Origin of the sequence: Streptomyces sp. NPDC048441 (genome assembly GCF_043200235.1) — a bacterium.
Taxonomy (GTDB): Bacteria; Actinomycetota; Actinomycetes; order Streptomycetales; family Streptomycetaceae; genus Streptomyces.
In genome coordinates this window covers 282,582-338,622 of record NZ_JBICXM010000009.1, presented here as the reverse complement: position 1 = coordinate 338,622, position 56,041 = coordinate 282,582, and the positions used below count along the sequence as shown (strand labels likewise).

At 70.1% G+C, this 56,041-nt stretch carries 55 protein-coding genes (2 of these 55 only partly in view); 21 read left to right on the top strand and 34 right to left on the bottom strand.

Going from position 1 to position 56,041, the window contains the following annotated elements:
• A protein-coding gene (locus tag ACGFSB_RS24020; RefSeq protein WP_393402717.1) for a PP2C family protein-serine/threonine phosphatase crosses the window boundary here: on the top strand, positions 1-438 show its 3' portion. The gene continues 318 nt to the left of window position 1, outside the view; 438 of the gene's 756 nt are visible here — the last part of the coding sequence; the start codon falls outside the window, past its left edge; it ends in the stop codon at positions 436-438.
• Between the two features lie 4 nt (positions 439-442).
• Here the strand turns inward: ACGFSB_RS24020 and ACGFSB_RS24015 are convergent, their stop codons facing one another.
• Positions 443-1,348, bottom strand: coding sequence for an MBL fold metallo-hydrolase (locus ACGFSB_RS24015; protein ID WP_393402714.1), 906 nt, complete (start codon positions 1,346-1,348; stop codon positions 443-445).
• A gap of 153 nt (positions 1,349-1,501) precedes the next feature.
• Here ACGFSB_RS24015 and ACGFSB_RS24010 point away from each other — a divergent pair, with 153 nt between their 5' ends.
• Entirely contained in the window at positions 1,502-2,398 is an 897-nt protein-coding gene (locus ACGFSB_RS24010; RefSeq protein ID WP_393402712.1) for a LysR substrate-binding domain-containing protein, read from the top strand.
• 40 nt (positions 2,399-2,438) lie between these two features.
• On the top strand, positions 2,439-3,059 hold the full coding sequence (locus ACGFSB_RS24005; RefSeq protein WP_393402709.1) for an L-threonylcarbamoyladenylate synthase: 621 nt from the start codon (positions 2,439-2,441) through the stop codon (positions 3,057-3,059).
• Positions 3,060-3,080: 21 nt separating this feature from the next.
• On the opposite strand, the gene ACGFSB_RS24000 is transcribed toward ACGFSB_RS24005, so the two are convergent.
• From ACGFSB_RS24000 to ACGFSB_RS23970, 7 genes are all read right to left on the bottom strand, one after another.
• A complete protein-coding gene (locus ACGFSB_RS24000; RefSeq protein WP_393402707.1) occupies positions 3,081-3,740 on the bottom strand; it encodes an alpha-ketoglutarate-dependent dioxygenase AlkB family protein in 660 nt (219 codons plus the stop codon).
• Positions 3,737-4,309: a hypothetical protein gene (locus ACGFSB_RS23995; protein ID WP_393402704.1), complete on the bottom strand. Its 573-nt coding sequence runs from the start codon at positions 4,307-4,309 to the stop codon at positions 3,737-3,739. The genes ACGFSB_RS24000 and ACGFSB_RS23995 overlap by 4 nt, the downstream gene beginning before the upstream one ends.
• Entirely contained in the window at positions 4,306-4,623 is a 318-nt protein-coding gene (locus ACGFSB_RS23990) for an Ada metal-binding domain-containing protein (protein ID WP_393402701.1), read from the bottom strand. The genes ACGFSB_RS23995 and ACGFSB_RS23990 overlap by 4 nt, the downstream gene beginning before the upstream one ends.
• A complete protein-coding gene (locus ACGFSB_RS23985; protein WP_393402699.1) occupies positions 4,620-5,354 on the bottom strand; it encodes a 2OG-Fe(II) oxygenase in 735 nt (244 codons plus the stop codon). Before ACGFSB_RS23985 ends, ACGFSB_RS23990 begins: the two co-directional genes overlap by 4 nt.
• Positions 5,355-5,493: 139 nt before the next feature.
• On the bottom strand, positions 5,494-6,231 hold the full coding sequence (locus ACGFSB_RS23980) for a 2OG-Fe(II) oxygenase (RefSeq protein ID WP_393402697.1): 738 nt from the start codon (positions 6,229-6,231) through the stop codon (positions 5,494-5,496).
• The gene (locus ACGFSB_RS23975) at positions 6,228-7,238 is read right to left on the bottom strand and encodes a DMT family transporter (protein WP_393402694.1); all 1,011 of its coding nucleotides are present in this window, start codon (positions 7,236-7,238) and stop codon (positions 6,228-6,230) included. Before ACGFSB_RS23975 ends, ACGFSB_RS23980 begins: the two co-directional genes overlap by 4 nt.
• A gap of 102 nt (positions 7,239-7,340) precedes the next feature.
• The gene (locus ACGFSB_RS23970; protein ID WP_393402691.1) at positions 7,341-8,345 is read right to left on the bottom strand and encodes a DMT family transporter; all 1,005 of its coding nucleotides are present in this window, start codon (positions 8,343-8,345) and stop codon (positions 7,341-7,343) included.
• A 120-nt stretch (positions 8,346-8,465) separates the two neighbouring features.
• On the opposite strand from ACGFSB_RS23970, the gene ACGFSB_RS23965 reads away from it, so the two are divergent.
• A complete protein-coding gene (locus ACGFSB_RS23965; RefSeq protein WP_393402688.1) occupies positions 8,466-9,317 on the top strand; it encodes a LysR family transcriptional regulator in 852 nt (283 codons plus the stop codon).
• Between the two features lie 127 nt (positions 9,318-9,444).
• A complete protein-coding gene (locus tag ACGFSB_RS23960; protein ID WP_393402685.1) occupies positions 9,445-10,230 on the top strand; it encodes an SAM-dependent methyltransferase in 786 nt (261 codons plus the stop codon).
• Here ACGFSB_RS23960 and ACGFSB_RS23955 read toward each other — a convergent pair.
• Positions 10,224-10,625 carry a winged helix-turn-helix transcriptional regulator gene (locus ACGFSB_RS23955; protein ID WP_393402683.1) on the bottom strand — a complete coding sequence of 134 codons (402 nt, stop codon included), beginning with the start codon at positions 10,623-10,625 and terminating at the stop codon, positions 10,224-10,226. The genes ACGFSB_RS23960 and ACGFSB_RS23955 overlap by 7 nt on opposite strands.
• A gap of 109 nt (positions 10,626-10,734) precedes the next feature.
• On the opposite strand from ACGFSB_RS23955, the gene ACGFSB_RS23950 reads away from it, so the two are divergent.
• Entirely contained in the window at positions 10,735-11,649 is a 915-nt protein-coding gene (locus ACGFSB_RS23950; RefSeq protein ID WP_393402681.1) for an alpha/beta fold hydrolase, read from the top strand.
• Positions 11,650-11,661: 12 nt separating this feature from the next.
• On the opposite strand, the gene ACGFSB_RS23945 is transcribed toward ACGFSB_RS23950, so the two are convergent.
• Together ACGFSB_RS23945 and ACGFSB_RS23940 are read right to left on the bottom strand one after the other, a co-directional pair.
• On the bottom strand, positions 11,662-12,870 hold the full coding sequence (locus ACGFSB_RS23945) for an FAD-dependent oxidoreductase (protein ID WP_393402679.1): 1,209 nt from the start codon (positions 12,868-12,870) through the stop codon (positions 11,662-11,664).
• A 44-nt stretch (positions 12,871-12,914) separates the two neighbouring features.
• Positions 12,915-13,619 (bottom strand): TetR/AcrR family transcriptional regulator, encoded by a 705-nt coding sequence (locus ACGFSB_RS23940; protein WP_393402677.1) that lies wholly within the window; start codon positions 13,617-13,619, stop codon positions 12,915-12,917.
• 250 nt (positions 13,620-13,869) lie between these two features.
• On the opposite strand from ACGFSB_RS23940, the gene ACGFSB_RS23935 reads away from it, so the two are divergent.
• The 3 genes from ACGFSB_RS23935 to ACGFSB_RS23925 all read left to right on the top strand — a co-directional run bounded on the left by ACGFSB_RS23935 (position 13,870) and on the right by ACGFSB_RS23925 (position 16,180).
• Entirely contained in the window at positions 13,870-14,286 is a 417-nt protein-coding gene (locus ACGFSB_RS23935; protein ID WP_393402675.1) for an ATP-binding protein, read from the top strand.
• A gap of 148 nt (positions 14,287-14,434) precedes the next feature.
• Positions 14,435-14,791, top strand: coding sequence for a DUF779 domain-containing protein (locus ACGFSB_RS23930; RefSeq protein WP_393402672.1), 357 nt, complete (start codon positions 14,435-14,437; stop codon positions 14,789-14,791).
• Between the two features lie 198 nt (positions 14,792-14,989).
• Positions 14,990-16,180, top strand: coding sequence for a phosphodiester glycosidase family protein (locus tag ACGFSB_RS23925; RefSeq protein WP_393402808.1), 1,191 nt, complete (start codon positions 14,990-14,992; stop codon positions 16,178-16,180).
• Positions 16,181-16,187: 7 nt separating this feature from the next.
• On the opposite strand, the gene ACGFSB_RS23920 is transcribed toward ACGFSB_RS23925, so the two are convergent.
• The 12 genes from ACGFSB_RS23920 to ACGFSB_RS23865 form a co-directional block, all read right to left on the bottom strand.
• On the bottom strand, positions 16,188-17,774 hold the full coding sequence (locus tag ACGFSB_RS23920) for a hypothetical protein (protein WP_393402669.1): 1,587 nt from the start codon (positions 17,772-17,774) through the stop codon (positions 16,188-16,190).
• Between the two features lie 70 nt (positions 17,775-17,844).
• Positions 17,845-18,039, bottom strand: a complete 195-nt coding sequence (locus tag ACGFSB_RS23915) for a hypothetical protein (protein WP_393402666.1) — start codon at positions 18,037-18,039, stop codon at positions 17,845-17,847.
• 137 nt (positions 18,040-18,176) lie between these two features.
• Complete coding sequence (locus tag ACGFSB_RS23910) at positions 18,177-19,034, bottom strand: phosphatidylinositol-specific phospholipase C/glycerophosphodiester phosphodiesterase family protein (protein ID WP_393402664.1); 858 nt, start codon at positions 19,032-19,034, stop codon at positions 18,177-18,179.
• Between the two features lie 166 nt (positions 19,035-19,200).
• The gene (locus ACGFSB_RS23905; RefSeq protein ID WP_393402661.1) at positions 19,201-19,887 is read right to left on the bottom strand and encodes an ABC transporter ATP-binding protein; all 687 of its coding nucleotides are present in this window, start codon (positions 19,885-19,887) and stop codon (positions 19,201-19,203) included.
• On the bottom strand, positions 19,880-20,803 hold the full coding sequence (locus ACGFSB_RS23900; RefSeq protein WP_393402805.1) for an ABC transporter ATP-binding protein: 924 nt from the start codon (positions 20,801-20,803) through the stop codon (positions 19,880-19,882). The genes ACGFSB_RS23905 and ACGFSB_RS23900 overlap by 8 nt, the downstream gene beginning before the upstream one ends.
• Positions 20,804-20,868: 65 nt before the next feature.
• Positions 20,869-21,747 (bottom strand): ABC transporter permease, encoded by an 879-nt coding sequence (locus ACGFSB_RS23895; RefSeq protein ID WP_393402659.1) that lies wholly within the window; start codon positions 21,745-21,747, stop codon positions 20,869-20,871.
• Positions 21,740-22,705 carry an ABC transporter permease gene (locus ACGFSB_RS23890; protein WP_393402802.1) on the bottom strand — a complete coding sequence of 322 codons (966 nt, stop codon included), beginning with the start codon at positions 22,703-22,705 and terminating at the stop codon, positions 21,740-21,742. Before ACGFSB_RS23890 ends, ACGFSB_RS23895 begins: the two co-directional genes overlap by 8 nt.
• A gap of 32 nt (positions 22,706-22,737) precedes the next feature.
• Positions 22,738-24,336: an ABC transporter substrate-binding protein gene (locus ACGFSB_RS23885; RefSeq protein ID WP_393402657.1), complete on the bottom strand. Its 1,599-nt coding sequence runs from the start codon at positions 24,334-24,336 to the stop codon at positions 22,738-22,740.
• A gap of 109 nt (positions 24,337-24,445) precedes the next feature.
• Complete coding sequence (locus tag ACGFSB_RS23880) at positions 24,446-25,546, bottom strand: acyl-CoA dehydrogenase family protein (RefSeq protein ID WP_393402655.1); 1,101 nt, start codon at positions 25,544-25,546, stop codon at positions 24,446-24,448.
• Complete coding sequence (locus tag ACGFSB_RS23875; protein WP_393402652.1) at positions 25,543-26,760, bottom strand: acyl-CoA dehydrogenase family protein; 1,218 nt, start codon at positions 26,758-26,760, stop codon at positions 25,543-25,545. Before ACGFSB_RS23875 ends, ACGFSB_RS23880 begins: the two co-directional genes overlap by 4 nt.
• Positions 26,757-27,725, bottom strand: a complete 969-nt coding sequence (locus tag ACGFSB_RS23870) for an NADPH:quinone oxidoreductase family protein (protein WP_393402650.1) — start codon at positions 27,723-27,725, stop codon at positions 26,757-26,759. Before ACGFSB_RS23870 ends, ACGFSB_RS23875 begins: the two co-directional genes overlap by 4 nt.
• A gap of 83 nt (positions 27,726-27,808) precedes the next feature.
• Positions 27,809-28,444 (bottom strand): helix-turn-helix domain-containing protein, encoded by a 636-nt coding sequence (locus tag ACGFSB_RS23865; RefSeq protein ID WP_393402646.1) that lies wholly within the window; start codon positions 28,442-28,444, stop codon positions 27,809-27,811.
• A gap of 106 nt (positions 28,445-28,550) precedes the next feature.
• Between ACGFSB_RS23865 and ACGFSB_RS23860 the strand changes: the two genes are divergently transcribed.
• Complete coding sequence (locus ACGFSB_RS23860; protein WP_393402799.1) at positions 28,551-29,588, top strand: NAD(P)/FAD-dependent oxidoreductase; 1,038 nt, start codon at positions 28,551-28,553, stop codon at positions 29,586-29,588.
• 86 nt (positions 29,589-29,674) lie between these two features.
• A complete protein-coding gene (locus ACGFSB_RS23855) occupies positions 29,675-30,595 on the top strand; it encodes an SDR family oxidoreductase (protein WP_393402644.1) in 921 nt (306 codons plus the stop codon).
• A 50-nt stretch (positions 30,596-30,645) separates the two neighbouring features.
• On the opposite strand, the gene ACGFSB_RS23850 is transcribed toward ACGFSB_RS23855, so the two are convergent.
• The 8 genes from ACGFSB_RS23850 to ACGFSB_RS23815 form a co-directional block, all read right to left on the bottom strand.
• The gene (locus tag ACGFSB_RS23850) at positions 30,646-31,485 is read right to left on the bottom strand and encodes an enoyl-CoA hydratase/isomerase family protein (protein WP_393402642.1); all 840 of its coding nucleotides are present in this window, start codon (positions 31,483-31,485) and stop codon (positions 30,646-30,648) included.
• Between the two features lie 74 nt (positions 31,486-31,559).
• Positions 31,560-32,312, bottom strand: coding sequence for a PIG-L deacetylase family protein (locus ACGFSB_RS23845; RefSeq protein WP_393402640.1), 753 nt, complete (start codon positions 32,310-32,312; stop codon positions 31,560-31,562).
• Between the two features lie 39 nt (positions 32,313-32,351).
• Complete coding sequence (locus tag ACGFSB_RS23840) at positions 32,352-33,677, bottom strand: alpha/beta fold hydrolase (protein ID WP_393402637.1); 1,326 nt, start codon at positions 33,675-33,677, stop codon at positions 32,352-32,354.
• Between the two features lie 93 nt (positions 33,678-33,770).
• The gene (locus tag ACGFSB_RS23835; RefSeq protein WP_393402635.1) at positions 33,771-34,793 is read right to left on the bottom strand and encodes a LacI family DNA-binding transcriptional regulator; all 1,023 of its coding nucleotides are present in this window, start codon (positions 34,791-34,793) and stop codon (positions 33,771-33,773) included.
• 69 nt (positions 34,794-34,862) lie between these two features.
• The gene (rhaS, locus tag ACGFSB_RS23830; protein ID WP_393402632.1) at positions 34,863-35,978 is read right to left on the bottom strand and encodes a rhamnose ABC transporter substrate-binding protein; all 1,116 of its coding nucleotides are present in this window, start codon (positions 35,976-35,978) and stop codon (positions 34,863-34,865) included.
• Positions 35,979-36,014: 36 nt separating this feature from the next.
• Positions 36,015-37,013: an ABC transporter permease gene (locus tag ACGFSB_RS23825; RefSeq protein WP_393402630.1), complete on the bottom strand. Its 999-nt coding sequence runs from the start codon at positions 37,011-37,013 to the stop codon at positions 36,015-36,017.
• Positions 37,006-38,064, bottom strand: coding sequence for an ABC transporter permease (locus ACGFSB_RS23820; RefSeq protein ID WP_393402628.1), 1,059 nt, complete (start codon positions 38,062-38,064; stop codon positions 37,006-37,008). Before ACGFSB_RS23820 ends, ACGFSB_RS23825 begins: the two co-directional genes overlap by 8 nt.
• Complete coding sequence (locus ACGFSB_RS23815; RefSeq protein WP_393402625.1) at positions 38,061-39,557, bottom strand: sugar ABC transporter ATP-binding protein; 1,497 nt, start codon at positions 39,555-39,557, stop codon at positions 38,061-38,063. The genes ACGFSB_RS23820 and ACGFSB_RS23815 overlap by 4 nt, the downstream gene beginning before the upstream one ends.
• Before the next feature lie 314 nt (positions 39,558-39,871).
• Between ACGFSB_RS23815 and ACGFSB_RS23810 the strand changes: the two genes are divergently transcribed.
• The 8 genes from ACGFSB_RS23810 (at position 39,872) to ACGFSB_RS23775 (ending at position 52,329) form a co-directional block, all read left to right on the top strand.
• Entirely contained in the window at positions 39,872-43,069 is a 3,198-nt protein-coding gene (locus ACGFSB_RS23810) for an alpha-L-rhamnosidase (RefSeq protein ID WP_393402623.1), read from the top strand.
• Positions 43,070-43,102: 33 nt separating this feature from the next.
• A complete protein-coding gene (gene rhaI, locus ACGFSB_RS23805; RefSeq protein ID WP_393402621.1) occupies positions 43,103-44,272 on the top strand; it encodes an L-rhamnose isomerase in 1,170 nt (389 codons plus the stop codon).
• Between the two features lie 5 nt (positions 44,273-44,277).
• Positions 44,278-46,317: a bifunctional aldolase/short-chain dehydrogenase gene (locus ACGFSB_RS23800; protein WP_393402796.1), complete on the top strand. Its 2,040-nt coding sequence runs from the start codon at positions 44,278-44,280 to the stop codon at positions 46,315-46,317.
• Positions 46,318-46,585: 268 nt separating this feature from the next.
• Positions 46,586-48,073 (top strand): rhamnulokinase family protein, encoded by a 1,488-nt coding sequence (locus ACGFSB_RS23795; RefSeq protein WP_393402619.1) that lies wholly within the window; start codon positions 46,586-46,588, stop codon positions 48,071-48,073.
• A 78-nt stretch (positions 48,074-48,151) separates the two neighbouring features.
• Positions 48,152-48,913 carry a (Fe-S)-binding protein gene (locus ACGFSB_RS23790; protein WP_393402617.1) on the top strand — a complete coding sequence of 254 codons (762 nt, stop codon included), beginning with the start codon at positions 48,152-48,154 and terminating at the stop codon, positions 48,911-48,913.
• Entirely contained in the window at positions 48,910-50,466 is a 1,557-nt protein-coding gene (locus tag ACGFSB_RS23785) for a LutB/LldF family L-lactate oxidation iron-sulfur protein (RefSeq protein ID WP_393402615.1), read from the top strand. The genes ACGFSB_RS23790 and ACGFSB_RS23785 overlap by 4 nt, the downstream gene beginning before the upstream one ends.
• A complete protein-coding gene (locus tag ACGFSB_RS23780) occupies positions 50,463-51,161 on the top strand; it encodes a lactate utilization protein C (protein WP_393402612.1) in 699 nt (232 codons plus the stop codon). Before ACGFSB_RS23785 ends, ACGFSB_RS23780 begins: the two co-directional genes overlap by 4 nt.
• Before the next feature lie 4 nt (positions 51,162-51,165).
• Positions 51,166-52,329: a betaine/proline/choline family ABC transporter ATP-binding protein gene (locus tag ACGFSB_RS23775; protein ID WP_393402610.1), complete on the top strand. Its 1,164-nt coding sequence runs from the start codon at positions 51,166-51,168 to the stop codon at positions 52,327-52,329.
• Positions 52,330-52,346: 17 nt separating this feature from the next.
• Here the strand turns inward: ACGFSB_RS23775 and ACGFSB_RS23770 are convergent, their stop codons facing one another.
• From ACGFSB_RS23770 to ACGFSB_RS23760, 3 genes are read right to left on the bottom strand one after another with little or no spacing between them, the layout of a single operon-like run.
• The gene (locus ACGFSB_RS23770) at positions 52,347-53,300 is read right to left on the bottom strand and encodes an ABC transporter substrate-binding protein (RefSeq protein ID WP_393402608.1); all 954 of its coding nucleotides are present in this window, start codon (positions 53,298-53,300) and stop codon (positions 52,347-52,349) included.
• Positions 53,297-53,977: an ABC transporter permease gene (locus ACGFSB_RS23765; protein WP_393402606.1), complete on the bottom strand. Its 681-nt coding sequence runs from the start codon at positions 53,975-53,977 to the stop codon at positions 53,297-53,299. Before ACGFSB_RS23765 ends, ACGFSB_RS23770 begins: the two co-directional genes overlap by 4 nt.
• Positions 53,974-54,654 carry an ABC transporter permease gene (locus ACGFSB_RS23760; RefSeq protein WP_393402603.1) on the bottom strand — a complete coding sequence of 227 codons (681 nt, stop codon included), beginning with the start codon at positions 54,652-54,654 and terminating at the stop codon, positions 53,974-53,976. Before ACGFSB_RS23760 ends, ACGFSB_RS23765 begins: the two co-directional genes overlap by 4 nt.
• A 137-nt stretch (positions 54,655-54,791) precedes the next feature.
• Here ACGFSB_RS23760 and ACGFSB_RS23755 point away from each other — a divergent pair, with 137 nt between their 5' ends.
• Together ACGFSB_RS23755 and ACGFSB_RS23750 are read left to right on the top strand one after the other, a co-directional pair.
• Positions 54,792-55,661, top strand: a complete 870-nt coding sequence (locus ACGFSB_RS23755) for an LLM class flavin-dependent oxidoreductase (protein ID WP_393402601.1) — start codon at positions 54,792-54,794, stop codon at positions 55,659-55,661.
• Between the two features lie 107 nt (positions 55,662-55,768).
• A protein-coding gene (locus ACGFSB_RS23750) for an SPW repeat protein (RefSeq protein ID WP_393402599.1) crosses the window boundary here: on the top strand, positions 55,769-56,041 show its 5' portion. Its footprint extends 174 nt past the window's final position; 273 of the gene's 447 nt are visible here — the first part of the coding sequence; its start codon is at positions 55,769-55,771; its stop codon lies beyond the right edge, outside the window.

The following is a 56,041-nucleotide window of genomic DNA, read 5'->3' as shown; positions in this document are numbered from 1 at the left end:
GAGCTGACCACCATGGGGACGACGGTCGCCGGTGTCGTCGTCCTCGCGAAGGAGCTGCTGGTGTTCAACGTCGGTGACAGCAGAGTGCTCGACGTGAGCCGGAGCAGCACAGGCGCGACCTTCCGGCAGGTGAGCGTCGACGACAGCCCGCCGCCGCAGCCGGGCCGACGCACCACGTCGATCGTCACGCAGGCACTCGGCGGCGCGTCACGCTTCAGCGCGATCACGCCGCACGTCAGCATGGATCCGCTGGTCGCGGGGGGACGCTACTTGGTGTGCTCGGACGGCCTGACCGATCCCGTGCCCGAGGACACCCTCGACGAACTGCTGCGGGCCCACGACGGTGGCCGGGCGGTCTTCGAGCTGTGGAAGTCCGCCATCGACGCCGGAGGACCCGACAACATCACGCTCGCGCTGATCACCGTCGCCGACGACTGACCGCTCACGGCTCACGGCTCACAGAGTGTTCGGAGCACAGGCAGCCGACACCCTTCTCGATCCACTCCCGGCCGACCCACTCCGGGTGCCGCTCGATCATCAGCGCCGACACCTCGTCGACGACCGTCTGCTCGCTGACCGCCGTATCGCGGCGGACCCACGTCTCGTCCCGCAGGAGCTGAAGGTAGTCGCGGACGTCCGCGAGGAGCTGCGGGCCGCCGACCTCCCCATGGCCGGGTACGACAACACGAGGGGACTCGGCGGCCAGGCGCCGCATGACGGCGAGCCAGCGGGTTCCCGAGACGTCGGTGTCGTGCGGCGGGAACCACGGGAAGATGGAGAACTGCCCGGCCTCCACGAGGTCCCCGGTGAACAGGACGTCCGCGTCCGGAACCTCGGCCACCTGGTCGCCCCTGCTGTGGGCACGGCCGGTGGCCCGCAACCGCACCACCCGGCCGCCCAGGTCCAGGTCGTACGACTGGTCGTAGACGACGTCGGGCCGCACAAGCTCCACGCCTTCGAGCCCGCGTTCGGCGGCCTCGCCGAGCCCCCGGAACATCTCGAGATAGCCCGGCCCTTTGCGCTTCAAGTCCTCGGCCTGGTCCCGGTTGACGAGGTATGTCGCCTCGCCGGTGAAGGCCTGGGCGCCGAACGCGTGCTCAGGGTGGAAATGGGTCGTCGTCAGATACAGCTCGCGCCCTTTGGCGTACTCGGCAGCGAACTCCAGCACTATCTCGGCATTACGAGGCCCCAGACCGGTCTCGACGACCAGCACGGAATCCCGGCCGCCGATGATCCCGATGTTCGGCACGAGCTGCACCCGCCGGTCGGGGACGACCAGCACATCGGGGGCCAGCTCCTCGGCGCCCGCGACGTGCACGACGGGCTCCCGCATCACATGGTCGGCCATGACAACTCCTCAGTGCTGGTGGACACAGTGCTCGTGGACCCACAGTGCTCGTGGACCCACAGTGCTCGTGGACCCTCAGTCCATCGCGGGGCTCGTCGAGGCGTCCAACACCGATCCCGCAGGCCCGATACCGTGCGGGTATCGTGACTGATCATGGAGTTACGGACGCTGCGCTATTTCGTAGCCGTCGCCGAGGAGCTGCACTTCGGCAGGGCCGCCGAGCGGTTGCGCATGACGCAGCCGCCGCTGAGCCGGGCCATCAAGCAGCTGGAGACCGAGCTCGGCGGTGAACTGCTGCGCCGCTCGCCCACGGGCGTGAGTCTCACCCCTGCCGGGGCCTCGCTCTACGACGAGGCGCGCACCCTCCTCGCGCAGGCCGACCAGGCGCGGGTGCGCGTGGCGGCCGCGGCGGGCACGGCCACCCTGACCGTCGGCACCCTCGCCGACAGCGCCGAGCAGGTCGGGAACCGGCTCGCCGCCGCGTATCGGGAACAGCACCCCGGCGTACGGGTCCGCATCCGCGAGGCCGACCTGACCGACCCGACGACCGGGCTGCGGGCAGGGCTCGTCGATGTGGCCCTGACGCGGGCACCGTTCGACGACACCGGCATCACCACCCGCGTGCTGCGCTCGGATCCGGTCGGCGTGGTCCTGCGCGCCGACGACCCGCTCGCCGGCCGGGAGAGCCTGTGCAGGGGCGACCTCGCGGACCGCCTGTGGTTCCGGTTCCCCGACGGCACGGATCCGTTGTGGCGGGCCTTCTGGACGGGCCCCGCGGACCCTGGCCTGCGGCGTGACGGTCCCGTCATCCGCACCGCACAAGAATGCCGCCAGTCCGTGCTGTGGGACGGCACCGTCGGGCTGACGCCGCTCTCCCACAACCTTCCCGAGGGCCTGACAGCGGTCCCGATGAGCGACATGCCGCCGAGCCACCTCGTCATCGCCTGGAACAGCGCCGACACCACTCCGCTCATCCGGTCGTTCGTACGCATCGCCACCGCCGTCGCCGTCGGTCGCACCGTCCGCGACGAGCCGGACCGCGCCCGCTGAGAACCCGGGGGCTGCTGGTGCGATCACGTACGCTCGGCGGATGGCGAAGTATTTTGACGTGCACCCCGAGAACCCCCAGCAGCGCATCATCAACACCGTGGCCGACAGCATCCGCTCCGGTGCGCTGGTCGCGTATCCGACGGACTCCTGTTTCGCGCTCGGCTGCCAGCTGGGCAACCGCGACGGCCTCGACCGGATCCGGAAGATCCGGAACCTCGACGATCGCCACCACTTCACCCTGGTGTGCGAGAACTTCGCGCAGCTGGGTCAGTTCGTGCACGTCGACAACGACGTGTTCCGTGCGATCAAGGCGGCCACGCCCGGCAGCTACACCTTCATCCTGCCCGCGACGAAGGAAGTGCCGCGCCAGCTGCTCCACCCGAAGAAGAAGACCGTCGGGGTCCGGATTCCCGACCATGTCGTCACCCAGGCCCTGCTCACCGAGCTCGGCGAGCCGTTGCTCTCCAGCACTCTGCTCCTGCCCGACGAGGAGGAGCCGCTGACGCAGGGCTGGGAGATCAAGGAGCGGCTCGACCACGTGGTGGACGCGGTGGTCGACTCGGGCGACTGCGGCACGAGCCCGACCACGGTCATCGACTTCTCGGGCGGCGAGGCCGAGATCGTACGCCGGGGAGCGGGCGACACCTCACGCTTCGAGTAGCCGCGCGACGTGGGCGCTTGGTCAGCCGGTGAGGCCGGTGACCCGCATCGTGATGTTCAGGCGCCCCGCCGCGAGGCCTGTGGCGGGGTCCCCGGTGCCCTCGTGGACCTTGGGCACGCCGTGGAAGACGTAGCGCGAGGGTCCGCCGAAGACGAAGAGGTCGCCGGAGGCCAGTTCGACGTCCGTGTAGGGCTTGGTGCGGGTCTCGGTGTTGCCCACGCGGAATACGCAGGTGTCGCCGATGGAGAGGGAGACCACCGGGGCCGAGGACCGCTCGTCCTTGTCCTGGTGCATTCCCATCCTGGCCTGCCCGTCATAGAAGTTGATCAGTGCCGTGTCCGGGGTGTAGCCCGCTGCGGCGGGTCCGTCCCCGTACGCCGCCGAGAGCGCGCGGCGGCCCAACTCGACCATCCACTGCGGGAATTCGGCGACCCGGCGGCCGTTCACGTCACCGGCGGTGCGGGTGTACTTGTAGGGCTGCCAGTGCCAGCCGACACACACCGTCCGCACGGACATGACCCCGCCGCGCGGCAGCTCCGTGTGGCGGATCGGCACCGGCCCTGTGGCCCAGCCGCGGCACGCTGTGACGAGTTCGCGCTGCTGGTCGAGGGCGAGCCACTCCGGCACGTGGACCGCTCCGGGTGCGATCTCCGTGGTGGGGCGGGGGATCAGCGCGCTCACGGGGTCACACCGGCGGGCAGCTGGGTGGTGACGGTGGTGACCCAGCCGTGGCGTACGTCCCAGGTGGCGCCGTCGGCGGTGGCGCCGCGCAGGCCGTGCAGGACGCCCTCGCCCGCGAGTGCGGGCAGCCGGGAGTCCTGGAGGGAGGCGAAGGCGTAGGTGCGGGCCGGGTCCCAGTCGGTGGAGTGGCGCAGGCGGCGGGCCAGTTGGGTGAAGCCGAGCGGCGCCGCTGCCATGATCCAGGCGTCCGGGAGCTCGGCGGTGAGACGGTTCGCGGGGCGCAGCCAGGAGGCGGCCGTCTCTGGCCAGGTCACCGTGGTGAGGACCTGGCCACCGCGGGCCGTCCACGCGGCGGAGAAGGCCTCGGCGGCGGCGCGGGACGCCGTGTCGCGGCTGTGGCCGATGGTGACGGTCTCGATCCGCGCCTTCGGGAGCGTCAACAGGCCGAGAAGGGCGATGAGTTCGGCGTGGGTGTGCGGGGCGGGGGCGGGCAGGTCCGCGTAGGCGGCCAGCTCGGCGGAGCCGATGAGGGGCGAGCGGGAGGACTCCCGCTCCTTCAGGATGCTCATGGTGTCGCGCTACTTTCTGGGTGTGCCTTCCACCGAGCGTACTGAGCGGGCAGACAGACCGCGCAGGGGCGGTATCCGGCAGCGACCGCGGTCGCCTCGTCGGCGAAGAACACCCGGTGGGTGACGTAGTGGCCGCGGGCTATGGCCCGCAGCGCGGAGGGGCAGTCGAGGCGGCCGTACAGGCGCCCGCGGCTGTGTCCGCCCAGGGTGCCGGGCGTACTGCTCGGGAACGGCGATCCGTCCGGGCCGCGCAGCGCGTACGTACGCGGGGTGTACGTACACGGGTCGGGCGGACCCGGCGGGGCGGTGTTCACGCGGCGTCGTGGAAGACCAGGCCGAGTGTGCGCCGCCGTCCGGAGCGGACGGTGCTCACGCCGTGCCGCATCGGGCCGGTCGACCAGCCGCGCTTGGAGGCAACAGGACGGTCGCGGGTCGTGAAGATCAGGCCGTGGCCCCGCGGCAGCGTCGTGGACGATCCGCGCGACTGGGCGCGGGGGCGCTGCTCGGTCATGATGAATTCGCCACCGGTGAAGTCGGTGCCGGGAGCGTCGAGACCGATGACGACCTGGAGCGGGAAGAGCATGTCTCCGAAGACGTCGCGGTGCAGAGCGTTCCAGTCGCCGGGACCGTAACGCAGCAGGATCTGCGCGGACTTGGCCTGCCCAGCCGCATGGCACATCTCCACCCAATCCCCCAGGGTGTCGGGCCAGGGCGCGGGCTTCCCGAGCTTCGCGGCCCAGTCGCGGGCCACAGGGAGCAGTCGAGGGTAGAACGCCTCGCGCAACTCCCGTACAACTTCTGGGAGTTCATGGGTGAAGTAGCGGTACTGTCCGGAGCCGAAGCGGTAGCGGGCCATGTCGATGGTCGTGCGGAAGCGGTCGGTCTCGTCGTACAGGGCGGCGAGGGCACGGCACTCACCGGGGGCGAGGAGCTGACCCGTGAGGGCGTGACCGTGCTCGTCGAGCTCGGCGATCAACGCGTCCCAGTCCCCGGCGGCGACACGTTCACCGATGTCGGCGCCCGCCCGGTGCGTGGTGGCAGTCATGGGAAGTGTTCCTTCGCGATGTCGCAGGTCGGCTTGCGGTTCAGACGTGCGGTTCATGTCGTTTCACCTTCCACACTGCGGTGTCGCGATCGCGTGTGCTGGCGGGATTCGGACGCCGCGTTACCGTCAATGGGCACGGTCAGCGGGCATTGTGGAAGATCACGCCGAGCGTGGTGCGGCGCCCGGTCTCGACGGCGTTGGTGCCGTGTCGCATGGGGTGGCGGCGGTAGCCGTTCCTGCCGTGGACGGGCCGGTGCCGGACCGGGAAGATCATGCCCTGGCCGAGCTGCGGCTTGACGACCAGGGCGCGCGACTGGAAGCGGGGCCGCTGCTCCACGAAGACGTTCTCGCCGCCGGTGAAGTGCTCGCCCGGCCGGTTGAGCATGACGGCGATCTGCAACGGGAAGACGATGTCGCCGTAGATATCCTGGTGCAGGCAGGCGTAGTCGCCCTGGTGATAGTTCAGGAGCAGCGGGGTGGGCCGCCGCTGCCCGTTGTCCGCACACTCGGCGATCAGCTCGTCGAGGGTGGGCGGGAAGGTGCGCTCGCCGAGCTGCGGGGCCCACTGGTTGGCCATCCACGCCATCGGCGGATACAGCTTCTCGCGCAGCGCCCGCACGAGCGGTACGGCGGCCGGGTCCGCGTAGTACTTGTAGGTGCCGCGGCCGAAGTTGTAGCGCTGCATGACCACGGTCGAGCGGAACAGGCCGGGCTCGTCGTACGTGCCGATGATCTCCTGGCACTGCTCGCGCGAAAGGAGCTGAGGTGTGACGGCCACGCCCTCTTCGTTCAACTGGGCATACAGGTCAGGCCAGTTCAGGTCACGGAGGGCGGGAATCGTCACTTCCGGAGTGCGGGTGGGCGTGGGCTGGTTCACGGGCATACTCGATGATCCCCAGCCGCCCGTGCACCCGCTGGCGGCATTCGGACGAGGTCCTCTTCCGAGGCCGTCGGCTCCGGCTCCGGCTCCGGCTCCGGCTCCGAGGCCACCAGCCCTGGATTCCGCTTCTGCCGACGCGTCATGCCGACTCCGACGAGTACGACCGTCATCCCCAAGGCCACCCGGAGACTGAAGGCCTCGTCGAGCACGATGGCGCCAAGCGCCACGGAGACCACCGGCAGCAGATAGCCGACGGTCGCGGCGTTGGTCGCACCCTCGTCGGCGATGATTCGGTAGGTGAGGTGGAAGGTGACTCCGGTGGCGAAGATCCCCAGGACGACGACGGCGATCAGGGCCGACCCGTCGACGTGAAGCGGCTCGACGCCGCCGACCGGCAGGGCCAGAGCCGTGAGGCCTGACGCGGCCATGAGCTGGGCCGCGGAGAGGGAAAGGGTGGGGATGCCCTTCCCGACGAGGTGGTGCCCCATGTAGGCGAAGCCGATGGCGTAGCTCGCCGCCGCGCCCACGATCGCCAGGGCACCCCAACTCGCGAGCCCGTCCTGCTGCCACGGGGCGAAGATCAGCGTCGTACCCGCGAACCCGAAGAGGAGCCCGGCGAGCCGGACGGGCCGCAGTCCCCGTTCCGTGCCGATGGCGAGGCCGATCAGGACGGACCACAGCGGAGTCGTCGCGTTCAGCGCGCCGGCCACCCCGGAGTCGACGGTCTGCTGTCCGACGCTGAAGAGGCCGAAGGGCAGGGCGTTGCAGAAGAAGGCGGCGACGAAGATGTGCTTCCACACCACCCGGCCCTGGGGCAGGCGCCTGCGCGTACGGACGAGCAGGACCGTGAGGGTGACCGCGCCGAGTACGCAGCGGATCAGGGTGACCTGAACGGGAGACAGGCCTTCCAGGGCCAGTTCGATCCACAGGAAGGTCGAACCCCAGAGGAGGGCGAGTACGCCCACCCTTACCCCTGCCCAGGCACTTCCGGGGACGCCGTTCACTGGTGTTCTCCTCGCTCGGTCGGTCCGGTCTGCTGCCTGTGAACGATGCCCGCGACAACAAAGAAGGACAAGCGACAAGATCTGAACTTTCATTAAGCTCAGCTACATTCGTGACGCTCCGCCGCCACCGCCACGCCGTCCGGAGCGTCCGGAGCGTCCGGAGCGTCCGGAGCGTCCGGAGCGTCCGGAGCGTCCGGGGACGAGGATGCTGACCGCGTTCGCCGTCACGATCGCCGCGATGGCCAGCCACTCCGACCACTCCAGGGACTGCCCCAGGACGACCAGGCCGACCAGGGCCGCGAGAACCGGGTTGACGCTCATGAAGATCCCGAAGAAGCGGGCGTCGACCCGGCGCAACGCGAGCAGGTCGGCGAGGAACGGGACGGCGGAGGAGAGGATGCCCGCGGCGGCCGCGCAGGCGAGGGCGGCGACCGTCGGCGGGTGCTGGGCCAGCACCGCTGTACCGACTGGTATGTACAGGAGACCGGAGATTCCCGCGGCGGCGGCCGATCCCTCGACTCCCGGAAGGCGGGCTCCGACCGTGCGGTTCAGCAGTATGTACGAGGCCCAGCAGACCGCCGCGAGCAGGCCGAGCCCGATGCCGACGTAGTCCGTGCTGGGCTGCGGGCGGGCCAGCGCGACGACCGCGGCCCCCGCCACGACCGCGCAGCCCAGGTCCACCGCTCGGCGGGACGCGGCAAGAGCGACCGTCAGTGGGCCGAGGAATTCCAGCGTCACCGCGAGACCGAGGCCCACGCGGTCGATCGCGGTGTACAGCGACAGGTTCATGGTGGCGAAGACCGCCGCCAGACAGAGCAGCGGCCACCACTGACGCCAAGTGAAACCGCGCACCTTCGGCCTGCCCACCGCCATCAGGACGGCCCCCGCGACCCATTGCCGCACGGCCACCACACCGGCTGGACCGATGGCGTCGAACGCCAGGGCACCCGTGGCGGCGCCGACCTGGTTGGACAGGCCGCTGCCGAACATCATCGCCATCCCGGAAAGACGGCTGCGTGAACGCCCCTGGGGACCTCCCGGATTCCCCGGATTCCCCGGATCCCCCGGCACGGCAACAGGCGCGGCTTCGCTCTGGGACGTTCGCATACACCGCAGAATGCGTCACCGGCAGGCATACGAAAAATGCATGTGAGTGCCCATCCATACGCTGTGGTCATAGATGCGCTGCGGTCATAGATGCGTTGTGCCCATCGATACGCTGCGGTCATGGATCTGGAACTGCGGCACCTGCGCTGCCTGGTGGCCATCGTCGACACCGGGAGCTTCACCGATGCCGCCGCCGAGCTCGGCGTGTCCCAGGCCGCTGTCTCCCGGACCCTCGGCGGACTCGAAGAGGTCCTGGGCGTACGGCTCCTGCATCGCACCAGCAGAAGCATCACCCCGACGACCGCCGGAGTGCAGATCCTCGCCAGAGCCCGTCATGTCCTGTCCGAGGCCGAGGAACTCGTCCGCGAGGCGACCACCGGGCACACGCGGCTTCGTATCGGCCACGCCTGGTCCGCGATGGGCCGCCACACCGCGGAGTTCCAGCGGCGCTGGGCCGCCGGGCACCCCGGCGTCGAGCTGTACTTGATCCGGACGAACTCCCCGACCGGCGGCCTCGCCGAGGGCCTCTGCGACCTCGCCGTCGTGCGTACCGCCTTCAACGAGACACGTTTCGCCAGCGCCGTAGTGGGCCACGAACGCCGATTCTGCGCCCTGGCCAGCGACGACCCGTGGGCCAGGCGCCGCTCCATTCCGCTGGCCGACATACTAGACCGGACGCTTCTCATCGACCGGCGCACCGGCACCACCACCGCCGAGCTGTGGCCGGAAGCGGCGCGGCCTCCTGTCGAGTACACCCAGGACATCGACGACTGGCTCGCCATCATCGCGTCGGGTCGCTGTGTCGGCCTCACCCCCGAGAGCACCGCCAACCAGTACCGCCGCGACGGCGTCGTGTTCCGTCCGCTGCGCGACGCCGAGCCCATCGCCGTCCACCTCATCTGGCGCCGTCACGACCCACATCCCGCGACGCACGCCGCCGTGGCGCTCCTCACGGATCTCTACCGGACGTGAGGCGGCGGACCGCAGACCGCCCTGCCGAGCCGGCACCGACCCGAGTGCCAACACCCCATGCTCAAAGTGATGTTGCTGTGCCAGACTGCGGCGTCGCACGCGTCACCCAGCAGCATCGGAGCACGTCATGACCGCAGAGGAACCCAGGCCGACGATCGACACCGGCAACCCTCATCCCGCACGTGTCTACGACTGGTTGCTCGGCGGCAAGGACAACTACCCCGTCGACGAGGCGGTGGGCGAGAAGCTGCCGCCCGAGGCGAAGGACGCCGCGCGGCAGAACCGTGCGTTCATGCACCGCGCGACCGCCTGGCTCGCCTCCCAGGGCGTGGACCAGTTCCTCGACATCGGCACCGGCATTCCCACCGCGCCGAACCTGCACCAGATCGTCCAGCGGATCGTACCGTCGGCGCGGGTCGTCTACACCGACAACGACCCCATCGTGCTGCGCCACGCGGAAGCCCTGCTGATCAGCAGGCCCGAGGGCATGACCGACTACATCCAGGCGGATGTCCGCGAACCCCTGGAGATCCTGGAACACGCCCGCGGGCACCTCGACTTCGAGCGCCCGATCGCCCTCTCCCTCATCGCGCTCATGCACTTCCTGCCCGACGACCAGGACCCGTACGGCATCGTGAGCACGCTGGTCGACGCACTGCCTTCCGGCAGCCACCTGGTGCTTTCCCACGCCGCGTCGGACCTCTACACGGAGCTGGCCGAGCTCGTCACCGCCGAGTACGCGAAGGGCGGCATCCGGCTCGGCTTCCGCACCCGCGCCGAGGTCGGTCGCTTCTTCGACGGCCTCGACCTCGTCGAGCCCGGCGTGGTGACGGCACCCGAGTGGTTCAAGGACACCGCGGGGCCGGAAGCAGAAGGCAGCGGGATCTACGCGGCGGTGGCGCGCATTCACTGAGGGGGAGGCTCCGCCGCCTCGGTCCTCTCGTTGGCACGGTCGATCTCCGCCATGTGCTCCTCGGCCCACGCCCTGAGCACGGCGAGCGGCCCGTCGAGGGAAAGCCCCAGGCGGGTCAGCCGATAGTGCACGCGGGGCGGCACCGTCGGCTCCACCCGGCGGGCGACCAGACCGTCGCGGGCCATGCTTCGCAAGGTCGTCGACAGCATCTTCTGCGAGACGCCGGGCATCCGGCGCCGCAGCTCGGCGAACCGGACCTCGTGCGGATCAGCCTCCGCGAGGACCTTCACCGCCATCGACGTCCACTTCGTACCGACACGGTCGAGGAGCCGACGGGTCGGACACTCGGGATCGAACACGTCACCGCGTGTCCCCGCGTCGGGAGGGGTGGTCACTTCGAGCTCACCACCTGTCGTGAAAGTGCGTTCTTGGCAAGGCAGGGATGGTTACTTAGCCTCATGTGGTCACCAATGGTAACCACATCCCCTCCCGGAGCCACTCATCATGCGCGTCCCCTCAGCTCCAGCCACCGCCACCGCCACCGGCACCGGCACCGGCATCTCGCTGCGGCAGATCACGACCAACGGCATCACGGTCAACGTCGCGACAGCCGGTACCGGCCCCGCCGTCCTGCTGCTGCACGGCTTCCCCCACACCTGGCAGCTCTGGAGCGAGGTGATTCCCGAGCTCGCTCGGGAGCACCGGGTCATCGCCCCCGACCTGCGGGGACTCGGCGCCAGTACGCGGGCGGCCGACGGCTATGACGCGGACAGTCTCGCCACCGACGCCGAAGGGCTCCTCGACGCGCTCGGGGAACGGACCGCGACAGTGGTCGGCATCGACGTGGCCACACCGGCCGCCTTCCTGCTCGCGATGCGACGACCCGATCTCGTACGAGGGCTCGTCCTCATGGAGTCACTTCTCGGACCCCTGCCCGGCGCGGAGGAGTTCCTCGCCGGGGGCGCGCCGTGGTGGTTCGGCTTCCACTCCGTTCCGGGCCTCGCCGAGACGGTCATCGACGGGCACGAAGCCGAGTACGTCGACTGGTTCCTGCGCATCGGCACGCACAGCCGCGCTGTCCCCGACGGCGCCCGGGAGGCCTTCCGCACCGCCTACTCCGGTCAGGACGCCCTGCGCTGCGCCTTCTCCCACTACCGCGCCATGCCCACCAGCGGACGGCAGATCCAGGACGCCGTAGCTCGCGGCCGGCTCACCGTGCCCACGCTGGCGATCGGCTCCCACCCCGTCGCGGACGCCCTCGAACGGCAGTTGCGCCCCATCACCGACGACCTGACCGGCCATCACATCCCGGACTGCGGCCACATCATCCCGCTGGACCGCCCGGCGGCCCTGCTCGGCCTGCTCGGCCCTTTCCTCGCCGCCGTCCAGCCGGGCCGGGACGACGTCCAGGGCGTCTGATCGACCAGTCGATCAGTCGATGTGGCCGAACATGTCGAGCAGGCCCTGGGGCGCGTCGTCCCTGAAGCACACCATGAGGCTCTCGGCGGACTCGGCAGCGGCGGATTCGCTACGCGGGAACAGCGCCTCTTCGTAGGCCGCAAGCGCCGCCTCCGTGGCGTCGGGACGCGCGGCGATGGCAGCGGCGAGTTCGGCTCCGTCGAGCATCGCGAGGTTGGCGCCCTCGCCCGCGAAGGGGGACATGAGATGAGCCGCGTCGCCGAGCAGCGTGACGCCCGGGACACGGTCCCAGCGGTGGCCGATCGGCAGGGTGTGGATCCGCCGGGGGATCAACACGCCGTCGGCGTCGGCGATCAGCGCCTGGAGGCTCTTGTCCCAGTCGGCGAAGTGCTCCAGTACGGAGGCCTTGGCCACCGCAGCATCCTTGACGCCCTCGGCGCCCTGGACGCCCTCGACGTTCTCGCCGTTCTCGCCGTTCTCGCCGGTGAAGTCGATGGAGTCGATCCAGTCCTCGGGGACCTTGAGCGCGGTGTATACGTGCAGGCTGCCGTCGGACTCCCGGTGGGCGAGGAAGCCCTTGCCCTTGCCGAGCGCGAAGAGCATGCCGCCGCCCACGACGGCCGCGCTGTCGGGGTGGCGGACGTCGGCGTCGAGGAGGTCCGCCTCGACGAAGGACAGGCCGGAGTAGCCGGGAGTGGCGTCGGAGACCAGGGGACGGATCCGGGACCAGGCTCCGTCGGCGCCGATCAGCAGGTCGGTGGTGAACGTGGAACCGTCGGCGAGCGTCACCTCGTGGCGACCGCCGCCGAGCGGGCGCGCTCCGGTCACCTTCACTCCCCAGCGAACGGCTCCATCGGGCAGCGAACCGAGCAGGAGGTCGCGCAGGTGGCCGCGCTCGACCTCGGGGCGGCCACCGTCGCCGTCGTCCGCCTCTTCCCTGCGGACGACCGCGTCTTTGTCGAGTACGCGCATGGCCTCACCGCCGGGATGGACGAGCGCGCGGAACTCCTCGTACAGACCGGCGGCGCGCAGGGCGGCCTGGCCGGACTCCTCGTGGATGTCGAGCATGCCGCCCTGGCCGCGGGCGGCCGGTGAGGCTTCCAGGTCGTACAGGGCCGCTTCGATGCCGTGGGCGTGCAGGACGCTGGCGAGGGTGAGGCCACCGAGGCCCGCGCCGACGATGGCGATGGGGTAGTGAATGGGGTGGTGCGCGGTAGTCATGACGGTGCTCCTCAGGCAGTGGTGGCGATGACATGGGAAACGGCTCAGTTCGGGCTGCCGTCAGCCGGGACGGGCGTGTGCAGGATGCCGTTGATCAGCGTGCGGAAGCCCCAGGAGAGGCGCGCCTCCGGCTCACCGGAGAGCATCTCGGCAGCAAGCCCGGCGACGTACGGATGCGTCTGGTCGGAAGCACGTCGCAGGGCTCCGGACAGCGCGTCCCACTCGTCCTGCGCCCGCACCCGCGGGCTCTCGTCGCGGGTGGTGTGCTCGGCCGCGGTCGCGGTGGCGTACTGAAGCAGCAGGTCGATGCCCCAGGCCGCCTGCCTGGAAGGGACACCGCCCTCGTCGAGCAGCGCGAGGAGGGTCTCGACGAGGTTCAGGTAGTGCTCACCGCTCGGCCGGGCCACCAGCGCGGCCGTGGCCAGACCGCGATGCTCGAAAAGGACCGCGGTGTAGGAGGCGAGCACCGACTCCAGGCGTGCACGCCAGTCGCCGTCGGCCGCCGCCACATGGACCGTGCCGAGGAGCTCGTCCAGGATCGCGGCGTGCAGTTCGGCGGTGTTGCGGACGTAGACGTACAACGAGGCGGGCCCGGTGTCGAGCTCCTGCGCCAGGCGCCGCATGGTCACCTTGCCAAGCCCTTCGGCGCGCATGATCTCCACCGCGGCGGCAACGATCCCGGCCCGCGTCAGGGCCGGTTTCGCCGGGCGTTCGCGGCGGCTGCGCGGGGCATCGGAATGAGCTCTCATGCGACCAGCATAACGAACATGTTCGGGACGAGCATGTTCGGAGCGAACATGCTCGGGATGCCCGTACGCCGACGGGCCGCCGACCAGCTGCTTCGGCACGGGCCCAGGCCCACGAAACGGCTTGATTGGCGATCACCAGGGGCGGGCATCACCGTGGGGCAGGATCGGCCGCGCAAGACATGCCGTGGCCCCGGTGAGCGGATTTCCTCGCGCATACGCCGGACGTCCCAGGGGAGGGAAGTGAGTTGCCATGCGTGCGCACCAGCGCGCCCATCGGCACATCGCACGCGTTGAATACACACTGCCGCAGGAGGCCGCATCGGCCGGCAGGGCACGGAAGCTGACCTCCGCCTTCCTCAGGCGGCCTCATCGGCACCTGACGGGGGTGGCCGCGGACCGGGTGGACGACGCCACGCTGATCGTGTCCGAGCTCGTCACCAACGCCACGCAGCACGGCCGCAGCCCCTGCCGCCTGCGCCTCGAGGTGTCGGACGACCGAGTGACCGTCGAGGTGCACGACTCGAGCCCTGACGGCCCACGCGTACTGGGCCCGAGCGCCGACCGGGAAAGCGGGCGGGGCCTCGCGATGGTGCGGCACCTCGCCGCGCGCCTCGAGGTCGTCGGCAGCGGGCAGCGCGGCAAGGCCGTTCGGGCGGTGCTGTCCTGACGACGCAGTGAGCCACGGACACAGGCGCAGGCACGGGCACAAGCACGCGCACTCTCACTCGCACGGCTGCAACGTCCTCGCAACCTTGCCCGGAGTTGACTGAGCCACCGCCTCGACGGCGGCCCCGGTGACCTAGGAGCGGCAGCCCATGACCGATACCCCGCGTGTGGAGCTGACCCCTGCCGCCGCCGATCTGGTGCGGCGACTGCGGGAGGCCCACGGACCGCTGATGTTCCATCAGTCCGGCGGCTGCTGCGACGGCAGCGCACCCATGTGCTTTCCGGAGGGCGAGTTCCGCACCGGCGGCTCTGATGTGCACCTGGCCTCGCTCGACGTGGAAGGGGTCGCGGAACCGGTCACCTTCTGGATGTCGAAGAGTCAGTACGCCGTGTGGAGCCACACCCGGCTTATCGTCGATGTGGTTCCGGGCCGCGGCAGCGGCTTCTCCCTCGAAGCCCCGGAGGGCGTACGTTTCCTCATCCGTTCCCGTCTTGTCGGCACCTAGCCACCGGCCCGGCAGCCATCGGGCACCGTCCTCTGGTGCACTCCGGAACGGGCCCGCACACTGGGTCAGTTGGCAGCCGAGGAGACTTCAGGGGGCACCGTGGCGTCACGACACAAGCAGACCTTGGGACGGTTCAGAACGGCGAGAGCGGCGCTCTCGGTACTGACGGCATTCGGCACGCTGGCCGGTGCGGCTCTGATGGGAGCGGCACCGGCCAGCGGCGTGGAGGCCACCGGAAAGTCATCCGTCTCGCACATCGCACCGGGGGTGGAGTACCGGCAGTTCGACCTGGCGGCCTCCCACGGCATGGCCCACGCGCACCTGCTCGACGTCGACCTCAGCGATCCGCGCACCGGCGTCGACCTGCTCTACTCGGGTGCGGTGGGCGACCGCACCCCCGTCTCCGCGCTCGCGAACGGCGCCGGAGCGGTCGGCGGGATCAACGGCGACTTCTTCAACATCACCGAGACCCAGCATCCGGGCGTCGAGGCCACCGGCGCGCCTGTCGGCCCGGCGGTCGCCCACGGCCGCGCCCTCAAGGCGGCCGTACCGAACGGTCAGCGCTTCGGTCCCGCGATGCCTCCGGGCGTCACCACCGAGGCCGTGCTCGGCGTGGGCTTCGACGGCCGGGCCCGCCTGGACAGCCTCCGTCTCGACGGCGACGTACGCACACCTGAGGGCCGGCTGCCCTTGGGCGGGCTCAATCAGTACGCGCTCCCGGTGGGTTCCGTCGGGGCGTTCACCAGCGACTGGGGCAGTACGTCTCGGGTGCGCTCCACCTGCGGCACCGACACGAGCCGGGGCGCACCTTGCAGCACGGACACCCATGAGGTGACGGTGCGCGGCGGCCGTGTCGTGGAGTCCGCCGGTACGCCCGGCAGCGGTCCCGTCGCCCGCGGCACCACAGTCCTCGTCGGACGCGAGGCGGGTGCCCAGGAGCTGCGCAAACTGTCGATCGGCGACCGGGTGCACGTCCGGCACCGCCTCGTGTCGGCCACGTCGCACGCCCCGTTCCGCTTCGCACTCGGCGGCTACCCGGTCCTGCGCCACGGCGCCCCCCTTCCCGGCCTCGACACCGTCGCCTCGGCCGTGCGGACGGCGGCCGGGATCTCGCACGACGGCAGACGCCTCCTGCTCCTCTCTCTCGACGGCTCCCCCCAGTACCGTACGGGCCTGACGATCTCCGAAGTGGCGGACACCCTGCGCGGGTTGGGGGCGGAGGAGGGCTTCAGCCTGGACGGCGGCGGATCGTCCACCCTTGCCTCATCGGCCACCACCACACTGGTCGCCAAGGCCCCCGGCGCCGAATCCGTCACCGTACGCAATCACCCCACTGACGGCACGGAACGCCCGGTGCCGAACGGCATCGGTGTGTTCTCCGGCGGCTAGCCCGAGTTCACTCGGTGTCCCGCACCGCCACCAGGCCGTTGAACACGCCCACGTACGCCGTGCCGTCCGGGCCCAGGGTCACCGGCGCCCAGTTGTTGTCGTACACGATGCCCGTACCGGCGAGCCGCTTCCACTTGGTCTCGCCGGTACGGAAGTCGACGGCTGTCAGGTACCAGGCATCGATGCCGAGACTGTTGGGCTCCTTCGTGTAGAAGTACAACAGTCCGGAAGCGGTGGAGAGCTTGGGGACGTTCGACGGGGCGCGGACGTCGCTCTCCCAGACCGTGTCGCAGCCGCTGCCGTCCTCGCGTACGTCGATCCTGCTGACGCCGCCGACGACGCTGCGCCCGAAGGTGAGCGACGTGATGTTCTCGTAGCCGTAGTTGTTCTCGACGACGAGGCTGTTGCCCCAGGTGATCAGGGAGTTGTCGGTGGTGGACGCGCCGGAGCGGAAGACGGGGACCTTGCAGACGAGGCGCTTGTCGTCGGCGATGCCGTCGCCTCTGCGGTAGACGAGGACGTTCATGCGGTCGTCGGCGTTGTCGGTGATCGCCACGTAGTCGTTGTCGCCCTTGCCGAAGAGGTCGGGTGTGGTGCCCGAACCCTGGTTCACCGAGCCGGGTTTGCTGCCTGTGCCCCGGTCGTAGGTCTGCCGCCAGACCGCCTTCGGGGTGCCGTCCGCGCCGGCCCGGAAGCTGTAGAGCGCGTGGTCGGAGACGATCGACACGCCGTCGTCGGCGACGGAGAACGAGTTCTGGATCTCCTCGCCCTCGAGCCGGATGGAGCGGATGGCGTCGGACTTGGGGTCGACCGTGCCGACGCGGCCCTGTCGGGTCACCCACCAGATGCGGCCTTCCCAGTCCGGCATCACGGAAGTGACCGGGTCACATTCGCCACTCGGGTAGAGATTTGACCAGGTCACACAGTCGTGCGGGACCTGCCCCGTCAGATCCCACTCCTTGTCGACGACGAACCGCCAACTGCCGTCCGCCGCCTGCTCGTGGGCGAGCCGGACGATGTGCTGCCGGGAGTCGGCGAGGACGAGCCGGTCCTCGTTGTCGAGATAGGAGTAGGCGCCGCCCGACGTGTCCTTGAAGATCTTCGAGAAGTCGAGCCGCGTGATGGCCTCGACGGTGGAGGGACGCTGCGGCAGCTTGTACTCGGCGAGCGTTGTCAGCGTATCCGGGTCGAGCAGCTTGACCAGGAAGCCGGTGAACGTGCCGCAGACGGTGACGATACGGCCGTCCTTGTCGAAGGTGACGGTGGCGCACTCGCCACCGAGCGCCGCCATCTTCTCGCTGCTGACCTGCGGCTTCTTCCCAAGGGGCCCATTCCAGGGGTACGTTCCGCTGCCTGCCGCGTCCGCGTGCATTCCGCTGCGGCCGTTGGCGGCGAGGTACGGGTGCTGGGGCGGCTGTTCGCCGGGCAGGGGGCGGGCGTCGGCGGGCTGGCCGGTGTACTGGTCGACGAGCCGGTGCCCCGGAGCCCTGGGGATGTCGTCCGCATGGGCCGGTTGGGCGGCCGGGTACGCGAGGGACGCCGCGGCCAGGGCTACCGCGCTGAGGAAACTGAGGCGACGCAGTCTGCTGGACATGCGCCGAAGCTAGAGCGGCATCCTTGAAGTGTCCATGGAAAGGTGACAGTTGTTCATGAACACGCAACGATCATGGCTGGAGGCCGCTGACGATGTCCGCGGTGGCCGTGAGCCCGTTCTGGATGGTCGGCGCCATGCTCGAACTCGCCAGATAGAAACCGAGCAGCGCGCAGACCAGGGCGTGCGAGAACTTCAGTGCGCCGTTGCGCAGAAACACCACTGCGAGAATCACGAGCAGCAGCACCACAGAGACCGAAATGGCCATGGGGACAACCTCCTCCGCCACGTCAGCACCGCGGCTTACGGCCGTCAGTGTGGCGCAGCGGAGGGACCGTCCGGGCGACCGGCGTGTCCCCCGAACGGGTGTTATCTGCCGGGGGTTTGCTTCACCTGAGCCGGGGGCTACTTCCCGTGGGCGTCGAGGAACGCCTCGAGCCCTGCGAGGTCGTCCGTGTTCAGGTGGTCGACACCGGCGGCGAGGAGCTCGCCCCACACGGCGTCGCGTGCCGGACCCGCCAGGTCGGGAGTCGCCCAGAAGCGGACCCGCTGCCCGCGCTGGTGGGCGCCCGCGACGATGCCGCGCAGCTTCTCGCGCTCGGCGGCGGGGATCTCGCCGACACCCTGCCAGCCGAAGTTGAGCGTCCAGTTGTCGCTGATCAGCGGAATGAGCGAGGCGGGCGCGGTGCTGCCCAGGTCGGCGAGACGGCCGTCGTAGAAGGCGCTGCGCACGCGCTGGGCCTCCATCGGCGCGCGGGCCGCCCGGTCGCCGGAGATCACAGCCGTCACGGGGCCACGGCGCACCTTGCCGTAGGCGTACGTCGTGAACAGGTGCCGGTAGCGCCGGAGATGGCGGTCGAGCTCGACGTACGTCGACGAACCCTCGGTCTTGATGTCGATCAGGAGCTGGAAGGGAGTGCGGTGGTAACCCCGGTACACGGAACCGTGGTTGGCGCGGACGCGGGCCGCCAGGGGTTCCAGGTACAGCGACTCCAGGGTGCGGGTGGGGTCGAGGTCCACCGGGTCGTGGGCGACCAGGAGCTGTCCTTCGACAAGGTAGATGTCGGCCTCGACGCTGCCGAAGCGATGGTCGAGGGCGTCGAACAAGGGCCGGGGGTGGTCGTAGTCGTTGTGCGCGTGGGCGCGGATGAGAGGGCGGGGGCCGTGTCCGCGCTCGCTCGCCTGGGCGTACGCGGGAACGGCGGCGGTGCCGGCGAGTGCGGCGCCGATGGTGAGGGCTCTACGACGGGTGATGAGTGCCACGGAGACTCCCGGGAAGGGCGAGGGACGACGGGGGACCTCAGTGAGTATGAGGCCATGTTCGCGTCAAGAAACCCTGCCGAGACGGGAGTTGGCGCTATCGACTCTCCGCGTTAACTCCAGGAATCGCGCGCCGTTCTCACGCCCCCCTCACAGCACCTCAAGCACCTCAGGCCACCTTGCCGCCGGCCTTCGCATCATCCCCGGCCAGCTCATCCCAGTGGACAGACCGTTCGCACCACCGCTCAAGGAGCACCCGGTCGTGCCCGACCGCGAGCAGCCCGGCGCCGCTCTCCCGCCGGTAGTCCTCCACGGCGAGTACGAGTGCCGCCGTCGTCGAGGCGTCCAGCATCGCCGTCATCTCGTCGCAGATCAGCCAGCGCGGGCGGAGCACCAGGGCGCGGGCCAGGCAGGCACGCTGGAGCTGGCCGTCGCTCACCTCGTGCGGCCTGCGGCCCAGGAGGTCCTCGCCGAGGCCGACCGTGGCCGCCAACTCCCGTACGCGCTCGGCGGCTTCGCCTGACCGCCCGGCAGCCCGGAGCGGCTCGGCGATCAGGTTCGTGAGCGTGAGGCGCGGGTCGGCGGACAGGCGGGGCTGCTGGAAGACCACGCCGAAGGCGGTGCGCTGGGCGCGGGGCGCGCGGTGCCGCCAGCCGCCCGCGGGCTCACCGTCGATGACGACACGGCCCGCGTCGGGCTTGTGCAGCAGCGCGGCGACCCGGGCCAGGGTCGACTTGCCGCAGCCGCTGGGGCCGAGAAGACCGACGGAGGCACCGGGCGCGACGGTGAGGTCCACACCGCGCATGACGGGGGCCCGGCGGTCGTACCCGGCGGTGATGGAACGGAGTTCAAGCACGCGGCGCCTCCAGCACGGCCGTCGTATGGGTCGTACGGGGGTGGTGGCAGGCGACCCCGTCCGTGGCATCGGGCACGCTCCCGCAGGCTTCGTCCGCCCGGGAGCAGCGCGCCGCGAACGCGCACCCCGCGGGCAGCGCGGACAGCTCGGGCGGCATACCGGGGATCGGCGTGAACTCGCGCTCCGGGAGGGCGTTCAGGAGGCCGCGCGCGTAGGGGTGCCGTGGTCCTGGTTCGCCGAAGAAGTCCTCGGCGTCGGCGAGTTCGACGATGCGGCTCGCATACATCACGGCGACCCGGTCCGCGATGCGCTCGGCGGCGGCCAGATCGTGGGTGATCAGGAGCAGCGCGCGGTCCTCGCCGACGTGCCGCCGCAGCTCGTCCACCGTTCGGTCGACGAGGTCACGGTCAAGGCCGGTCGTCGGCTCGTCGGCGAGCAGCAGCGGCGCGTCGCCGATGAGCGCGAGCGCGGTGGCGGCGCGCTGGGCGAGGCCGCCGGAGAGCTCGTGGGGGTAGCGGTCCAGGTGCCCGGCGGGGAACGCGGCACGCTCGGCGGCTGCTTCGGCCGCCGCCCGCAGCTGCGGGCGGCGCACACCTGCCACCTCCCGCAGGGTCTCCTCCAGTTGGGAGCGGACCGTGCGCACCGGCGTCAGATGCGCCGCCGGACTCTGCGGTACGAGACCGACGCGCCGCCCTCGCACGGTGCGGGCCAGGGTGCGCTCGTCGGCGGTCAGCAGGTCCACGTCGCCGATGAGCGCGGACCCGGCGGTCTCCGCGTTCCGCGGCAGCAGCCCGAGCAGCGCCGAGGCGAGCACGGACTTGCCGCAGCCGCTCTCGCCGACGAGGGCCAGGCACTCCCCCGCCGCCAGGTCGAAGCGGGCGTCGGTGACGGCGGAGACGAAGGTGCCGCCGCGCATACGGAAACGTACGGAGAGCCCTCGTACGGAAAGCACCGGGGATGAGACGGCTTGGGTCACAGCGGTCACAGCATCAGCTCCGATCGGCGCCGGGGGTTGATCCGTTCCCGCCAGGCGCCCGCGAGGCCCGCGATCGCCAGGGTGGGCACGATGATGAACAGGCCTGGGAAGAGCGTCGGCCACCAGTCCCCGGCGAGGAGCGAGCCGCGCGCGCTCTGCACGAGCGTGCCGAGGCTCGCCTGATGGGTGGGGAGTCCAAGCCCGAGGAAGGACAGCGCGGACTCGTGCCAGATGGCGTGCGGCACCATCAGGACGGCGGCGAGTCCGGCCTGTGGAAGGACGCCGGGCAGCAGATGGCGCACGGTGACGCGCAGACGTGAAGCGCCTCCGGAGATCGCCGCGTCGATGTACGGGCGCGATCGCAGCGAGAGCACCTCGGCGCGCACGATGCGGGCCGTGGACAGCCAGTGGGTGAGCGCGACCGAGACGACCACCGGCCATACTCCGGGCCGGAACATCGCCACGATGAAGATGCCGAGCAGCAGGTGCGGCACGGACGAGAAGACGTCCACGAGCCGCATCACGACCCGGTCCACCCAGCCGCCCGACGCGGCGGCGAGCGCGCCCACCGCCGTGCCGATGACCGTCGCCACGACGGCCGCCACCACGCCCACCAGCAGGGAGACCCGCAGCCCGTACACGCAGCGCAGGAGCAGATCGCGCCCTACGTCGTCGGTGCCGAAGGGGTGCTCCCAGGAGGGGCGTCGAAGCTTGGCCGCGAGGTCCACGGCCTGTTGGTCGAGGTTCACGAGCGGCGGTACGACAAGGACGGCGAGGACGACCGCCGCGACGATGAACACCGAGGCACGCACCCGCCACGCGCGCGTGGAGCGGCGGCCCTTGGAGGCGCCCCCGAGGGAGGCGCGCCAGGTCACGTCAGCCATCGAATCCCACCCTCGGATCGGCGAGGCCGTACAGGAGATCGGCAAGGAGGTTGCCGAGGAGTACCGCCGCCGTGGCCAGGACGGTGAGCGCGGCGAGCAGCGGGAAGTCCACAGCGGTCGCCGCCGACACGGTGGCCGCCGCGATGCCGGGCCAGCTGAAGACGGTCTCCACCAGGAGCGCGCCGGTGATCAGTTCGGGCACACGGGATCCGATCAGCGTGAGCACCGGCAACATGCCCGAGCGCAGTGCGTGCCCGAGGAGGACGGTCCGCTCGGCGAGGCCACGCGCGCGTGCACCGCGAACAGGGTCGTCGCCGAGTGCGTCGCCGACTCCTTGGCGTACGTAAAGGACGAACCACGGAAGCTGCGAGATGGCGAGGACCGCGGCGGGCAGCACGAGATGGCTCGCGACCTGCCCGGCTGTCACGACCGAGCTCGCGGTGTCCGTGAGGCCGCCCGACGGCAGCACTCCCAGCTTCAGCGCGAACAGCCAGACGGCCAGCAGCCCGATCCAGAACGGCGGCGCCGCTTCCAGCGTGTACGCGAGCGATGTCACGACACGGTCGGTCCAGCCGCCGGGGCGTCGCGCGGCGAGGACACCGAGCGTGGTGCCGACGAGGATCGCGAGCAGGAACGCGGTGGCGGCGAGCAGCACGGACCAGCCGATGCGTTCCCCGATGACGTCGGACACGGGCTGACGCAGGGTGCTCGAGTCCCCGAGGTCACCGCTCACGGCCGACGTCAGCCAGTCCCACCAGCGCTGCACGAGCGGCTGGTCGACTCCGAGGTTGCGGCGCAGCTGGTCGAGGTTCTCCTGCGACGCGGTGAGCCCGGCCGTGCCCGCGTACGCCTTGACGGGGTCGAAGGGGGACGCGGCGGCGATCGCGAAGACGCCGAAGGTGACGGCGAGCAGGACCGGGACGGCGAACAGGGCCCGCCGTCCCGTCATGCGCGCCATCGGCCCCCAGGGGAGCTTGTGGAGCGCGGACTTCACTGCTTCGGCTGCCAGTCCTCGACGTTCCACCACGGGCCTGACGCGAGGCCGTGGTCGTGCGGCTCGATCTGGGTGGTCAGGTCGCCGAAGCGCTTGTCGACGACGTAGAGGTGGTCGATGTGGGTGAGGAAGGTGTAGCCCGGGTTCTTCACGAGCTCGCGCTGGATGGTGTCGTACGCGGCCTGCCGCTTGGCGTGGTCGCCGCTCTCACGGGCCTCGTCGAGGGCCTTGTCGACCTTGGGGTTGTCGTAGTGGGCCATGTTGTTGAAGCCGTCACCGGCGAGCGAGGACTTCAGAAGCGTGTACTGGTCGAAGTCCGGGTCGGCCGGGGAGCCGCCGCCCGCGAGGACAGCGTCCTTGGGCATCCGCGGCTCGATGACCTCCCACGTTCCGGCCTGCACCGCTACCTTGATGCCGAGCTTCTTGGCGTCGGATGCGTAGGCGAGGGCGTGGTCCTGGCGGAGCTTGTCACCGGAGAGGTACCAGAGAGTGAACTCCGCCTGCGTGCCGTCCTTCTTCTTACGGATGCCGTTCGAGCCCGGCTTCCAGCCCGCGTCGTCGAGGATCTTCTTCGCCTCGGCGATGTCGTGCTTCCGCTCGGTGCCCTTGGTGAACCACGGGCTGTCGGTCGGGACGGGCCCGTAGGCCTCCTTGCCCTCGCCGTCGAGGATCGAGTCGACCATCGCCTTACGGTCGACACCGGTGTCGAGCGCGCGCCGGATGCCGGTGTCGCCCGCGACCTTGTTGCCGGTGGGCAGGGTCACCACGCGGTAGTCGAAGGTCTTGGCGGCGTAGGACTTCTTGTTGCCATCGTTCTCGTACTTCTTGGCGAGGTTGGGCGGCAGGATGGCGCCGTCGAGTTCACCGGCGTCGAGCCGGGTGGCCCGGATGTCATCGTCCTTGATGATGGCCATGGTGAAGTTCTTGATCTTCGGGGCGCCGCCCCAGTAGCCGGGGTTGGCCTTGAAGGCGAGCTTCTCGCCCTTGGACCACTTCACGAGCTCGTACGGGCCCGTGCCGACTGGCTTGGTGGTGAACTCACCGGTGTTCACGTCCTGCTTGCCCGCTATGTGCTCGGGGGCGATCGGCAGGACGGTCCGCTCGGCGAACGGCGCGTAGGGGTACTTGAGGTGGAAGACGACGGTGTCGTCGCCCTTCGCCTCGACGCTCTTGACGGCGTCCAGCTCGGTCTTGGCGGCGTTGTTGGTCTTCTTGTCGAGGATCGTCTCGTACGTGAAGACGACGTCCTTGGACGTGAAGGGCTTGCCGTCGCTGAACTTGACGCCGTCGCGCAGCTTGAAGGTGTACGTGCGTCCGTCGTCGCCGACCTTGGGGAGCTCGGCGGCGAGCGCGGGCTTGAGCTTCATGTCGGCGTCGTGCGTGAGCAGACCGTCGAAGATCTTGGAGTTGCCGTCCTTGCCGTAGCCGAGGAGCGGGCTCAGGGTGTCCGGTTCGTACGCGATGCCGACGACCGCCGAGTCCTTGGCGCCCCCCGCACCCTTGTCGTCGCCCGGCGCCGAACAGGCCGAAGCGGCGACCGCCAGTGAGGCGGCCGCCGCCAGCGCGCCCGTGCCCCGTATCGATCGGGCCCTCATGCTCCACACCCCTAATGAAGATCAACAGTTATTGCGAACGGTTCGCAATTATGCCTCATGTAATGGGTGGGTAAAACGCGTGATGATCAGCGGGCAGGGCAGGCCGGGGTCACGGAGCTTGCAGATTCACGAGCCCGGCAAGCTCCTCCCGGTGCCGCCCCACTGTGCCGAGCGCGATCGAGTCGGCTTTGGCACGCTTGAGGCAGAGGTGGACAGGGTGCTCCCACGTCATTCCGATGCCGCCGTGCAGTTGGAGCGCCTCCTCGGCGATGTGCACGGTGGCCGGCGACGCGTACGCCTGCGCGAGGGACACCGCGATGTCGGCGTCCGCGCTCGATGCGGCGAGAGTGTCGGCCGCGTTACGGGCTGCGGCGCGCATGTTGACCACCTCGAGCCAGAGCTGGGCGAGCCGGTGCTTGAGCGCCTGGAAGGAACCGACGGGCCGGTTGAACTGGTTCCGTTCCTTCGTGTAGCGGACGGTCTCGCTCAAGCACCAGTCGGCAACGCCCAGTTGCTCGGAGGCCAGGAGTCCGGCTCCCGCCCGCAGTCCCCTCCGTACAGCGGGTCCGGCTTCCGAACTGACCGCACGCGCGCGTGCCCGGTCGAAAGTGACCGTGGCGAGCGGCCGCGTGAGGTCGAGCGAGGTCTGCGGTGCGACGATGACGCCGTCCTGCGTCACGTCCACCGCGTACAAGCCCTCGCCGGCAGGGACCAGGAACACATCGGCGGCCACCGCGTCGGCGACACCCGTGACACGACCGTGCAGGGTCCCGGCCTCCGCGCGTACGTCGGGCAGGGCGCCGCCCGGTGCGGCCGACAGCGGCACGGTGAGCACGCCGACGGTTCGCCCTGATGCCAGCGCGCCAAGGAGCTCCCTCGCCTCGTCACTGTCGCAGGCCAGCAGGGTCTCGGTCGCGATGACGGCGCTGGTCAGATACGGTACGGGCGCGACCGCGCGGCCCAACTCCTCCAGGACCACGGCGACTTCACGGTGCGTGGCGCCCTGGCCGCCGAGGCTCTCCGGCACGAGCAGGCCCGCGAGACCCATGCCGTCCGTGAGCGCCTTCCACAGTTCGCGGTCGTGCGGTTCGGCGGTCTCGGCGCGGGCGAGCACGGCGGCGGTGTCGCAGTGGTCGGCGAGGAGGCCGCGCACCACCGAGCGCAGCGCCTCTTCCTCTTCGGAGTAGAGCAGGTCGCGCTGCGAACTCATCGGGCCAGGTCCTTCCATGCGACGTCCTTGTCGGTGCGCGGCTCGGACGGCAGACCGAGAACGCGCTCGGCGACGATGTTGAGCAGCACCTCGCTGGTGCCGCCCTCGATACTGTTGCCCTTGGACCGCAGATAGCGGTAGCCCGCGTCACGGCCGACGAAGTCGACCTTCTCGGGCCGCCGCATCGTCCAGTCCTCGTACAACAGCCCTTCCTCGCCGAGGAGTTCCACCTCCAGACCGCTGATCTCCTGGTTCAGACGGGCGAACCCGAGCTTCATGCCTGAGCCCTCCGGGCCCGGGTGCCCCGCGACGAGCTGCTGGCGGAGCCGCTCCCCGGTGACCCTGGCCACCTCGGCCTCGACCCACAGCTTCAACAGCCGCTGGTGCAGGTCGTGGGTGCGCAACTCGGGGCGCTCGCGCCAGACTTCGGCGAGGGGGCCGATCATGCCGCCCTCACGCGGGATGCGGGCGCCGCCGATGGACACGCGCTCGTTCATGAGGGTGGTCTGCGCGACCTTCCAGCCGTCGCCGATCTCGCCGATGCGGTGCGCGTCCGGGATGCGGACGCCGGTGAGGAAGACCTCGTTGAACTCGGCCTCGCCGGTGATCTGGCGCAGCGGCCTGACCTCGACGCCCGGGTCGCTCATGTCACAGACGAAGTACGTGATGCCTCGGTGTTTGGGCAGCTCCGGGTCGGTGCGGGCGATGAGGATGGCCCAGCGCGCGGCGTGCGCGCCGGACGTCCACACCTTCTGCCCGTCGACCACCCAGCTTCCCCCACTCTCGGCTTCGCTCGAGCGGGAGGTGCCCCCATCGTCACGGACGGCGCGCGTGCCCAGGGCGGCGAGGTCGGACCCGGCGCCCGGCTCACTGAAGAGCTGGCACCACACCTCGTCGCCGATCCACAGCGGCCGCAGGAAGCGCCGCTTCTGCTCCTCCGTGCCGAAGCGCAGGATGGTCGGCGCCGCCATGCCAAGGCCGATTCCGATGCGGCGGGGATCGTTGTCGGGCGCGCCCGCCGCCTCCAACTCGGTTTCCACGACGGCCTGTAGGGCCCGCGCGACCCCGAGCCCGCCGAGACCCTCCGGGTAGTGCACCCAGGCGAGTCCCGCGTCGAAGCGGGCTTTGAGGAACTCGGTGCGTTCCGTCGCCCCGGGCGGATGCGCGGCGAGGAACTCCTGGGTCCGGCGGCGCAGTTCGGCTCCATCCGTCATGCGGCGCCGCCCTCGGGGAGCACGGCCACCCGCCCCGTGGTGACACCGTCGGCGACGCGCTGGACGGCGTCGGCCGCGTCGCTCAGGGGCACGCGCTCGCTGATGAGCGGCTTGATCGCACCCTTGGCCGCGAGCTGGGTGAGCTCCTCGTGGCAGCGGAGGATCGCCTGCGGGTCCTTGGTGTTGTAGAGGCCCCAGTGCAGGCCGACGATCGAGTAGTTCTTCACCAGGGCGTGGTTGAGCGCGGCCGTCGGGATGACGCCGCTCGCGAAGCCGACGACGATGATCCGGCCCTCGAAGGCGACACACTTCGTGGACTGGGCGTACGCGTCGCCGCCGACGGGGTCGTAGACGACATCGGCACCACGGCCGCCGGTGGCTTCCTTGACCGCGCCGATCACGTTCTCCGTACGCCGGTCGATGACGATATCGCAGCCGAGCTCGCGCGCGACCTCGGCCTTCGCGGCGCCGCCGACGACACCGATGACCTTGGCCCCCGCCGCCTTGCCGAGCTGTACGGCGGCACTGCCGACACCGCCTGCGGCCGCGTGCACCAAGAGGGTCTCGCCCGCCTGGAGGTGCGCGCGGCGGTGCAGGCCGAACCAGCCGGTCTGGTAGCCGATGTGCAGCGCGGCGGCCTCGGCGTCGTCCAGGGCATCGGGCGCGGGAAGCACGGCCGCCGCGTCCGCGATCGCGTACTCGGCGAAACCGCCGTACGGAAGGGCGGGGTTGGCGATCACGCGTCGCCCGTCCTCGGTCTCGCCGCAGATCTCCACGCCGGGCGTGAACGGCAGCGGAGGCGTGACCTGATACTGCCCCCGGCAGAGCAGGGCGTCGGGGAAGTTGATGTTGGCGGCGCGGACCTTCAGGAGCAGTTGTCCATCGCCGGGAACCGGCCGGTCCACGTCCTCCAGGCGCATCACCGCGCTCGGCTCGCCGTTCGTGTGCACTTGCCATGCCTGCATGCGGGGCCTCCACGGGGCTTTCGTAGACCAAGCTCCGTCGCATACTAAGCGGTCGCTTGCAGACAGGGGAACCGTCTCGTCGGTCAGCTTTCCCCTTCTGCTTTCCCCTTCTGCTCTGCTTTCCCCTTCTGCCGAGCGGGTCGCGCCCGTACGTGCATCCGCTCGCCCTGCGGCCCGAACAGGCTGAGGAACTCCACGGGACCATCCCCGGCGGAGCCGAACCAATGCGGGACCCGCGTGTCGAATTCCGCGGCCTCACCCGCACCGAGCACCACGTCGTGGTCGCCGAGGACCAGGCGCAGCCGCCCGGACAGGATGTACAGCCACTCGTACCCCTCGTGCGTACGCGGGTCGGGCTCCCCCGAGCGGGCCGGCTCGATCACCTTGTACGCCTGGAGGCCGCCGGGCTGGCGCGTCAGCGGGAGCATCGTGCGGCCGCCCCGGACGATCGGCTTGGAGCGCACGCGCGGGTCGCCCACCGGCGGGGCACCGACCAGCTCGTCCAGGGGGACCTGGTGGGCGCGTGCGATGGGCAGCAGCAGTTCGAGGCTTGGCTTGCGGTGGCCCGACTCCAGGCGGGACAGGGTGCTCACCGAGATGCCGGTCGCGGCGGACAGGCCCGCGAGGGTGGCGTCGCGCTCCTTGCGGATGCGGCGCAGCCTGGGGCCGACTTCGGTGAGGACCTGGTCCATCGCTTCCGGCTCTTCCGTCTCACTCATGGTTCCACCATGCCGCACTTCTTGCGGTATCGGCAAATGTGCTTGTCGAAATCGCACGCGTAGAGGGATGGTGCCCGTGGAGGTGGTCACCGTGACCCTGAACAACATGCGAAATGAGGCGTACGGCAATGAGGCGTACGACGTGGTCGTCGTCGGAGGCGGCGCGGCGGGGCTGAGCGCGGCACTCGTGCTCGGCCGCTCGCGACGGAGCGTCCTGGTCATCGACGCGGGCGAGCCGCGCAACGCGCCGGCCGCACACATGCAGGGCTATCTGTCGCGGGACGGGATGCCGCCCGCCGAGTTCTTCGCCGAGGGGCGGCGGGAGCTGGAGCGGTACGGCGTCGAGTTCGTACGGGACCGCGTGACGGCCGTGACGCCCGACGCGGACGGCGAGTTCGGACTCTCCCTCGCGGACGGCGGGCCGGTGCACGCCCGCCGCGTCGTCCTGGCCACGGGGCTCGTGGACGAGCTTCCCGATGTGCCTGGCGTCGCCGAGCGCTGGGGCCGTGACGTGCTGCACTGCCCGTACTGCCACGGCTGGGAGGTGCGGGACGAACCCTTCGGCGTACTGGCCCAGAAGCCCTTCAACAGCCACCAGGCACTGCTCCTCACCCAGTGGTCCAAGGACGTGACGCTCTTCCTGCACACCGTGGCGGATGCGGACCTGCCGGACGCGGAGTGGGAGCGCCTCGCGGCCGCCGGAGTCTCGGTGGTGGAGGGCGAGGTCGCGGGCCTCGAGATCGAGGACGACCTTCTGACGGGCGTGCGCCTCGCCGACGGACGTGTCGTTCCCCGCTCGGTGCTGTTCGTCGCCACGAAGGCGGTGGCCCGCGGCAGCCTCATCGGCGCCCTCGGCGCCGAGGTCAAGGACACCCCGCACGGGCCGTACCCGGTGGTGGACGAGACGGGCCGCACGAGCATCCCGGGCATCTGGGCGGTCGGCAACGCCGCGAGCCCCATGGAACAGGTGATCAACGCGGCGAGTGCGGGCTACCGGGCCGGATTGATGATCAACGCCGAACTTGTCATAGGGGACATCGACGCGACGGCGGCCCGGCGGCGTGCGGGGATCTTCTCGCCGGAGGCGGAGGCTCGGGTGGCCGCGGTGGTGGGTGGCGACCGCGTGCACGGCCTGACCCACTAGCGCTTGTGCAATTCCCCTCCGGGCATGGAGCTTTCGTCCCGTACGCGGTATCGATGCGCGCACGACGCGACGGAAGGGACGTGCGCATGAACGACGACGAGGCCGCCGTGGTATCCGACGGGCCGGGCAGGGCACTGCCCGGCCTGCCCGCACCTCCCCCGCCGGGTGCGAGCGCGCTGCCGCCCGGCACGTACGACGGAACGGTCGTCCTGGTCACCGGCGGCGGGACCGGCCTCGGCAAGGCGATCGCCACGGAATTCGCGCGGCTCGGCGCGGATCTGGTGATCGCGAGCCGCAAGGAGGAGCGACTCAAGGCGGCGCGGGACGAACTCGCGGCCCTCGGCGGGCGGGTGACTGCCGTGCCGTGCGACATCCGGGACCCGGACCGCGTCGCCGAGGTCTTCGAGGCGGCACAGGAGACGTACGGCCTGCCGGACATCCTGGTCAACAACGCCGCCGCGAACTTCCCTGTCCCCGCCGAGGACATGTCATCGAACGCCTGGCGCTCGGTCGTGGACATCACGCTCACCGGGACGTTCTTCATGACGCGCGAGTTCGGCCGCCGCCATCTCGCGGCGGGCACGCCCGGCTCGGTCATCAACGTCGGAGCGTCGTACGCGTGGACGGGCGGGCCCGGTTTCGCCCACAGCGCGGCGGCCAAGGCGGGCGTGAAGAGCCTCGTCGAGACCCTCTCCGTGGAATGGGGCCCGTACGGGATCCAGGTGAACGGCCTGGTGCCGGGCCTGATGCCGCACGAGGACATGACCGCGGACATCAGGGGGAACCTCGACCGGGCCCGAAACAAGGCCGCCCGCCAGCCCGCCCTCCGCGCGGGCGCGCCACGCGAACTGGGCTGGGCCGCGACCTTCCTCGCCTCGCCCTACGCCCGCTTCATCACGGGGCACACCCTGGTCGTCGACGGCGCGAACTGGCAGCGCCGCGGCCTGGTGAGCCCGGAGGTGGTGACGGTGCGCGAGCAGATGGGGCTAGGGCGTTTCGAGGGATAGCCGCTTCGAGGGACAGCCGCGCGGCCCACTCCCCCACGCCCCTACTTCCCCTACTTTCCCTCGAAGGTGGCCGCCCGCCGCTCACCCTTCGCCGCGTACCCGGCACGCGAGTCCTCCGACGTCAGCGTGATCGCCGCGTTCATCGCGACCCGGTCGAGGGCGGCGTCCATCCCCGCGTCCGCGTACGCGTCGATGCCCCGCTTGATGCCCTGGACGGCCAGCGGGCCGTTCGCCGCGATCTCGGCGGCGACTTCGCGGGCCGTCTTGGCCAACCCATCCCCCGGCGTGACCAGCTGGACGAGCCGCAGCCGCTCAGCCGTGGCCGCGTCGATGCGGCGCCCGGTGAGCGAGAGCAGCTTGGCCCAGCCCGCGCCCGCGTCCCGCGCGATCCGCAGATCGCCGCCCGCGTCGACCGCCACCCCGATCTGCGCCTCGGGCAGCGCGAACACCGCGTCGTCGGAGGCGATCCGGACGTCCGCCATCAGTGCGAGCTCGAATCCGAAGCCCAGGCAGTAGCCCTGCACGGCGGCGACAATGGGCTGCGGCAATCCCGCGAAGGCGCGGAAGCGCTCATGCACCCAGCGAAGCCCCTCGTAGTAGTTGCGGGTGCGTTCGGAACCCGAGCGGCCGTCGATCGCGCCGAACCCGTTGAGCGACGTGACATCGATCCCCGCACAGAACGCCCGACCTTCGGCCCGCAGCAGCACGACCCTGATCGAGTCGTCGAAGCGGATCCGGTCGGCGAAGATGCCGAGTTGGCGTGTGGACTCCCAGCTCCACGCGTTGAGCTTGGCCGGGTGACAGAGGGTGAGGATGCCGAGCCCGTCCTCGATGTCGAGGCGCAGCCGCTCCGTGCCTTCCGGAATGTCCGTGCCGATGGTATCGATCATCAAGGACCAGCTCCTGCCTACGCTTCTGATGATCCGTCAGGAAAGTGACGTACCGTCAGAGTAGTGGCGCTCGCTCAGCGGCTGAAGACCTCGAAAGACACGGCGGGCTTCCCGCCGAAGCGCGGCGCCATCCGCTGGGCGTTGCCGGTGAGGAACTCACGGCAGTACTTCTCGGGGTCCTCCTGCGTCAACACCTCGATGTACGTGCGGTGTTCGAGGAGCGAGCGCACGGAGCGCTCGAGCCCGGCCGTCGCGTCCGCCGCGTGCGTGGGCGACGAGGAACCGGCGACGGCCACCCAGCGCACGCCGTTCCAGGGCTCGAGCGCGTCTTCCTCGATCAGCTCGGGGAAGATCCAGCGGTTGCCCGCGTCCGCCACGGCGTCGAGGGTGGCGCGGCCGACGGCGACGTGGTCCGGGGTGTTCCAGGCGACGCCACCCCACGTGTCTCGGTGGTTGAGCGTGATCACGAGTTCGGGCCGGTGCCTGCGGACCGCGGCGGCGATGTCGCGGCGCAACGCCGTCCCGTACTCGATCACGCCGTCCTTGTGGTCGAGGAACTCCACCGTCGACACGCCGACGACGGCCGCGCTGGCCCGCTGCTCCCGCTCGCGCAGCGGCGCGCACGTGGCGGGGTCGAGGGTGTCGATGCCCGCCTCGCCTCGGCTGGCGAGGAGGTAGGCGACCTCGCGCCCGCCGTCCGTCCAGCCTGCGATGGCGGCCGAGCAGCCGTACTCCAGGTCGTCGGGGTGGGCGACGACGGCGAGGGCGCGCTGCCAGTCCTCGGGCATGGGGGCGAGCTGGTCGTTCTCGTTCAACGGCTCTGTCATGCCCGCAGCCTAGCTTCGCCGGATCCGTCCGCCGAGGGCTTAAGCCTCGCCCCTGGCAAGGGCGAGGAGCCGGTCGAGTACGCGCGGCGGGCCCACCCGCAGGCCGTCGTGCTCGTACTCGTCGGTGACCCAGGTGCGCAGGCCGCGGATGGAGCGTGCGGTGCGCAGGGAGTGGGCGGTGTCGACGTACATGTCGTCGTGGTAGATGGCCGCGGCGACCGGTACCTCGTTCGCGGCGAGGCGCGCGGTGTCGTACAGGGGCGCCCAACCGGTGCGCGCGGCAAGGAGGTCGGCGGTCTCGCGCAGTGGCCGCAGCGCCGGGTCGCAGTCGAACTGCCAGCGCTGGACGGCTTCCCCGGTGAAGAGGAGCGGGGCGTCCCCGTCGAGCGCCTTGCCGGGATCGAATTGCGGGAACTCACCGCGCAGCCGCTCCGCCGACCAGTCGGTGGGCCGCTCGCCCTGCCCGTAGATGGTCTCGTGCATGAGCGCGAACAGCGGTCGCCCCCGGAGCGACAGGGCGGCCTGTACGTCTTCCTGGAACGCGTCGGAGAGCGCGAGCCCTGTCGGCGTACGGACGAAGGCGTCCTCGATGAGGTAGTGGAGGCGGTGGCTGCCGTCGGTCGTGCCGAGCAGCATCCCGAGGGACTGGAACGCCTCCACGGTGAGGCGGTAGCCGCCGTTCAGGACCGGCTCGTGCTCGGCGAGGTGGGCGGCGATGCGGCGGGTGCGCTCGACGTCCTGGGGGTAGCGGGCGTAGTGGGCGACGGTCTTGCGCTCCATGCGCGGGTAGGCGGCGCGGTAGACGTCGTCCGCGTGACCGTCGAGCGTGGGCAGGCCGCCGGTGATGATCGCGGTGTGCAGCCCTTCGGGGGCCGCCGAGAGGTAGTGGGTCGCGCAGAAGCCGCCGAAGCTCTGGCCGAGGACGGTCCAGGGGGCGCCGCCGGTCAGCTCGCGCCGGATCAGCTCGCAGTCGCGGACGATGGAGTCGGCGCGGAAGTGGGCGAGGTAGTCGGCCTGTTCGCGAGGGCCGCCGCGCAGCGGGAGCGTCTGGCGCGTGGCCGGAGTGGAACTGCCGGTTCCGCGCTGATCGAGGAGCAGCACCCGGAAGTCCTGAAGGGCCCGGCCGAGCCATGCCTCCTTGCCCGCGAACCGGTTGGCCCCGCACCCGGGCCCGCCCTGCAGATACACCAGCCACGGCAGGTCGGCCCCCTCGTGCGCGCTCGCCACGGCCGCACGGGCGAAGACCTCGATCCGCTCCCCCGTAGGAGTGTCGTGGTCCAGGGGCACGGAGAAGCGGTGGTCGGTGAGGACGACGCCGGGCTGGTGATAGGAGGCGGTGGCGGTCAAGGGGGCTCCTGGGCGCATACGGAACTGGGCACATACGGAAGGGCACATACGGAAGGGCACATACGGAAGGGGACGCTTCGCCCCAGTTCAGCACACCCGGCGCGGGGGCGGTCAGCGGGGCACCAGGCTGGAGCGCCGCACCACGAGCTCCGGCTGGAGGACCACACGCCGGTGCTCGTGCTCGCGGCCTTCCGGGGCGGCGTCCGGCTCGGCCTCCTCCAGGAGGAGTTCCGCGGCCATCGCGCCCATGGTGACGGCGGGCTGGCGCACCGAGGTGAGCGGGACGACGGCTGCCGCGGCGAACTCGATGTCGTCGTAGCCGACGATGGCGATGTCCTCGGGGACGCTGACCCCGGCCGCGTACATCGCCTGGAGCACCCCGAGCGCGAGCAGGTCGTTGGCGCAGAAGACGGCGGTCGGCCGCTCGGCGAGGCCGAGTACGCGGGCGCCCGCGTCGCGGCCCGCGGCCACGTCGAGACGTTCGGTGGGGAGTTCCCGCAGCGCCGACGCGGGCAGACCCGACTCGGCGAGGGCCTGGAGTGCGCCGTCCCTGCGGTCCTTGACCTGGTTGAGTCCGGGCGGACCGCTCACGTACGCGATGCTGCGATGCCCGGTGTCGACGAGGTGGCGCACCGCGAGCGCCCCGCCGAGGACGTCGTCCACGGAGACGGAGCATTCGGTAGCGCCTTCGGCGACCCGGTCGACCAGGACGAACGGGATCGCGTGCCGGCGGAACACCTCGATGTTCTGCCCCGTCGCGTCCGCCGGGGTCAGCAGGACGCCACGGACCCGCTGTTCGGCGAAGAGCGCCAGGTACTCGGCCTCTTCGGAGGGGCTCTGTCCGCTGTTGCACATCATGACGCGGAGCCCGGCGTCGCGCGCGGCCCGTTCGGCACCGCGCGCGACGTCCACGAAGAAGGGGTTGCCCATGTCGAGCACGAGGAGCGCCATGATGCGGCTCTGCCCCGCGCGCAGCTGCCGTGCGGACTCGCTGCGGACGTAGCCGAGTCTCTCGATCACAGACTGCACCCGGTGGCGGGTCTCTTCGGAGACCACGTCCGGGCGGTTGATCACGTTCGACACGGTGCCCACCGACACCCCGGCGTGCTTCGCCACGTCTTTGATGCCGACCATGTGTCCCCTTGTTCCGTTGCTCCCGCGGTGCCGTGTGCACCGCAGTATGCGATCCCCTATGCGATCCCCTCAGAATTTGTACTGGTCGATGTTCTCCTTGTCGAAGACGGTCGGTTCGCCGAGGTCGACGACGCCCTTGTCACCGATGGTGAAGCTGCCGAGGTCGCCCGCCTTGAACGTCTCGCCCTTCTTGCCGGTGATCTGGCCGGACTTCAGCGCCACGGCCGCATGTGCGGCGAGCGCGCCGAGCTCGGCGGGGTCCCACAGTTCGAAGCCTTCGACGGTGCCGTTCTTCACGTACTGGCGCATGTCGTTGGGCGTGCCGAGGCCGGTGAGCCGCACCTTGCCCTTGTACTTCGATCCCGAAAGGTACTGGGCTGCCGCCTTGATGCCGACCGTGGTCGGCGAGATGATCCCGGCCAGCTTCGGGTGCTCCTGGAGCAGTCCCTGGGTCTGCTGGAAGGACTGCTGGGCGTCGTCGTTGCCGTAGGCGGTCTTGACCAGCTTCATGTTCTTGTACTTGGGCTTCTTCAGCTCGTCCTTCATGTAGCCGATCCAGGTGTTCTGGTTCGTCGCGGTCTGGGCGGCGGAGAGGATCGCGATGTCGCCCTTGTAGCCGAGCTGCTTGCCGAGCAGCTCCACCTGGGTGCGGCCGAGCGCTTCGGCGCTGGACTGCGAGACGAAGACGTCACGGCATCCGGGGTTGGTGTCCGAGTCGTACGTGACGACCTTGATGTCGTTCTTCATGGCCTGCTTGAGGGCGGTGCACAGGGCGCCGGGGTCCTGCGCGGAGACGGCCATGGCGTCGACCTGCTGCTGGGTCAGCGTGTTCACGTAGCTGACCTGTCCGCTGGTGTCGGTGGCACTGTTGGGCCCTGTCTCCTTGTACGACGATCCGAGCTCTTTGAGTGCCTTCTCGCCGCCCTTGTCGGCGACGGTGAAGTACGGGTTGTTGACCTGCTTCGGTAGGAAGGCGACGGTGAGGCCCTTCTTGGTGGCCGCGCCCGGGTCGGCCTTGGCGTTCGACGCCTTGCCCGCGTCGTCGTCCTTCGAGGACTCCTTGGTGGTCCCTCCGCAGGCGGTGGCGGTGAGGGCGAGCGAGGTGACGGCGGCCAGGGTCACACAGGCGCGGGTGAGGGCTGCGCGGCGGGGAGACCGGTAGGGGGAGCGGCGGGGAGAGAGCATCGTTGGTCCCTTTCGGACTGATCGGCGTACGAGGGGTCAGCGGGCCGGAGCGGCGGCACGGCGGCCCGCTCCGGCGGTGGCGATCTGCCGGGCGACTCGCGGCCCGAGCACGGACACGACGAGCAGCAAGCCGGTGACGACGATCTGCGACTGTGCGGAGACGTTGAGCAGGCTCATCGCGTTCTGCAGCGCACCGAGCAGGAAGACTCCGGCGATCGCGCCACCGAGGGTGCCCTTGCCGCCGTCGAAGTCGATGCCGCCGAGCAGTACGGCGGCGACGACGGACAGTTCGAGCCCGGTGGCGTTGTCGTAGCGGGCGCTCGCGTAGTGCAGCGCCCAGAAGATGCCGGTGAGCGAGGCCATGAGCCCGGTGGCGACGAACAGCCACAGCTTGTGCCGCTTGACGCGGACGCCCGCGAACCGTGCGGCCTCCTCATTGGCGCCGATCGCGAAGAGCGAGCGCCCGAAGGGCGTGGCGTGCAGGACGACGACGGCGATGGCGAGCAGCGCGATGAACGGCAGGAAGGCGTACGGCAGGAAGGTGTCACCCACCTGTCCGGCCGCGAAGTCCAGGTACTGCGAGGGGAAGTCGGTGACGGCGTCCGAGCCGAGCACGATCTGTGCGACGCCCCGGTAGGCAGCCATGGTGCCGATGGTGACGGCGAGCGACGGCAGCCCCAGCCGGGTCACCAGGAGACCGTTGATCAGGCCGCAGGCGACTCCGAGGAGGAGCACGAGCGGAATGATCGTCTCGATGGCCATGCCCGCGTTCCAGAGAGCGCCCATCACTGCTCCGGAGAGCCCCGCTGTCGAGGCCACCGAGAGATCGATCTCTCCGGAGACGACGAGGAGCGTCATCGGGAGGGCGATCAGCGCGATGGGAAGCGTGTTGCCGATGAGGAACGACAGGTTGAGGGCGTTCCCGAAACCGTCGACAAAGGAGAACGACATCAGGAGGAGGACGACAAGGAGGGCGCCGACAACGGTGTCCCAGCGGACGGCGCGCGTAAGCGTGAGCCGGGTGGAGTCAGCCATGGCGGCCAGCCCTTCTGTTCGATGCGGCCCTCTTCGTCAGGGCCTTGGCGACGCGCAGGGCGACGATCCGGTCGACGGCGATGGCCAGGACGAGCAGTACGCCGTTGATGGCGAGCACCCACACGGAGCTGACGCCGAGCGCGGGAAGCACGCTGTTGATGGAGGTCAGCAGGAGTGCGCCGAGTGCCGCGCCGTAGACGCTGCCGGAGCCGCCGGTGAAGACGACGCCGCCGACCACGACGGCGCTGACGACGGTCAGTTCATAGCCGTTGCCGGTGGCGGAGTCGACGTTGCCGAAGCGGGCGAGGTAGAGGGCTCCCGCGAGTCCGGCGAGCGCCCCGCAGGCGGTGTACGCGGCGAGGATGCGCTTGCGGACGGGGATTCCGGCGAGGCGTGCGGCCTCGGGGTTGGAGCCGAGGGCGTAGAGCTCGCGCCCGCCGCCGAAGTGCCGTAGGTAGTACGCGACGGCGATCAGGACGGCGAGCGCGATCAGCGCCAGATACGGCACCGCCGAGATCCCGCCGGAGCCGAAGTCGACGTATCCGCCGGGCAGGTCGGACGCGGTGATCTGCCGGGAGCCGACCCAGATCGAGTCGACCCCCCGGATGACGTAGAGCGTGCCGAGCGTCACGACGAGCGCGGGCACCTGGCCCAGGCTGACCAGCGCGCCGTTGAGGAGACCGCAGCCGACGCCGAGTGCGACAGCGAGGAGGATCGCGATCGTCGAGTTCCCGCCGCCTTGGAGGTAGTTGCCGGCGGCGAAGGCGCTGATCCCGAGTGTCGAACCGACGGACAGGTCGACGTTGCGGGTGATGACGACCAGGGCCTGCCCGGTCGCGACGAGGACGAGGATGGTCGCGTTCAGGAGCAGGTCCTTGATGCCCTGTTCGGACAGGAACTCGCTGTTGCCCGCCTGGGTGATGCCGATCATCACCAGGAAGACCAGCAGGATGGCGAGTTCACGCATCTTGAAGACGCGGTCCACCAGGCGGGCGCCCCCGGCCTTCTCCGGGTCGACGGCGGGTGCGGGGCTCTGCGTGGTCACGCTCATGCCGTCCTCCCGGTGGCGGCGGCCATCACGGACTCCTCGGTCGCCCGCGCGCGCGGGATCTCGGCGGCGAGCCGTCCTTCGTGCATGACGAGGACCCGGTCGGCCATGCCGAGGATCTCGGGCAGGTCGGAGGAGATCATCAGGACGGCGACCCCGTCAGCGGCGAGTTCGGACAGCAGACGGTGCACTTCGGCCTTGGTGCCGACGTCGATGCCGCGGGTCGGTTCGTCCACGATCAGCACTTGGGGCCTGGTGGCGAGCCACTTGGCGAGGACGACCTTCTGCTGGTTTCCGCCGGACAGGGTGCCGACGGCGTCGGCGATCCGCGCGTACTTCACCTGAAGTCGCACCGCCCAGTCGAGTGAGCGGCTGCGTTCGGCGCCGCGGTCCATGAGGCCCGCCCGCACGGTCGTACGCAGCCCGGTCAGCCCGATGTTGCGCTCGATGGACATGTCCATCACCAGGCCCTGGGCGCGCCGGTCCTCGGGGACGAGCGCGAGCCCGGCCGCCATGGCGGTACTCGGGGCGCCGTTGACAAGCGCCCGCCCCTGCACCTCGACGGTTCCGGCATCCCACCGGTCGACGCCGAACACGGCCCGCGCGACCTCGCTGCGTCCGGCCCCTACGAGCCCGGCGAGGCCGACGATCTCACCGCGCCGCACGTCGAACGACACATCGACGAAGACACCCTCTCGGGTCAGCCTGCGGACGCTCAGCGCGATGTCCCCCACCTGTGTGTCCTGCTTCGGGTAGAGCTCGCCGAGGTCGCGGCCCACCATGCGGCGTACGAGATCGTCCTCGGTCAGGCCGTCGAGCGGCTCGCTCGCGATCAGGGCGCCGTCCCGGAGCGTGGTGACACGCTGGCACAGCTCGAAGATCTCCTCGAGGCGGTGCGAGATGAACAGCACCGCGGCGCCCTGTTCGCGCAGGGTGCGGACGACTCCGAAGAGGCGGGCCACTTCGCTGCCGGTGAGCGCCGCGGTCGGCTCGTCCATGATCAGGACCCGGGCGTCGAAGGAGAGCGCCTTGGCGATCTCGACGATCTGCTGGTCGGCGATGGAGAGCCCGCGCGCGGGCTGGTCGGGGTCGAGGTCCACGGCAAGGCGCTTGAACAGCGCGTCGGCCGCGGAGTGCACTGCCTTGTGGTCAACGCGGCCGAAGGAGCGGCGGGGCTGGCGCCCCATGAAGATGTTCTCCGCGACGGAGAGGTCGGGGAAGAGCGTCGGCTCCTGGTAGATGACGGCGACGCCCGCGGCCCTGGCGTCACCAGGGCCGTGGAAGACGACCGGGGAGCCGTCGAGCGACAGCTCTCCCGTGTCCGGCCTGTGGACCCCGGCGAGGGTCTTGATGAGGGTGGATTTCCCTGCGCCGTTCTCGCCCGCGAGGGCGTGCGCCTCACCGGCGTACAGCTCCAGGGAGACGTCGTGCAGGGCGTGTACGGCCCCGAAGGACTTACTCAGGCCCTGCACGGCCAGGACGGGGGGCTCTCTCATAGGTAGCACCGATCGGTCACGAAGGGCATACGGCTTCTGGCATCGGGAAGAGGCGCGGGAATCAGGCGTCGGGCGTCATCGGTCGGGCATCATCGGGAGTCACCTGTCGGACACCCGGCGTGAAAGGTTTCAATCAATTTTCAGGGAAGCTAAACCCGCGCCAACTACGACGTCAATGGGCAGGACTTGAAAATCCTGTTGCTGCACGACTTACCAAGGGTGAGCACCCCGAGGCCCCTTGACAGCACGCGACGCTCTCCCTAACTTCGCCTTTCGTGAAACGATTCATCGTCGAGTCGTTACGGAGTCGAGTTGTGATCAGCAGAAGACGACTGCTCAGCACCACCGCCACGGCCGCCCTGGGAACGGCGATGGCCGCCGGGGCCGTTCCGGCAGCCATCGCCGCCCCGTCCCCCACGGACCGGGCCCTACGCGTGACCAGACCGACCGTGGAGTACGTGAGACACCCCCTCGGTCTCGACGTGCCGCGCCCGAGGCTGAGTTGGCCCCTGGCGTCCGACAAGGAGGGCCAGAAACAGAGCGCCTACCAGGTACGGGTGGCCACCTCCCCGGCCCGCCTGCCCGAGCCCGACGTCTGGGACAGCGGCAAGGTCGCGTCGAGCGACTCGGTCCTCGTCCCCTACGCGGGGCCCGACCTCAAGTCCCGTACGCGCTACTACTGGTCGGTCCGGGTCTGGGACGCCGCGGGCAAGGCGTCCGCGTGGAGCGAGCCCTCCTGGTGGGAGACGGGGCTCTCCACGGCATCGGACTGGTCGGCACGGTGGATCGGCGCACCCGCGTCCCTCATCGGCGCGCCGGCCCTGGACAAGGCCTCGTGGATCTGGTTCCCCGAGGGCGATCCCGCGAGCAGCGCACCGGCGGCCACGCGGTGGTTCCGCGGCCGTGTCGACATCCCGGACGGGGTCACCCGCGCGCGGGTGGTCATGACGGCCGACGACGGCTACACGGCGTACGTGAACGGCACCCGCGTCGCGCACGCCGATGCGGACAGTGCCGCCGACAACTGGCGCCGCCCCGCGGTCGTCGACGTGACCTCCCAACTGCGCCCCGGCGCCACGGTCATCGCCGTCTCCGCCACCAATGCCACGACCGGTCCTGCCGGTCTGCTCGGCGTCCTGGAACTGACGACCGCCGACGGTGTGCGCGTCCTCAGCACCGACGGCACATGGAAGACCACCGACAAGGAGCCATCGGGCGACTGGCAGTCCGCGGGATACGACGACGGATCCTGGTCGGCGTCGAAGGTCCTCGCCGCGTGGGGCGGTGGCCCCTGGGGCAAGGTCGCGCCGAGCCACTCCCCCGCCGCCCAGCTGCGCCACGAGTTCCGCCTCAAGCGGGGCGGGACCGTCGCGCGGGCCCGGCTGTACTCCACGGCGCTCGGCCTCTACGACGCCTGGCTGAACGGCGAGCGGGTCGGCGACGACCGTCTGGCGCCCGGCTGGACGGACTACAACACGCGGGTCCAGTACCAGACGTACGACGTGACCGAGCAGCTCAAGTCCGGCGCCAACGCGCTCGGCGTGACGGTCGCGGCCGGCTGGTACGCGGGGAACGTCGGCATGTTCGGTCCGCATCAGTACGGCGAACGACCCGCGTTCCTGGGCCAGTTGGAGGTCACGTACACCGACGGCTCGACCGAGCGTGTGCTCTCCGGCACCGACTGGCGCGCCGCCACGGGCCCGGTGACCGCCGCCGACCTCCTGTCGGGCGAGGACTACGACGCCCGCCTGGAGACCGCGGGCTGGACGAACGCCGGATTCGACGACTCGGACTGGATCGCGGCCGATGCCGTCGACAAGGTCAAGGCCGCTGTCGTGGCCCAGGTCGACGGGCACACGCGCGTGGAGAGCGAGATATCCGCCCGGAAGGTGACCGAGCCGAAGCCCGGCGTCTTCGTCTTCGACCTCGGTCAGAACATGGTCGGCGCGGTCCGTCTCACCGTCTCAGGGAAGGCAGGCACGAAGGTCCGGTTGCGCCACGCGGAGGTCCTGAACCCCGACGGCACGGTCTACACCACGAACCTGCGGAGCGCGGGCGCCACCGACACGTACACGCTCAAGGGCGGTGGCAAGGAGACGTACGAACCGCGGTTCACCTTCCACGGCTTCCGCTACGTAGAGGTGACGGGCTATCCGGGCAAGCCACCGCTCGACGCGGTGCTCGGCCGCGTGATCCACACGTCGGCGCCGTTCACCATGGACTTCAAGACGAACGTCCCCATGCTCAATCAGCTGCACAGCAACATCACATGGGGCCAGCGCGGCAACTTCCTCTCCATCCCCACCGACACCCCCGCTCGCGACGAGCGGCTCGGCTGGACCGGTGACATCAACGTCTTCGCGCCGACCGCCGCCTACACGATGGAGTCGGCGCGCTTCCTCACGAAGTGGCTCGACGACCTGCGCGACAGCCAGGCCGACGACGGCGCCTTCACCGACGTGGCGCCGTTCGTCGGCACGGTCGGCAAGGGCGTGGCCGGCTGGGGCGACGCCGGAGTGACCGTCCCCTGGGCGCTGTACCAGGCGTACGGGGACAAGCGGGTCCTGGAGCAGTCATGGTCCTCGATGCTGAAGTGGCTCGAGTATCTGGAGAAGCACAGCACCGGATATCTGCGGCCCGCCGAGGGCTACGGAGACTGGCTCAACATCCAGGACGAGACCCCCAAGGATGTCATCGGCACCGCCTACTTCGCGCACAGTGCCGACCTGGTCGCGCAGGCCGCCGAAGCCCTTGGCAAGGACCCGGCGCCGTACAAGAAGCTCTTCGGCAGTGTTCGTGACGCCTTCCGCGCGGCGTACGTGACCGGCGGCGGCCGGGTGAAGGGCGACACGCAGACCGCGTACGTCCTCGCCCTGTCCATGAACCTCCTCACGGACAGCGACCGCGCACCGGCGGCCACGCGCCTGGTGGAGCTCATCAAGTCCAAGGAATGGCATCTGTCGACGGGCTTCCTCGGCACTCCGCGCCTGCTCCCCGTCCTGACGGCCACCGGTCACACGGACGTCGCCTACCGCCTTCTCGTCCAGAGGTCCTTCCCCAGCTGGGGCTACCAGATCGACAAGGGCGCCACGACGATGTGGGAGCGCTGGGACTCCATCAAGCCGGACGGCAGCTTCCAGGACGCGGGCATGAACTCCTTCAACCACTATGCCTACGGCTCGGTGGGCGAGTGGATGTACACGAACATCGCGGGCATCGCACCCGCTGATCCCGGTTTCCGCAAGGTTCTCGTCCGCCCGCGCCCCGGCGGCGGCGTGACCGAGGCGGAGAGCAGTTTCGACGCGCTCTACGGCCCGGTCACCACCCGCTGGAAGACGGACTCCGAAGGGTTCCGTCTCACGCTCACCCTCCCCGCCAACACCACGGCGGAGGTCTGGATCCCCGCCGACGATCGATCCCAAGTGGCCCATGGCACGACGGAGTTCCTGCGGATGGACGACGGCTGCGCCGTCTTCGCCGCGGCCTCCGGCACGCACCGATTCTCCAACTGACTCACCTCGACCGAACTTTCGGAAGGCTGCGCGATGACCGCCGGAATCAGCAAGGACGCCGTCAAAGCGGCACTCACCACCCAGGCCTTGGAGACCCCGTCCTGGGCGTACGGCAACTCCGGTACGCGCTTCAAGGTCTTCGCGCAGCCAGGCGTCCCCCGCACGACACACGAGAAGCTGGACGACGCGGCCCGTGTGCACGCGCACACGGGAGCCGCACCCAGCGTGGCCCTGCACATCCCCTGGGACCGCGTGGACGACTACAGCGCACTCTCGGCATACGCGGCCGACCGCGGTCTGACCCTGGGCACGATCAACGCCAACGTCTTCCAGGACGACGACTACAAACTGGGCTCGGTCACCAACCCCGATCCCACCGTGCGCCGCAAGGCGCTCGACCACCTCATCGAGTGCGTGGACATCATGGACGCGACGGGTTCACGCGACCTGAAGCTGTGGTTCTCCGACGGCATCAACTACCCCGGCCAGGACGACATCCGCGCCCGCCAGGACCGCCTGTCCGAGGCCCTGCACACCACCTACGACCGGCTCGGCGACGACCAGCGCATGTTCATCGAGTACAAGCTCTTCGAGCCGGCCTTCTACGCGACGGACATCCCGGACTGGGGCACGGCCTACGCGCACTGCCTCAAGCTGGGCCCCAAGGCACAGGTCGTCGTCGACACCGGCCATCACGCCCCGGGCACCAACATCGAGTTCATCGTCGCGATGCTGCTGCGCGAGGGCCGTCTCGGAGCCTTCGACTTCAACTCGCGCTTCTACGCGGACGACGACCTGATGGCGGGCGCCGCGGACCCCTTCCAGCTCTTCCGGATCATGTACGAGGTCGTCCGCGGCGGCGGCCTCACCTCGGACATCGCGTTCATGCTCGACCAGTGTCACAACATCGAGGCGAAGATCCCCGCGATCATCCGCTCGGTGATGAACGTGCAGGAAGCCACGGCGAAAGCGCTCCTCGTGGACGCCGAAGAGCTGGCAGAGGCCCAGCGGACGGGCGATGTCCTCGCCGCCAACGCCGCCCTGATGGACGCGTACAACACGGACGTCCGGCCCCTACTGGCAGAAGTCAGGGAGGACTCGGGGATCGACCCGGATCCCATGAGGGCGTATCGGCGCTCAGGATGGCAGGAGCAGATCGTCAAGGACCGGGTCGGCGGCGAGCAGGCCGGATGGGGGGCATGAGCGACATGACACAGCACGCACGGATCAAGGAACTCCTGGACCGCGCCCACCGCTTGGGCGCCGACCCGCGCAACACCAATTACGCGGGCGGCAACGCTTCGGCGAAGGGCACGGCGCCCGACCCGGTGACGGGCGCGGACACCGACCTGATGTGGGTCAAGGGCTCGGGCGGCGACCTGGGCACACTCACCGAGGAGGGACTTGCGGTCCTGCGCCTCGACCGCCTCCACGCGCTCAAGGAGGTGTACGGGGGCGTGGAGCACGAGGACGACATGGTCACGGCCTTCGACTACTGCCTGCACGGCAAGGGCGGCGCTGCCCCTTCCATCGACACGGCCATGCACGCCCTGGTGGACGCACCGCACGTGGACCACCTCCATCCGGACTCGGGCATCGCCCTGGCCTGTGCCGCGGACGGCGAGAAGCTGACAGCCGAATGCTTCGGCGACACCGTCGTCTGGGTGCCCTGGCGCCGCCCCGGCTTCCAACTGGGCCTGGACATCGCCGCGGTGAAGGAGGCCAATCCGCAGTCGATCGGCTGCGTCCTCGGCGGTCACGGCATCACCGCGTGGGGCGCGACGGCGGCCGAGTGCGAGCGCAATTCGCTACACATCATCCGCACCGCAGAGGAATTCCTCACCCGGCAGGGAAAGCCCACCCCCTTCGGCCCGGTCCTCGACGACCACGCCCCGCTCCCCACCCCGGCCCGCCGCCGACGGGCGTCCGAACTGGCCCCGCACGTCCGCGCGCTGGCATCTCAGGACCGCCCGCAGATCGGCCACTTCACCGACACGGACACGGTCCTGGACTTCCTGGCCCGCACGGAACACCCACGCCTGGCGGCCCTCGGCACCTCCTGCCCGGACCACTTCCTCCGCACGAAGATCAGGCCACTGGTCCTGGACCTCCCGCCAAGCACCCCCTTGGAGGAGACGATCGCCCGCCTGAAGGAACTGCACACCGCTTACCGAGAGGAGTACGCGGCGTACTACACCCGCCACGCCGGCCTCGACTCCCCCGCGATGCGCGGCGCCGACCCGGCGATCGTCCTCGTCCCGGGCGTGGGCATGTTCTCCTTCGGCAAGGACAAGCAAACAGCCCGTGTGGCGGGCGAGTTCTACGTAAACGCCATCAACGTGATGCGAGGCGCCGAGTCCGTCTCGGCCTACGCCCCGATCACCGAGTCGGAGAAGTTCCGCATCGAGTACTGGCCCCTCGAAGAAGCCAAGCTCCAGCGCATGACGAAGCCCAAGCCACTGGCCACCCGTGTGGCCCTGGTGACCGGCGCGGGCAGCGGCATCGGCAAGGCGATTGCGCACCGCTTGGCCGCGGAGGGCGCCTGCGTCGTGGTAGCGGACCTGAACGCCGACAACGCGGCGGCGGTGGCAGCCGAGTTGGGCGGCCTGGACAAGGCCATCGCGATCACCGTGGACGTGACGTCGGAGGAGCAGATCACCGACGCCTTCGCCGCCACGGCCCTCGCCTTCGGCGGAGTCGACCTGGTGGTGAACAACGCCGGCATCTCCATCTCCAAGCCCTTCCTGGAGACCACGGCCCGCGACTGGGACCTGCAACACGACATCATGGCCCGCGGTTCATTCCTGGTCTCCCGAGAGGCGGCCCGCATCATGCGGAGCCAGTCCCTGGGCGGCGACATCATCTACATCACGTCGAAGAACGCGGTGTTCGCGGGCCCGAACAACATCGCGTACTCCGCCACGAAGGCGGACCAGGCACACCAAGTCCGCCTCTTGGCAGCCGAGTTGGGCGAGCACGGCATCCGGGTGAACGGCATCAACCCGGACGGCGTTGTCCGCGGCTCAGGAATCTTCGCGGGCGGCTGGGGTGCGCAGCGTGCCGCGACGTACGGGATCGAGGAGGAGAACCTGGGTGAGTTCTACGCCCAACGAACCCTTCTCAAGCGCGAGGTGCTGCCCGAGCATGTGGCGAACGCGGTCTTCGCCCTGACGGCAGGCGACCTGACCCATACGACGGGCCTGCACATACCCGTGGACGCGGGCGTCGCGGCGGCGTTCTTGCGGTAGCCGACCGGGCCCTGCGCCGCACGCGGACCGGAGGGGACGTGTCGGTTTCTCCGCCCGGAGCGCGGTTCCCAGGACTCCGGCGCCGAAGTAGCCAAGCGCTCAGACCGTGATGGCGAGGACGGACACACCAGCGCGGCCCCGCCCCGGGAAACCACGAAGCGAGAACCCGCACCCGGCCACCAACCCAAGTCACCAACTACCGCAAGCCCCATGCCCCACGCCCCATGCCCCATGCCCCATGTCCAGCCACAGCCCTCTGCGAGCGCCCATGCCCAAGGCCCACCACCTCTTCGCCGCGATCGACCTAGGCGCATCCAGCGGACGCGTCATGGTGGCCCAGGCAGGCCCCGACACTCTCACCCTCCAGGAGGCCCACCGCTTCCCCAACCGCCCGGTCCTCGCCGGCGGCACCCTGCACTGGGACATCCTCTCCCTCTACGCCGGGATCCTGGACGGTCTCCGCGCCACAGCCGACACCCCCCTCACCTCCATCGGCATCGACAGTTGGGCAGTCGACTACGGCCTGCTCGACGCGGACGGCGCCCTCCTGGGCAACCCGGTCCACTACCGGGACACCCGCACGGACGGCGTCGCCGCCAAAGCGTGGACGACCATGCCCGCCACCGAGCTCTACGCGAAGACAGGAGTCCAGTACGCCCCCTTCAACACCCTGTACCAACTCATGGCCGCCCAGAACTCCGCCCAACTGGCCGGCGCGAGCGACCTGTTGCTCATCCCCGACCTGCTGACGTACTGGCTGACGGGCGAACTCGGCACCGAGCTGACCAACGCGTCCACGACACAACTCCTCGACCCGGTCACCAAGAACTGGTCGCACGACATCGCGACACGGCTCGACATCGACCTGGAACTGTTCGCACCCCTCCGTCACCCCGGTGATCCAGCGGGACGCTTGCTCCCTCACGTACTAGAGGAGACCGGCCTCGCCACCCCCACCCCCCTGACAGTGGTCGCCTCGCACGACACCGCGTCAGCGATCGCCGCGGTCCCCGCCACAACGGAGAACTTCGCCTACATCTGCACCGGCACGTGGTCCCTGGCGGGCCTGGAACTGACCGCCCCCGTCCGCACCGAGGAGAGCCGCAGAGCCAACTTCACCAACGAGCTGGGCATAGACGGCACGGTCCGCTACCTGCGCAACATCATGGGCCTGTGGCTGCTCCAGGAGTGCCTACGCTCCTGGAACACCGGCACGGGCGAAGGCACCGGCTCCCTCGACCTGGAAACACTCCTGCGCGAAGCGGCCACCACTCCCGCCCTCCGCTCCCTCATCGACGCGGCCGACCCCGCCTTCCTGCCCCCCGGCGACATGCCGCACCGCATCGCCGAGGCCTGCCGGATCGCGGGCCAGCCCGTTCCCGCCACCCCCGCCGAGACGACCCGCTGCATCCTCGACTCGCTGGCGCTGGCCCACCGCCGAGCCATCGACGATGCCCAACGCCTCTCGGGGCGAGCTGTCGACGTCGTCCACATAGTCGGCGGCGGCGCCCGCAACGCGCTGCTCTGCCAACTGACAGCGGATGCCTGCGGACTACCGGTCGTCGCGGGCCCCCCGGAAGCGGCAGCGCTGGGCAACGTACTCGTGCAGGCACGAGCACACGGCCTCATCGGCGACCGCCATGCGATGCGCGCGCTCCTTGCCCGTACTCAGCACCTGACGCGGTACGAGCCGTCCCGCGGCCGAGCCGATCGGGCAGCGTGGGAGGAGGCGTCCCAACGCGTCCCCGCACCATGACTGCCCACCATGACTCCCGCAAAGCGCGCGGAGCGCATACGCTGCATCCATCCGATGATCGACAAGGAGGAACCCGCGATGCGTGTCGCTCTGTTCCTGACCTGTGTCAACGACACGCTCTATCCCGACACAGGCCGAGCGGTGGTGAAACTGCTGACCAGGCTAGGAGTTGAGGTCGACTTCCCGATGGCGCAGACCTGCTGCGGGCAGGCGCACTACAACACGGGTTACCGCCACCAAGCAGAGCCACTTGCTCGTCATTTCTCCGATGTTTTCGGCTCGGACGAGTACGACGCGATCGTGACGCCTTCCGGCTCGTGCGGTGCGATGGTCCGCGAGCTGTACCCCCGCATGGGCGAACGCGCCCACGCCGAGGGCCGAGGAGACGGCCTGGCGGCCACGCTGGCACCGGTCGTCCCCAAGACGTACGAGCTGACGGAGTTCCTGGTGGACATCCTCGGTGTGACGGACGTCGGGGCGTACTACCCGCACACGGTGACGTACCACCCGACCTGCCACGGACTGCGCAGCCTCGGCCTCGGCGACCGCCCCACACAGCTCCTCCGGGCGGTCAAGGGTCTTGAACTCGTGGAACTGCCGGGCGCTGACGAGTGCTGCGGTTTCGGCGGCACCTTCGCGATGAAGAACTCCGATGTCTCAGCGGCGATGGGCACGGACAAAGTACGCAACGCCGAGTCGACCGGTGCCGGGACACTGTGCGCGGCGGACAACTCCTGCCTGATGCACATCGGCGGCACGATGACCCGTCTCAAGAGCGGCGTACGCCCGGTCCACATCGCGAAGATTCTGGCGAGCACAGAAGAGGAGCCCCTCGCATGAGCAGCACGAGCGGCATGAGCGGCATGAGCGACACGAGCGGCACGTTCGTCGGAATGCCCGCCTTTCCGGAGGCGGCCCATGCGGCCGTGGGGAACAAGACTCTGCGCGCCAACCTCCGGCACGCCACCCACACCATCCGCGACAAGCGGGCGAAGGCCGTCTCCGAGCTCTCCGACTGGGCGCAGCTGCGCGAGGCGGGCAAGCGGATCAAGGACGAGACACTGCGCCATCTCGACCGCTACTTGGTCCAGTTGGAGGAGTCGGTCACGGCAGCGGGCGGCACCGTGCACTGGGCGACGGACGCCGACGAGGCGAACCGGATCGTCACGGAGCTCGTGAAGGCCACGGGCGGCAGCGACATCGAGAAGCATGAGGTCGTCAAGGTCAAGTCGATGGCCACGCAGGAGATCGGCCTCAACGAAGCGCTGGAGGCCGAGGGCATCCACGCGTACGAGACCGATCTCGCCGAACTCATCGTGCAGCTCGGCAAGGACCGCCCCTCACACATCCTCGTGCCCGCCATCCACCGTAACCGCGGCGAGATCCGCGAGATCTTCGCGCGTGAGATGGGCGAGTGGGGCCGCCCTGCCCCGGAGGGCCTCACGGACACCCCCGCCGAACTCGCCGAGGCCGCCCGGCTGCATCTCCGTGAAAAGTTCCTGCGGGCCAAGGTCGGTGTCTCCGGGGCGAACTTCATGGTCGCCGAGACGGGCACCATGGTCGTCGTCGAGTCGGAGGGCAACGGCCGTATGTGCCTCACGCTCCCCGAGACGCTGATCTCGGTCGTCGGCATCGAGAAGGTCGTGCCGACCTGGCGGGACCTGGAGGTCTTCCTCCAGACGCTCCCCCGCTCGTCGACGGCGGAGCGCATGAACCCGTACACGTCGATGTGGACGGGTACGACGGACCCCGACACGGCCGACGGCCCCCGCGACTTCCACCTCGTGCTCCTCGACAACGGCCGCACCGACACCCTCGCCGACGAGGTGGGCCGCCAGGCACTGCGCTGCATCCGCTGCTCGGCCTGCCTCAACGTCTGCCCGGTGTACGAGCGGGCCGGAGGCCACGCGTACGGCTCGGTCTACCCGGGTCCCATCGGAGCGATCCTCAGTCCCCAACTCCGCGGCACACAGAGTGAGATCGACGCCTCGCTCCCCTACGCGTCGTCGCTCTGCGGTGCCTGCTACGAGGTGTGTCCGGTAGCCATCGACATCCCCGAAGTCCTCGTTCATCTGCGGGAGCGCGTCGTCCAGGGCGGCCCGGTGATACGGCACGGCACGAAGGTGACGCTACGGCCCGCGAAGGGCCATGCCGCGGAGCGGGCGGCGATGCGGGCGGCGGGCTTGGCGTTCGCCCGCCCGGGGGCACTGCGGATGGGGCAGCGCCTCGCGTCAAAGACCCGGCGCCTTCATCCCCGCACGCTTCCCGGCCCCGGCCGGGCGTGGAGCGCGACGCGGGACCTGCCGAAGGTGCCGGCGGAGCCGTTCCGCGACTGGTGGCGGCGTACGAATGGCGGCCAGGCGGCGATGCCGGAGAAGGGCGACAAGCAGTGAGCAGCAGCAGGGACCAGATCCTGGGCCGAGTCCGGCGAGCGCTGGCCGACGTACACGACGAAGCACACGCCGACCCCCACGACGGCGAGAAGAAGGACGCCTACGACACCGCCGTCCCCCGCGACTACCTGCGCGAGCACGGCCACCGCACCACCGAGCAGACCATCGAGCTGCTGGCGGAGAACCTCGCCGACTACCGCGCGCTCGTGCACCGCTGCACGGCCGATGAGCTCCCTGAGCTGCTCACGCGCCTGCTCGCGGCACGGGGCGCGCGGACCGTGCTCGTACCGCCAGGGCTGCCGCCGCACTGGCTCGATGCCGCCGAAGCGACCCGTGTCGACGACTGTGCCGCGAGCACCCCGAGCGATCTTGACGAGGTCGACAGCGTCGTCACGGGGTGCGCGGTCGCCGTCGCCGAGACCGGCACGATCGTCCTGGACGGCGGCCCCGATCAGGGCCGTCGCCGCATCACGCTCGTCCCCGATCACCACATCTGTGTCGTGCGGGTCCCGGACCAGGTGGTTGCCTCCGTCCCGCAGGCACTCGAACGGCTCGACCCCGCCCGCCCGCTGACCTGGATCTCGGGACCGTCCGCCACCAGCGACATCGAACTGGACCGGGTGGAGGGCGTGCACGGCCCGCGCACTCTGGAGGTGGTGCTGGTGAGCGGAGTCCGAGGGCCGCAGCTAGCGTGAGTGCATGATCCGGTTCGAGCAGGTGAGCAAGCGCTATCCGGACGGCACGATGGCCGTGGACGGTCTCTCCTTCGAGGTCGCGCAGGGTGAACTGGTCACGCTCGTCGGACCGTCCGGGTGCGGCAAGACGACCACGATGATGATGGTGAACCGCCTCATCGAACCGACCGCGGGCCGCATCTTCGTGAACGGCGAGAACATCGCGGACGTCGACCCGGTCCAGCTGCGCCGCCGTATCGGCTATGTCATTCAGCAGGTGGGGCTCTTCCCGCACCGGACGATCCTCGACAACACGGCGACCGTGCCCGCGCTGGTCGGCTGGAAGAAGACGAAGGCGCGGGCACGGGCGGCCGAATTGCTCGACCTGGTGGGCCTCGACCCCAAGACGTACGGTCCCCGCTACCCCGAGCAGTTGTCCGGCGGCCAGCGCCAGCGTGTCGGCGTGGCGCGTGCGCTCGCCGCCGATCCGCCCGTGCTCCTCATGGACGAGCCGTTCGGGGCGGTCGACCCGGTGGTGCGGGAGCAGTTGCAGGACGAGTTCCTGCGGATGCAGGCGACGGTCCGCAAGACGGTGCTCCTGGTCACGCACGACATCGAGGAGGCCGTCAGGCTCGGTGACCGGATCGCGGTGTACGGGGAGGGGCGCATCGAGCAGTACGACACGCCCGGGGCGGTGCTCGGCACTCCGGCGACGCCCTACGTCGCCGAGTTCGTGGGCGCCGACCGGGGCCTGAAGCGGCTCTCGGTCACCGAGATCCAGCCGGACGACCTGGAGCAGCCGGTGGTGGTCCGGCCCGACGAGTCCGCCGCGCAGGCCGCCGCCCGGCTGCGCGAGCACGACGCCCGGTGGGCCGTCGTCCTGGACACGGGCGGGGATCTGCACGGCTGGGTCGGCGTCGACGAGGTGACCCGGGCCGGTGAGGGCGGCAGGGTCGGCGATCTGGCCCACCGTATGAACGCCTGGGTCAAGGTCGGCGCCCCGCTCAAGCAGGCCTTCGGCGTGATGCTCCAGCACGACGCGGGCTGGGTCGCGGTCCTCGACGGGGCGCGCTTCCTCGGCGTACTGACCCCGGCGAAACTGCACGAGGCCCTGCGCCGCTCGGTGGACGCGGACGCGCAGGGCGTGCCGCGGGACCAGGTGGAGTTCGACTCCGTGGCTGACGCCTGAGCCGCACCGAGGACTGGCTACAGCAGCCCCTTCTCCTCCAGAAAGGTCCGCGCGACGTCCTGCGGGAGGCGGCGCCAGCTGTCCACCTGTTCGTTCATGGCGGCCAGGTCCGCCGTCGTCAGTACCGAGTTGAGGCGGCCGAGCGCCTTCGCGACGCCCTCGCTGCCCGCGCGGGAGCGGTTGACGACCGGGACGATGTAGTCGGCGTTCTGGAGGTTCTTGTCGTCCTTCAGGAGGACGAGGCCGAAGTTGTCGAGGGTGGCATCCGTCGACGTCGTCAGGACCATCTGGTCCTGGCCGCTCTGCACGGCCTTCTTGGCCTGGGTCGTGCCCACGCCCTTGGGGTCGACGGAGGTGATGTCGATGCCGTAGACCTTCTTCAGGCCGGGTTCGCAGTACGGGCGTTGCACGCATTCGTCGCCCGCGGCGAGGCGAACTCGCAAGCCTGACTTCCCGAGGTCGCTCAATGTCTTCAGTCGGTGCTGCTGTGCGTAGGACGAGGTGACGGCGAACGCGTTCTGGTCGACGGCCTTGCCCGCGTCGAGGACGGTGAGACCGCGCGGAGTGGCGAGGCCGCGCAGGGATCGCATGGTGCCATCGAGGTCGGGTGAGCCGACCGGCGCCGCGTCCGCGCCGTTCTTCTTGGCGTTCAGCCAGTCCGCGAACGTCGCCGCGTACTCGGGCACGACGTCGATCTGTCCGGCTTCCAGGGCGGGTTCGTACAGCTCGCGATTGGCCACGGAGAGGATTTCCGTACCGTATCCGGCCTTCTTCAGGAGCAGGGAGTACATCTGGGCGAGCAGATCACTCTCGGTGAATCCCGCCGAGCCGATGACCAGGTGATGGCTGTCGCCGGGAGGTGCGGTGACCTCGCCCTGGGTTTCCAGGGACGGTCCCGACGCACAGCCGGACAGCAGCAGCGCGATCCCGGCCGCAGCAGCCGTCACGCCCCGTCCCGTGCACCGCCTCATCCGGTCCGCCCTCTCCCCCGCGCCCCTCCAGGGGCAAGCCGCTCACCGACCTCGAAGATCCCTTCCACCACCAGCGCGAACACCGCGACCAGCACGGCCCCCGCCACCACCTGGGGCGTACTCGCGAGGTTGAAGCCCGCCGTGATGATCCGGCCGAGGCCCCCGCCACCAGCGAGCGCCGCGATCGTGGCGGTGGCGACGAGCTGCACGGCGGCGATCCGCACCCCGCTCAGGACCAGCGGCATCGCGAGCGGCAGTTCGACCCGCCAGAGCATCTGCCGCCCCGTCATTCCCATGCCACGCGCGGCCTGCACGACGCTGCGGTCGACGCCGCGCATCCCGACGTACGCGTTGGTGAGCAGCGGTGGCACGGCGAAGAGGACCAGGGCCACGACCGTCGGCCCCTCGCCCCAGCGTCCGATCGGTGTGAGGAGCAGCAGGACGAGGACCGCGAAGGTCGGCACCGCGCGGCCGATGTTGGAGATGTTGACCGCGAGCGCACCGCCCCTGCCGAGATGGCCGAGGACGAGCGCGACCGGCAGCGCGATCAGACAGCTCAGGAGCAGGCACACCACCGTGAGGACGAGGTGCTGGGTGAGCCGGTGCCAGATGCCGTCGTCGCCCGCCCAGTGCGCCGAGTCCGTGAGCCACTGCCAGGCATCGCTGATGGTGTTCATGAGCGGACCGCCCTCGTCCACGGAGTGAGGATCCGCTGCACGCCCAGGAGCAGCAGATCGGCAAGCACGGCGATGACGACACACAGTACGGATGCGGTCAGGACCTGTGCCTTGAAGTACGTGTTCATGCCCGCGTAGATGAGGTTGCCGAGCCCGCCGAAGCCGACGATCGCGCCGACCGTGACGAGGGAGACCGCGGAGACGGTGGCGATGCGCAGGCCCGCCATCGCGGCGGGCAGGGCGAGCGGCAGTTCGACGGTGAGCAGGAGCCGGATCGGCCCGTAGCCCATGCCTCGGGCGGCCTGCCGGGTGTCCTCGGGGACGGCGCGCAGACCGGCCAGGATGTTGCGGACGAGCAGGGTGAGCGAATACAGGACGAGTCCCGCGACCACCAGGGACGCGGACAGGCCGTACATGGGAAGCAGCAGCGAGAACATCGCGAGCGACGGGATCGTGTAGAGGATGGTGGTGACGCCGAGGACCGGTCCCGCCGCAAGGGCCCAGCGGCGGGCCACCACGGCCAGCGGCACGGCGATGACGAGCGCGATCAGGACGGAGACCGCGGTCAGCTCCAGATGCTGGAGCACCGCGTCGAGGATGATCTGACGGCGGGTGCTCAGATACTCACCGCAGATCCACTCGTTGCGCGCGAGGCAGTCGTCCGGGGGCGCGGTCACCTGTCCATTCCAGCGGCCAAGGGTGGGGGACGGCGCGTTCTGGTCCCCCGTACGGGCGACGATCCGGCCGTGCCGGTCAGCCTGTCGGGGCCATCAACCCTGTTGCCGCGCCTGTCCCAGCGAGGGACCATGCCGGGATGCGATTCTCGATCAACCTTCCCAACTTCGGTGACTTCGCCGATCCCAGGACTGTGGCCAAGGTCGCCGTGGCAGCCGAACAGGCGGGCTGGGACGCGGTGTTCGTCTGGGATCACGTCGTGCACGACAAGCGCCAGCGTCAGGGGCAGCCCTTCGGGGACCCCTGGATGCTGCTCACCGCCGCCGCGTTGGCGACTTCCCGGATCGGGCTCGGCACGCTGGTCACGCCGGTTGGCCGACGGCGCCCGCACCAACTGGCCCGCCAGGTGGCCACCCTGGACGCCCTCAGCGGCGGGCGGGTGATCTTCGGTACGGGGCTCGGCGGTCCGATCGACGACGAGTACGGCAGCTTCGGCGAGCCCACCGACCCGGTCGTGCTCGCCGAGCGCCTGGACGAGGGCCTCGACCTGATGCGGCGCTACTGGTCGGGCGAACCGGTGAACCACGAGGGGCGCCACTACCAGGTCCGGGACGTGACCTTGCTGCCCGCCACGGTGCGACGCCCGCACCCTCCTGTGTGGGTCGGCGGATTCTGGCCGCGCCGTCCCCCGATGCGCCGGGCCGCCCGCTGGGACGGCGCGGTCCCGTTGTTCACCGACGCCCTGCATGGACAGGCGCCGCCCGTCGACCAGGTCCGCGACCTGGTCACCTACGTCCACAAGCACCGCGAGGCCCCGCGGTCGAGCCCTTTCGAGATCGTCCTGGGCGGGGCGAGCCCTGCCGACAACGCCAAGGCTCACGACCTGATCGGGCCGCTGATCGACGCCGGTGCCACCTGGTGGGACGAGCGGCAGCTCCAGACCAGCGACGACCTCCACCGGCTCGCACCGGTGCTGCGCCGCGTCGAGCAGGGCCCGCCCACCTTCTGACATCTCCTTCAACTACACATAAAGGAAAAATAAGAGCAGAATGGATATGCGCGACATCACGCCGCGCGGCGTGACCAGGCCTGCATGAATCAGAGGAGACGAGTCTCATGGCCGACGTCTCACACAGGGGAGACATAGCCGCTCACCCTGACGTATCCGAAATGCGGGATCGGTACGCCCGCGTACTCGGTGGACGCGATGTGGCACTCGTGGACGGTCCTGTGTTCCTCACAGGCCTGTTCTGTGCCATCTCCCCCTGGGTGGTCCACTTCACCGGAAGCCAGCCCGTCCTCACGACGCACAACCTCATCATGGGCATCGCGATCGGCCTGCTCGGCCTCGGGTTCACCGTCGCACCGGCCAGGATGTACGGCCTGAGC

Coding starts and splice junctions, on each gene's coding strand:
- ACGFSB_RS23825 (WP_393402630.1), bottom strand. CDS start 37,013: ATGGCTGACTCCACCCGGCTCACGCTTACGCGCGCCGTCCGCTGGGAC.
- ACGFSB_RS23795 (WP_393402619.1), top strand. CDS start 46,586: ATGCCCAAGGCCCACCACCTCTTCGCCGCGATCGACCTAGGCGCATCC.
- ACGFSB_RS23950 (WP_393402681.1), top strand. CDS start 10,735: ATGCGCGTCCCCTCAGCTCCAGCCACCGCCACCGCCACCGGCACCGGC.
- ACGFSB_RS23925 (WP_393402808.1), top strand. CDS start 14,990: ATGGGAGCGGCACCGGCCAGCGGCGTGGAGGCCACCGGAAAGTCATCC.
- ACGFSB_RS23960 (WP_393402685.1), top strand. CDS start 9,445: ATGACCGCAGAGGAACCCAGGCCGACGATCGACACCGGCAACCCTCAT.
- ACGFSB_RS23985 (WP_393402699.1), bottom strand. CDS start 5,354: ATGACTGCCACCACGCACCGGGCGGGCGCCGACATCGGTGAACGTGTC.
- ACGFSB_RS23765 (WP_393402606.1), bottom strand. CDS start 53,977: ATGAACACCATCAGCGATGCCTGGCAGTGGCTCACGGACTCGGCGCAC.
- ACGFSB_RS23875 (WP_393402652.1), bottom strand. CDS start 26,760: ATGACGGATGGAGCCGAACTGCGCCGCCGGACCCAGGAGTTCCTCGCC.
- ACGFSB_RS23840 (WP_393402637.1), bottom strand. CDS start 33,677: ATGCGCCCAGGAGCCCCCTTGACCGCCACCGCCTCCTATCACCAGCCC.
- ACGFSB_RS23920 (WP_393402669.1), bottom strand. CDS start 17,774: ATGTCCAGCAGACTGCGTCGCCTCAGTTTCCTCAGCGCGGTAGCCCTG.
- ACGFSB_RS23915 (WP_393402666.1), bottom strand. CDS start 18,039: ATGGCCATTTCGGTCTCTGTGGTGCTGCTGCTCGTGATTCTCGCAGTG.
- ACGFSB_RS23890 (WP_393402802.1), bottom strand. CDS start 22,705: ATGGCGCGCATGACGGGACGGCGGGCCCTGTTCGCCGTCCCGGTCCTG.
- ACGFSB_RS23895 (WP_393402659.1), bottom strand. CDS start 21,747: ATGGCTGACGTGACCTGGCGCGCCTCCCTCGGGGGCGCCTCCAAGGGC.
- ACGFSB_RS23785 (WP_393402615.1), top strand. CDS start 48,910: ATGAGCAGCACGAGCGGCATGAGCGGCATGAGCGACACGAGCGGCACG.
- ACGFSB_RS23945 (WP_393402679.1), bottom strand. CDS start 12,870: ATGACTACCGCGCACCACCCCATTCACTACCCCATCGCCATCGTCGGC.
- ACGFSB_RS23940 (WP_393402677.1), bottom strand. CDS start 13,619: ATGAGAGCTCATTCCGATGCCCCGCGCAGCCGCCGCGAACGCCCGGCG.
- ACGFSB_RS23790 (WP_393402617.1), top strand. CDS start 48,152: ATGCGTGTCGCTCTGTTCCTGACCTGTGTCAACGACACGCTCTATCCC.
- ACGFSB_RS23865 (WP_393402646.1), bottom strand. CDS start 28,444: ATGAGTGAGACGGAAGAGCCGGAAGCGATGGACCAGGTCCTCACCGAA.
- ACGFSB_RS23995 (WP_393402704.1), bottom strand. CDS start 4,309: ATGAGCATCCTGAAGGAGCGGGAGTCCTCCCGCTCGCCCCTCATCGGC.
- ACGFSB_RS23850 (WP_393402642.1), bottom strand. CDS start 31,485: ATGATCGATACCATCGGCACGGACATTCCGGAAGGCACGGAGCGGCTG.
- ACGFSB_RS23835 (WP_393402635.1), bottom strand. CDS start 34,793: ATGGTCGGCATCAAAGACGTGGCGAAGCACGCCGGGGTGTCGGTGGGC.
- ACGFSB_RS23970 (WP_393402691.1), bottom strand. CDS start 8,345: ATGCGAACGTCCCAGAGCGAAGCCGCGCCTGTTGCCGTGCCGGGGGAT.
- ACGFSB_RS23845 (WP_393402640.1), bottom strand. CDS start 32,312: ATGACAGAGCCGTTGAACGAGAACGACCAGCTCGCCCCCATGCCCGAG.
- ACGFSB_RS24005 (WP_393402709.1), top strand. CDS start 2,439: ATGGCGAAGTATTTTGACGTGCACCCCGAGAACCCCCAGCAGCGCATC.
- ACGFSB_RS23880 (WP_393402655.1), bottom strand. CDS start 25,546: ATGAGTTCGCAGCGCGACCTGCTCTACTCCGAAGAGGAAGAGGCGCTG.
- ACGFSB_RS23965 (WP_393402688.1), top strand. CDS start 8,466: ATGGATCTGGAACTGCGGCACCTGCGCTGCCTGGTGGCCATCGTCGAC.
- ACGFSB_RS23930 (WP_393402672.1), top strand. CDS start 14,435: ATGACCGATACCCCGCGTGTGGAGCTGACCCCTGCCGCCGCCGATCTG.
- ACGFSB_RS23860 (WP_393402799.1), top strand. CDS start 28,551: ATGCGAAATGAGGCGTACGGCAATGAGGCGTACGACGTGGTCGTCGTC.
- ACGFSB_RS23800 (WP_393402796.1), top strand. CDS start 44,278: ATGACACAGCACGCACGGATCAAGGAACTCCTGGACCGCGCCCACCGC.
- ACGFSB_RS23755 (WP_393402601.1), top strand. CDS start 54,792: ATGCGATTCTCGATCAACCTTCCCAACTTCGGTGACTTCGCCGATCCC.
- ACGFSB_RS23885 (WP_393402657.1), bottom strand. CDS start 24,336: ATGAGGGCCCGATCGATACGGGGCACGGGCGCGCTGGCGGCGGCCGCC.
- rhaI (WP_393402621.1), top strand. CDS start 43,103: ATGACCGCCGGAATCAGCAAGGACGCCGTCAAAGCGGCACTCACCACC.
- rhaS (WP_393402632.1), bottom strand. CDS start 35,978: ATGCTCTCTCCCCGCCGCTCCCCCTACCGGTCTCCCCGCCGCGCAGCC.
- ACGFSB_RS23770 (WP_393402608.1), bottom strand. CDS start 53,300: ATGAGGCGGTGCACGGGACGGGGCGTGACGGCTGCTGCGGCCGGGATC.
- ACGFSB_RS23855 (WP_393402644.1), top strand. CDS start 29,675: ATGAACGACGACGAGGCCGCCGTGGTATCCGACGGGCCGGGCAGGGCA.
- ACGFSB_RS23900 (WP_393402805.1), bottom strand. CDS start 20,803: ATGCGCGGCGGCACCTTCGTCTCCGCCGTCACCGACGCCCGCTTCGAC.
- ACGFSB_RS24015 (WP_393402714.1), bottom strand. CDS start 1,348: ATGGCCGACCATGTGATGCGGGAGCCCGTCGTGCACGTCGCGGGCGCC.
- ACGFSB_RS23820 (WP_393402628.1), bottom strand. CDS start 38,064: ATGAGCGTGACCACGCAGAGCCCCGCACCCGCCGTCGACCCGGAGAAG.
- ACGFSB_RS24010 (WP_393402712.1), top strand. CDS start 1,502: ATGGAGTTACGGACGCTGCGCTATTTCGTAGCCGTCGCCGAGGAGCTG.
- ACGFSB_RS23935 (WP_393402675.1), top strand. CDS start 13,870: ATGCGTGCGCACCAGCGCGCCCATCGGCACATCGCACGCGTTGAATAC.
- ACGFSB_RS23870 (WP_393402650.1), bottom strand. CDS start 27,725: ATGCAGGCATGGCAAGTGCACACGAACGGCGAGCCGAGCGCGGTGATG.
- ACGFSB_RS23815 (WP_393402625.1), bottom strand. CDS start 39,557: ATGAGAGAGCCCCCCGTCCTGGCCGTGCAGGGCCTGAGTAAGTCCTTC.
- ACGFSB_RS23775 (WP_393402610.1), top strand. CDS start 51,166: ATGATCCGGTTCGAGCAGGTGAGCAAGCGCTATCCGGACGGCACGATG.